Annotated in this window: 45 protein-coding genes and 1 pseudogene (1 of these 46 running past the window's edge); 28 read left to right on the forward strand and 18 right to left on the reverse strand. The window is 47.6% G+C overall.

Annotated features, from left to right (window positions below; all coding sequences use genetic code 11):
• Window positions 1-57: 57 nt before the first annotated feature.
• Together fabA and EA58_RS09935 are read right to left on the reverse strand one after the other, a co-directional pair.
• The gene (gene fabA / locus EA58_RS09930) at window positions 58-573 is read right to left on the reverse strand and encodes a bifunctional 3-hydroxydecanoyl-ACP dehydratase/trans-2-decenoyl-ACP isomerase (protein ID WP_036751972.1); all 516 of its coding nucleotides are present in this window, start codon (window positions 571-573) and stop codon (window positions 58-60) included.
• 69 nt (window positions 574-642) lie between these two features.
• Entirely contained in the window at window positions 643-2,352 is a 1,710-nt protein-coding gene (locus EA58_RS09935; protein ID WP_036751975.1) for an AAA family ATPase, read from the reverse strand.
• A 238-nt stretch (window positions 2,353-2,590) separates the two neighbouring features.
• Here EA58_RS09935 and matP point away from each other — a divergent pair, with 238 nt between their 5' ends.
• Window positions 2,591-3,043: a macrodomain Ter protein MatP gene (matP, locus tag EA58_RS09940; RefSeq protein ID WP_036751978.1), complete on the forward strand. Its 453-nt coding sequence runs from the start codon at window positions 2,591-2,593 to the stop codon at window positions 3,041-3,043.
• A 44-nt stretch (window positions 3,044-3,087) separates the two neighbouring features.
• The gene (locus tag EA58_RS09945; RefSeq protein ID WP_036751980.1) at window positions 3,088-3,396 is read left to right on the forward strand and encodes a DUF3634 family protein; all 309 of its coding nucleotides are present in this window, start codon (window positions 3,088-3,090) and stop codon (window positions 3,394-3,396) included.
• 117 nt (window positions 3,397-3,513) lie between these two features.
• Here the strand turns inward: EA58_RS09945 and EA58_RS09950 are convergent, their stop codons facing one another.
• Window positions 3,514-3,918, reverse strand: coding sequence for a response regulator (locus EA58_RS09950; RefSeq protein WP_036751983.1), 405 nt, complete (start codon window positions 3,916-3,918; stop codon window positions 3,514-3,516).
• A gap of 346 nt (window positions 3,919-4,264) precedes the next feature.
• Here EA58_RS09950 and EA58_RS09955 point away from each other — a divergent pair, with 346 nt between their 5' ends.
• Both EA58_RS09955 and EA58_RS09960 read left to right on the forward strand, forming a co-directional pair.
• Window positions 4,265-6,994, forward strand: coding sequence for a DEAD/DEAH box helicase (locus EA58_RS09955; protein ID WP_036751986.1), 2,730 nt, complete (start codon window positions 4,265-4,267; stop codon window positions 6,992-6,994).
• Window positions 6,995-7,089: 95 nt separating this feature from the next.
• Window positions 7,090-7,338, forward strand: a complete 249-nt coding sequence (locus EA58_RS09960) for a hypothetical protein (RefSeq protein ID WP_036751989.1) — start codon at window positions 7,090-7,092, stop codon at window positions 7,336-7,338.
• A 22-nt stretch (window positions 7,339-7,360) separates the two neighbouring features.
• Here the strand turns inward: EA58_RS09960 and EA58_RS21340 are convergent.
• From EA58_RS21340 to EA58_RS09970, 3 genes and pseudogenes are all read right to left on the reverse strand, one after another.
• Window positions 7,361-7,619: pseudogene (locus EA58_RS21340) on the reverse strand (helix-turn-helix domain-containing protein); the annotation flags it as partial.
• A 378-nt stretch (window positions 7,620-7,997) separates the two neighbouring features.
• Window positions 7,998-10,085, reverse strand: coding sequence for an ATP-binding protein (locus tag EA58_RS09965; RefSeq protein ID WP_036752449.1), 2,088 nt, complete (start codon window positions 10,083-10,085; stop codon window positions 7,998-8,000).
• A 5-nt stretch (window positions 10,086-10,090) separates the two neighbouring features.
• Window positions 10,091-11,260 carry an FIST signal transduction protein gene (locus tag EA58_RS09970; RefSeq protein WP_036751994.1) on the reverse strand — a complete coding sequence of 390 codons (1,170 nt, stop codon included), beginning with the start codon at window positions 11,258-11,260 and terminating at the stop codon, window positions 10,091-10,093.
• A gap of 153 nt (window positions 11,261-11,413) precedes the next feature.
• On the opposite strand from EA58_RS09970, the gene EA58_RS20885 reads away from it, so the two are divergent.
• Window positions 11,414-12,103, forward strand: coding sequence for an SDR family oxidoreductase (locus EA58_RS20885; RefSeq protein WP_051642004.1), 690 nt, complete (start codon window positions 11,414-11,416; stop codon window positions 12,101-12,103).
• A 77-nt stretch (window positions 12,104-12,180) separates the two neighbouring features.
• On the opposite strand, the gene EA58_RS21820 is transcribed toward EA58_RS20885, so the two are convergent.
• Window positions 12,181-12,612, reverse strand: a complete 432-nt coding sequence (locus EA58_RS21820) for a hypothetical protein (RefSeq protein ID WP_152547982.1) — start codon at window positions 12,610-12,612, stop codon at window positions 12,181-12,183.
• Window positions 12,613-12,885: 273 nt separating this feature from the next.
• Here EA58_RS21820 and ccoN point away from each other — a divergent pair, with 273 nt between their 5' ends.
• The 12 genes from ccoN to EA58_RS10040 all read left to right on the forward strand — a co-directional run bounded on the left by ccoN (window position 12,886) and on the right by EA58_RS10040 (window position 25,068).
• Entirely contained in the window at window positions 12,886-14,313 is a 1,428-nt protein-coding gene (ccoN, locus tag EA58_RS09985; RefSeq protein WP_036751996.1) for a cytochrome-c oxidase, cbb3-type subunit I, read from the forward strand.
• Window positions 14,314-14,325: 12 nt separating this feature from the next.
• A complete protein-coding gene (gene ccoO, locus EA58_RS09990; protein ID WP_036751999.1) occupies window positions 14,326-14,934 on the forward strand; it encodes a cytochrome-c oxidase, cbb3-type subunit II in 609 nt (202 codons plus the stop codon).
• Window positions 14,935-14,943: 9 nt separating this feature from the next.
• The gene (locus EA58_RS09995) at window positions 14,944-15,120 is read left to right on the forward strand and encodes a CcoQ/FixQ family Cbb3-type cytochrome c oxidase assembly chaperone (RefSeq protein ID WP_036752003.1); all 177 of its coding nucleotides are present in this window, start codon (window positions 14,944-14,946) and stop codon (window positions 15,118-15,120) included.
• A gap of 2 nt (window positions 15,121-15,122) precedes the next feature.
• Window positions 15,123-16,100, forward strand: a complete 978-nt coding sequence (ccoP, locus tag EA58_RS10000; RefSeq protein WP_036752005.1) for a cytochrome-c oxidase, cbb3-type subunit III — start codon at window positions 15,123-15,125, stop codon at window positions 16,098-16,100.
• Window positions 16,101-16,221: 121 nt separating this feature from the next.
• A complete protein-coding gene (locus tag EA58_RS10005; protein WP_036752008.1) occupies window positions 16,222-16,713 on the forward strand; it encodes a FixH family protein in 492 nt (163 codons plus the stop codon).
• Complete coding sequence (locus EA58_RS10010; RefSeq protein WP_036752011.1) at window positions 16,710-19,088, forward strand: heavy metal translocating P-type ATPase; 2,379 nt, start codon at window positions 16,710-16,712, stop codon at window positions 19,086-19,088. The genes EA58_RS10005 and EA58_RS10010 overlap by 4 nt, the downstream gene beginning before the upstream one ends.
• A complete protein-coding gene (gene ccoS / locus EA58_RS10015) occupies window positions 19,081-19,278 on the forward strand; it encodes a cbb3-type cytochrome oxidase assembly protein CcoS (protein ID WP_036752015.1) in 198 nt (65 codons plus the stop codon). The genes EA58_RS10010 and ccoS overlap by 8 nt, the downstream gene beginning before the upstream one ends.
• On the forward strand, window positions 19,275-19,952 hold the full coding sequence (locus EA58_RS10020; RefSeq protein WP_152547983.1) for a sulfite exporter TauE/SafE family protein: 678 nt from the start codon (window positions 19,275-19,277) through the stop codon (window positions 19,950-19,952). Before ccoS ends, EA58_RS10020 begins: the two co-directional genes overlap by 4 nt.
• Window positions 19,953-20,027: 75 nt before the next feature.
• Window positions 20,028-20,777, forward strand: a complete 750-nt coding sequence (locus EA58_RS10025; protein WP_036752021.1) for an FNR family transcription factor — start codon at window positions 20,028-20,030, stop codon at window positions 20,775-20,777.
• A 165-nt stretch (window positions 20,778-20,942) separates the two neighbouring features.
• Window positions 20,943-21,881: a universal stress protein UspE gene (uspE, locus tag EA58_RS10030; protein ID WP_036752024.1), complete on the forward strand. Its 939-nt coding sequence runs from the start codon at window positions 20,943-20,945 to the stop codon at window positions 21,879-21,881.
• A 290-nt stretch (window positions 21,882-22,171) separates the two neighbouring features.
• Window positions 22,172-23,101, forward strand: coding sequence for a tRNA 2-thiocytidine(32) synthetase TtcA (gene ttcA / locus EA58_RS10035; protein WP_036752027.1), 930 nt, complete (start codon window positions 22,172-22,174; stop codon window positions 23,099-23,101).
• Window positions 23,102-23,580: 479 nt separating this feature from the next.
• A complete protein-coding gene (locus tag EA58_RS10040) occupies window positions 23,581-25,068 on the forward strand; it encodes a carboxypeptidase M32 (protein WP_036752030.1) in 1,488 nt (495 codons plus the stop codon).
• Between the two features lie 171 nt (window positions 25,069-25,239).
• Here EA58_RS10040 and EA58_RS10045 read toward each other — a convergent pair whose 3' ends face one another.
• The 3 genes from EA58_RS10045 to EA58_RS10055 are packed head-to-tail and all read right to left on the reverse strand — an operon-like array spanning window position 25,240 to window position 27,479.
• Window positions 25,240-25,908: a DUF2987 domain-containing protein gene (locus EA58_RS10045; protein WP_036752033.1), complete on the reverse strand. Its 669-nt coding sequence runs from the start codon at window positions 25,906-25,908 to the stop codon at window positions 25,240-25,242.
• Between the two features lie 3 nt (window positions 25,909-25,911).
• Complete coding sequence (locus tag EA58_RS10050) at window positions 25,912-26,676, reverse strand: glucosaminidase domain-containing protein (protein ID WP_036752036.1); 765 nt, start codon at window positions 26,674-26,676, stop codon at window positions 25,912-25,914.
• On the reverse strand, window positions 26,673-27,479 hold the full coding sequence (locus tag EA58_RS10055) for a DUF2189 domain-containing protein (RefSeq protein ID WP_036752039.1): 807 nt from the start codon (window positions 27,477-27,479) through the stop codon (window positions 26,673-26,675). The genes EA58_RS10050 and EA58_RS10055 overlap by 4 nt, the downstream gene beginning before the upstream one ends.
• A gap of 388 nt (window positions 27,480-27,867) precedes the next feature.
• Between EA58_RS10055 and potA the strand changes: the two genes are divergently transcribed.
• From potA to EA58_RS10080, 5 genes are all read left to right on the forward strand, one after another.
• Entirely contained in the window at window positions 27,868-28,986 is a 1,119-nt protein-coding gene (potA, locus tag EA58_RS10060) for a spermidine/putrescine ABC transporter ATP-binding protein PotA (protein WP_036752455.1), read from the forward strand.
• Window positions 28,970-29,827: a spermidine/putrescine ABC transporter permease PotB gene (potB, locus tag EA58_RS10065; protein ID WP_036752042.1), complete on the forward strand. Its 858-nt coding sequence runs from the start codon at window positions 28,970-28,972 to the stop codon at window positions 29,825-29,827. Before potA ends, potB begins: the two co-directional genes overlap by 17 nt.
• Window positions 29,828-29,829: 2 nt before the next feature.
• Entirely contained in the window at window positions 29,830-30,600 is a 771-nt protein-coding gene (gene potC, locus EA58_RS10070; protein ID WP_036752045.1) for a spermidine/putrescine ABC transporter permease PotC, read from the forward strand.
• 143 nt (window positions 30,601-30,743) lie between these two features.
• Window positions 30,744-31,775 (forward strand): extracellular solute-binding protein, encoded by a 1,032-nt coding sequence (locus tag EA58_RS10075; RefSeq protein ID WP_036752457.1) that lies wholly within the window; start codon window positions 30,744-30,746, stop codon window positions 31,773-31,775.
• 225 nt (window positions 31,776-32,000) lie between these two features.
• Complete coding sequence (locus EA58_RS10080) at window positions 32,001-33,044, forward strand: extracellular solute-binding protein (RefSeq protein WP_036752049.1); 1,044 nt, start codon at window positions 32,001-32,003, stop codon at window positions 33,042-33,044.
• Window positions 33,045-33,126: 82 nt separating this feature from the next.
• On the opposite strand, the gene cobB is transcribed toward EA58_RS10080, so the two are convergent.
• Window positions 33,127-33,849, reverse strand: a complete 723-nt coding sequence (cobB, locus tag EA58_RS10085) for a Sir2 family NAD+-dependent deacetylase (RefSeq protein ID WP_036752052.1) — start codon at window positions 33,847-33,849, stop codon at window positions 33,127-33,129.
• A gap of 386 nt (window positions 33,850-34,235) precedes the next feature.
• On the opposite strand from cobB, the gene EA58_RS10090 reads away from it, so the two are divergent.
• Window positions 34,236-34,772 (forward strand): outer membrane beta-barrel protein, encoded by a 537-nt coding sequence (locus tag EA58_RS10090; protein WP_036752055.1) that lies wholly within the window; start codon window positions 34,236-34,238, stop codon window positions 34,770-34,772.
• Window positions 34,773-34,831: 59 nt separating this feature from the next.
• Here EA58_RS10090 and EA58_RS10095 read toward each other — a convergent pair whose 3' ends face one another.
• The gene (locus EA58_RS10095) at window positions 34,832-35,197 is read right to left on the reverse strand and encodes an MmcQ/YjbR family DNA-binding protein (RefSeq protein ID WP_036752058.1); all 366 of its coding nucleotides are present in this window, start codon (window positions 35,195-35,197) and stop codon (window positions 34,832-34,834) included.
• Window positions 35,198-35,328: 131 nt separating this feature from the next.
• On the opposite strand from EA58_RS10095, the gene EA58_RS10100 reads away from it, so the two are divergent.
• Window positions 35,329-36,540 carry a transglycosylase SLT domain-containing protein gene (locus EA58_RS10100; RefSeq protein ID WP_051642006.1) on the forward strand — a complete coding sequence of 404 codons (1,212 nt, stop codon included), beginning with the start codon at window positions 35,329-35,331 and terminating at the stop codon, window positions 36,538-36,540.
• A 21-nt stretch (window positions 36,541-36,561) separates the two neighbouring features.
• Here the strand turns inward: EA58_RS10100 and EA58_RS10105 are convergent, their stop codons facing one another.
• Window positions 36,562-36,879: a hypothetical protein gene (locus tag EA58_RS10105; RefSeq protein WP_051642007.1), complete on the reverse strand. Its 318-nt coding sequence runs from the start codon at window positions 36,877-36,879 to the stop codon at window positions 36,562-36,564.
• Between the two features lie 664 nt (window positions 36,880-37,543).
• Between EA58_RS10105 and EA58_RS10110 the strand changes: the two genes are divergently transcribed.
• The gene (locus tag EA58_RS10110; protein ID WP_036752061.1) at window positions 37,544-38,254 is read left to right on the forward strand and encodes a DUF3581 domain-containing protein; all 711 of its coding nucleotides are present in this window, start codon (window positions 37,544-37,546) and stop codon (window positions 38,252-38,254) included.
• A gap of 346 nt (window positions 38,255-38,600) precedes the next feature.
• Window positions 38,601-39,659 carry a ribosome small subunit-dependent GTPase A gene (rsgA, locus tag EA58_RS10115; protein ID WP_036752063.1) on the forward strand — a complete coding sequence of 353 codons (1,059 nt, stop codon included), beginning with the start codon at window positions 38,601-38,603 and terminating at the stop codon, window positions 39,657-39,659.
• A 104-nt stretch (window positions 39,660-39,763) separates the two neighbouring features.
• Here the strand turns inward: rsgA and EA58_RS10120 are convergent, their stop codons facing one another.
• From EA58_RS10120 to EA58_RS10130, 3 genes are all read right to left on the reverse strand, one after another.
• Window positions 39,764-41,317 (reverse strand): BCCT family transporter, encoded by a 1,554-nt coding sequence (locus EA58_RS10120; protein ID WP_051642008.1) that lies wholly within the window; start codon window positions 41,315-41,317, stop codon window positions 39,764-39,766.
• 239 nt (window positions 41,318-41,556) lie between these two features.
• Window positions 41,557-42,468, reverse strand: coding sequence for a Gfo/Idh/MocA family protein (locus EA58_RS10125; RefSeq protein WP_036752066.1), 912 nt, complete (start codon window positions 42,466-42,468; stop codon window positions 41,557-41,559).
• Between the two features lie 87 nt (window positions 42,469-42,555).
• Window positions 42,556-42,912: a helix-turn-helix domain-containing protein gene (locus tag EA58_RS10130; RefSeq protein WP_036752068.1), complete on the reverse strand. Its 357-nt coding sequence runs from the start codon at window positions 42,910-42,912 to the stop codon at window positions 42,556-42,558.
• A 786-nt stretch (window positions 42,913-43,698) separates the two neighbouring features.
• Here EA58_RS10130 and EA58_RS10135 point away from each other — a divergent pair.
• Complete coding sequence (locus tag EA58_RS10135; protein ID WP_036752071.1) at window positions 43,699-44,160, forward strand: DUF411 domain-containing protein; 462 nt, start codon at window positions 43,699-43,701, stop codon at window positions 44,158-44,160.
• A 72-nt stretch (window positions 44,161-44,232) separates the two neighbouring features.
• Here the strand turns inward: EA58_RS10135 and EA58_RS10140 are convergent, their stop codons facing one another.
• Complete coding sequence (locus tag EA58_RS10140) at window positions 44,233-45,210, reverse strand: hypothetical protein (RefSeq protein ID WP_036752073.1); 978 nt, start codon at window positions 45,208-45,210, stop codon at window positions 44,233-44,235.
• A 175-nt stretch (window positions 45,211-45,385) separates the two neighbouring features.
• Between EA58_RS10140 and EA58_RS10145 the strand changes: the two genes are divergently transcribed.
• Complete coding sequence (locus tag EA58_RS10145) at window positions 45,386-46,081, forward strand: DUF2786 domain-containing protein (protein WP_036752074.1); 696 nt, start codon at window positions 45,386-45,388, stop codon at window positions 46,079-46,081.
• A 142-nt stretch (window positions 46,082-46,223) separates the two neighbouring features.
• Here EA58_RS10145 and EA58_RS10150 read toward each other — a convergent pair whose 3' ends face one another.
• On the reverse strand, window positions 46,224-57,671 hold the 3' portion of the coding sequence (locus tag EA58_RS10150) for a non-ribosomal peptide synthase/polyketide synthase (RefSeq protein WP_051642009.1). It continues 9,699 nt past the right edge of the window; only the last 11,448 of its 21,147 coding nucleotides appear in the window; its start codon lies beyond the right edge, outside the window; its stop codon occupies window positions 46,224-46,226.

The raw sequence follows: 57,671 nt of genomic DNA on the forward strand, positions 1-57,671 counted from the left end.
ACTATTGGGGGTCAGTTCAAAAAGCGGCTTTTGAAAGATGGAATGCTTGAGTCTAACTCAGAAGTTAGAAGTGTCTTGGAACAGGCCAACTTTCAGATCTTTAGCGACATAAATTTCTTTACCGTCAACCAAAACACGACCATCAGCGACGCCCATGATCAACTTACGGTTGATAACACGCTTCATCTGAATTTCATAGGTGACTTTCTTTGCAGTCGGCAGGATTTGTCCTGTGAATTTGACTTCACCAACACCCAGCGCACGGCCTTTACCTTCGCCGCCAATCCAGCCTAGGAAGAAACCAACCAGTTGCCACATTGCGTCTAAGCCCAGGCAACCTGGCATCACAGGATCGCCAGGGAAGTGGCAGTCAAAAAACCATAGATCCGGATTGATATCCAGCTCTGCAGTAATCAGGCCTTTACCAAACTCACCACCTTGGTCAGTAATTTCGGTAATGCGATCCATCATCAGCATGTTTGGTGCTGGTAATTGAGGACGGCCAGGGCCAAAAAGTTTACCCTGGCTAGATTCGAGGAGATCGTCACGGTTGTAAGAATTGCATTTCTTCATTGGATGCTTATTTCTCTTTGAAATTATTGAGGCAATTTAGCTTACACCTGTACGCTATAACAACTCGGATCAGTGGTGGCCCAACCAGTTCCTAAACATTGAGAGCCACCCACGGTCATCACTATGTCCGCCATGCACCTGTTCAATGCGCTCAGCAATGACATCTAATAAAGTGTCTGCCTGACTGTCTTCTTTGTTTGTATCGCGACGGAAAGCTTTACCCGTGAGTAGAGGCAAGGCGTCGTCAACACTCTCGACAGCCCAAATATGAAATCGACCTTGTTGAATTGATTCCAGTACCTCATCGGAAAGACACAGATTACTGAGGTTTGTTTTCGGTAATATGACACCTTGTTGACCTGTTAGCCCTCGGTATGCACAAACCTTGTAAAAGCCTTCGATCTTTTCATTAATGCCTCCCACAGCCTGGACTCGCCCAAATTGGTCAACTGCACCAGTGACAGCGATTTGCTGATTGATCGGGTGTTGAGACAAGGCTGAAACTAACGAGCAAAGCTCTGCCAGAGAAGCGCTATCGCCATCAACCTCACTGTATGATTGCTCAAAAACTATCGAGGCAGCATAGGGCAGTGGTTGATCCAAGTTCAAGGCTGCACTCAAAAACGCCTGCATGATCATCATGCCTTTAGCATGGATATTACCGGCGAGTTCTGCTTTACGTTCAACATCTGAAATATCGCCATCACCAAAATGCACGACACAGGAGATACGAGCCGGTTCACCGTAAGCTGTGGGATGGCCTGGCATCTCAACAACGGTTAAGCCGTTCACCTGGCCGACCTCTTGACCTTGGCAGTCAATGATCACCTGACCATGATGTATATCTTCAATGGCTCGCTCTGGCAAATAGGCGCTTCTGTACTCTTTGGCTTTCAGTGAGCGCTTGATGTGCTCAGCATGAATTGGCTGCCCCTCAGATTCAATAGCCGCTTCACAAAGTAGGCTCAGATACCAGATAGGGCAAAGCGGAAGGCGGTTCTGGTCTTCTTCATGGCGTGCGCCTGTTCTCATCAACAGCTTTAACGCTTCAGTGTCGGCGACATCGGGCAAGGATGCTTTTTGAATCATCGACTTCAGATAAGCCAGATAATGAGGCAGGCTATCTTGAGTCAGGCGCATGTCCTGTTCAAATTCCCCGTACATACTGAATCCGGAAGCAATATCGGGCTCAGCATTTTCCAGTTCAGCCATCAGGTATCTATCACCAATCAGCACCAGCTTCACATTCAGTGTTTCGGGTGGGGGTAATGGATACAGCTTTTTTTGAGTCATCGGTTGCCACTCAAGCTGACCATTCATCAGTACAGATTTTAATCTCGGCCACAGGCTTGGGTTTGCCAGAATACTCGCAACGGAGAGAACCAGATAACCGTTGTTGGCTTGATGAAGTAACCCGTGTTTAACCTGAGGTTTCGTCAGTTTCCCATCCTCAAGCGGCGGATAAACAGCCCCAAACAAATTAACTTCAGTGACGTTGTCACCAGCAATGATTACTGAAGATTCTTCAGTAGATTCTTGAGGTAAAGTGTGAAAGTGATGGATTAAATCAATGATATAATCACGATAAATTTTGTTATCCGGTGCAGTAACCCGCAGAACTCTGGGTTGAATGTTGACTGCTGTGAATCGGCGTACAGCATCGCACAAGCGATCTTGTAAAATGCCTGTCGGTGCAGGGGAAAGTTGTGCATATTGCGCCAGAACTGATTCATATTGCGAATAGTCTGGAAGCATGGTACGCCAGGATTCTTCTTGCATAACTTGGTGTAAATTCCGTTACTGTGAGAAAGACAGCAGTATAAAGGAATCGCTGTCCGCATAATAGAAGACGTTTTGTTTTTGCTGGTCAGCTGGGATCAACCCATGAGACTTTGTGTTCACCGAACCTAAAAAACAAATGGTTACTGACTGTATCATTGTGCTTCATAGGGAACTTGGTTACACTGTCACTCTATACTTATTGTAGTCTTTCACAAACGCAGATAAGCAGCAGATTATGAAATATCAGCAATTGGAAAACCTGGAAGCTGGCTGGAAGTGGGGTTATCTCGCAAAGAAGTACAAGGAAGGAGAAGCCATCACCCGTTACATTGATACCAGTGAAGCAGACGCAGCAGTGCAGTCTTTCCTGGCGCTTGAGCACGAGCCAACCAAAGTACCGGAGTGGATTGAAAAGCACATGTCGCTCTCATTGGACAACAAAATGAAGCAGGCCATTCGTGCAAAACGTAAACGCCACTTCAATGCTGAACAGGTCCACACTCGGAAGAAATCGATCGATTTGGATTATCGGGTTTGGGAGAAACTGTCGGATAAATCCAGAGAGCTAGACTGTACGCTATCTGACACGATCGAGTATCTGTTGAGTGAAAGTAGCAAATCGCTGGAAGCGAATAAGAAAGTACAAGATATCAAACAAGACTTGAGTAAATTGCTTCAGTTAGATTGATTCGCTAACCTAATAGAAGCGCTGTTTGTCAGAGGATAAAAACAATGGAATATGTTTTTTTACTTGCAATTGCCGTACTTATCTTGGTTTTTAAAGATCGTCCAGTGATGGTGCTCATATTCGAGGATGGTAAGTTGATTAAAACGAAAGGCCATATCCCAGCAGGTTTCTTAAATAGTTGCAAAGACATTGCCCACAGAGCGCCTTTCAATGGACAAATCAAGGTGTATAAAAACCGGTTTACAACGAAACTGATTTTTTCAAAAGATGTTCCGGTAAACGTAAAACAGAAAATACGGAATGTGTTTCCGTTCGCATCTGCTAGTAAAAAGGCAGGGCACAAACGCGCGTGATGTTGTTCATCAATGTTCACTGGGCCTGAAAAACAGGCCTTCTAACTATCGCCTTAGCACTTAGCGCACTATAACTTTATATGATTGGTAAAATTTAAACCTTTCATTGTTGAACGGTTAATTTTCTGCATTCAACTGGCGACTTTGATGCACTTTTTCTAAACATTGATTCAGCTTCTTCATCGAAAGAGGCTTAACAATATAACCATCTGGCTTGTGAGAAATTACTTTTTTTACGGTTTCCATTTCATTTTCAGCAGTGACGATGATCACCGGTAAATCCGGAAAATCCTGTTTAATCTGAGTCAGCAGGGGGAGACCATCAAGAGGCACGTTGAGATTCAGGTCTAAAAAAACACAGTCGAGCGAATAGCCAACTAATTTTGATTTTGCAAAGATAGCTTCAGCTTGATTGGTCGACCCAGCATAAAGTAATGTTTGGGGTTGGACGCTGTTTCTCAGAAGTTGTGCTAAAATCTGCGCCATCATTTTGTTATCTTCAATAATCAGCACATTCTTCATTCACCGTCATCCTATTTTTTTATGTGTTTTTATTTACTTAGATACTAGAAAAGTTTTTACCGACATTCTAGGGATTTTAGTCATAACCAAACCACTCTAATGCACTATAACTAATTTTTATGCTAAAAATGTTAATATAGTCACAGTGATAACGATACAAACAACCTTCATCAACAAAAAAGCTATCAAGGCCTCTATAAAATACTCAGACCCAAGAAAGTTTTGATATTCCTCACGTTATCTACTCAAAATCAAACGGCAACCACCTCGTCAAATGATATGTTTGTCATACAGAGATTCTACAACGTCACAAGCGTGGCTGATTCACTAGGTGTCCATCGTGTCAATGCCGTCTGCTTCAACCTCTTATTTGAAATATTATCAACGCTGCTATCGTGAAGACAGTCATGACCTGTCTCTGTCGAACATCATGCGAATACGGCAAAACAGAAGATTATGGATAACGGAAGAAGAAGTCCTATTATCCGACAAATTACCCAGACTGCCTGTCATAGATTCAATTGCAGACGAGATGGCAAAACAGGCAGATCTATACCGCCGTGAAAAGCGTCTGATCTATGGCTGCCTGATGATTAAAGGGCAGGTCAGTGTTACAAGTGGTTTTACAAATCAACGTCAGTTGTTTTCGCCATTGCTATATATGCCTGCTGACTTGACCCAAGATGACGCAGGGCATCGTTGTATTCAGATTGATAATACTGATATTCGCATAAACAACTCGCTCCTGAGACAAATCCTTAAACCTGAATTTGAACCACATGTGACTGATACCTTTCCAGTACCTGTGTTTCCGCTGACCGATGTTTATATTGCCCAAATTGGGCACTGGCTCGCTTCATATTGCCAAATTCAGCATCTTGAAAATTTAGCCCAATGGCCATTATTAGATTGCGCTTCAAACGCCGTAAATATGCCAGAGAGGAACGAAGTTGCACTGGTATGTAGCAGTGTACTATTTCTGGCCGACAGAAGCCGGGGGAGTCGCGGCGTATTACATGAGCTGAACCAGATGGCTTTACGCCCGACGCTCTCTCTGCCACTGTTACAATTATTCCGGAGCAGTGAAGAGACAAAATCTCAACCGAAGAAACGCAATCAACGGCAGACACTTCACGCATGTCATTTGCCATACCAACTGAGTTTGCCACAGCAACAGGCCTTAAAAAATGCAGCAAACCTGCCATTGAGTATTCTTTCAGGGCCACCTGGTACAGGAAAAAGCTTTACGATTGCGGCAATGGCAATTGACCGAATGATGCATGGTGAGTCTGTGCTGATTGTAGCGAAAACAGAGCAGGCCATCGATGTAATTGCAGAGAAGCTCAGAAATAGCTTTGGCCTTGAAAGTGGCTTTGTGCATACGAATAGCGCATCTTTCAATAAAACGATGCGTCAGTATCTGGAGACAATTTTACTGTCCGGACAAAAAGCGACAACGTCACAAAGTCAGTCTTCCGCAGTACAGTTGGCAAAGTCCAGCACACAATTATCGAAAGCAGAAAGCGCATTTTCACGAGCTTTATGGATTGCTCGTTACGCCAGTGGTTATAGTTCAGGTTCGTGGTTTCAAAAACTCAAAGCAAACCTTCTGAAGATCGTCACACCAGATGACAGCTTGTGGCACACACAGGAAACACTTCACCAAATGACTCAAGTTTACAATGCACTGGCTATGTCTGAGATGAACCGGATCAGAGGTGAACAGCTGGCTGATGTACTCGAAAGCCGGCGTGTCGTCCTACATCAGTTTTGGGATGCATTAAAAGCAAGGCACTCGAAGACTCAGGAAGAGCGTTTTCAGAATACAGATTTTGAGACAATCACGTCAGCATTACCGATATGGCTGGTTACAGTGGATGAACTCAGCCAATCTTTACCGCTGTTTGAGTCATTATTCGATGTCGTTATTTTTGATGAAGCGACCCAGTGTGATATTGCGAGCGCGCTACCGGCGCTTTATCGAGCAAAACGAGCTGTTGTTGCAGGGGATGTAAAACAACTTCGACACGTATCTTTTCTTTCACGCTCCCAACAAACCACATTCTGGCAAGAAGAGGGCTTACCTGAACATCTATTAGAAAACTTTGCTTATCGCGATCAATCACTACTGGATTGGGTGTCTTGCGGATTATCAAGTCAAAACGCGGTTACTTTTTTAGATGAACATTACCGGAGTCAGGCTGATCTGATTCATTTCAGCAATCAGCATTTCTATGATAATCGATTAAAGATCATGCAGGCCCGTCCAGGAAGTGCACATCAGCCCGCCTTAGAGTTTATCTACTTAGCAGAAGGAAAACGGACAAAAGCTGGGCGAAATTCAAAAGAAAAAGAGACGGTGATTGCTCTGATTGAATCTTATATCGATTCATATAAAGATGCTGTATACCCGCCAACCATCGGCGTTATTTCTCCATACAGAGAACAAGCGACTTACATTGAGAAAGCGGTCGAAAAGCACTTTTCATATAACGTGATTCAACGACATAATATCCGAGTATCCACACCTTACGGTTTTCAGGGTGAAGAACGGGATATCATGATTTTATCGATGGCGGTTGATGAAAACAGTTCCCGTGCTGCCGGTTATTTAAATCGGGAAGACATGTTTAATGTCATGGTGACGCGGGCAAGAAAGTCGCAAATTGTTTTACATTCTCTGTTACCAGAGACCTTGAGCCATCAAAATTTACTCCGTCGTTATCTCAGCGACACTCACAATGGTCACATGGCCGCAGATCAGCGATCCGCAAAATCAATCATTTGTGATTTCACTAGCCAGATCAAACAAGCATTGGAACGGGCAGGGATCCAACATTGGATCGGTGCATTTGTCGCGGGTGAAAATATTGATGTTGTTTGTCAGCATGGCGAAATAACACTCGGTCTGGATTTGATCGGTTACAACGGTGAGTTTGAAGCGTACTTTGATATCAATTCACATCGAACATTCCAAAGAGCAGGACTTGCAGTTCTTCCTGTACCATTTCGGTTATGGCAATCTGAGCCAGAGCGAATTCTTCAAGAAATCAAAAGCCGTTTGAAGATAAACTAGATCAAGTAACACTGTCACATATTGTAAGAAATATAATCTAATGCTCGGAAACTTAGGCCACTGTGCTGTGCGGTGAACATCTAAAGAAGTAGGTTATGGGAAAAGTGATTATTTTAATTACGACATTTATTGCATGTGTCTGTCTTACCTATGTGGCCTTAATGGCAGATTTTGGCGATTACTGCTTGCATTTAGTTGATGTATACAGTTGCAAGAAATGGAATGTCACAAAGCTTATGATGTTAATTTTCATTGGACTGTTTTATGGATTCGTTTCAGGTTTTATTGTAAAAAAAATTATCATTAAGATAGCAAGTGCATTTAAGTCCAGCAGTTCTAATTAACATATAAGGAGACATCATTTGTTTCAAACCAATCATGATGCGAGCCGTCAATTTGAACCAATTCACCCAGGCAATCACGACGATGACGAGGCTGGTAGACGCGTGGCTTGCGTTTGGCATGGGGAACCCAAAGACCATCCGCGATCATCCATGAAGCGTTTGACCAAACGATAAACTTGGCGCGGACTCAGTTTAAGTAAGCGGGCAGCCTCAACACCGGTGAGCCGTTTGTCACAGATGTTTTGGATAAGCTTGATTCTCAGTAATTCACTATCAGTCATGGTTAATAGCATCCACGGGCTCCAAACTCGGTAAAGAAAGCATGTTTTGAAGCTAGAACAACATGACATTTCAATCTGGCTCAAACCTGACACTTCTAACTAGATCTTACAAGCTCAGTACGCATAACATAGATTATGTTAAATAATGGGTTTAATAATGATGATCTTTCCTTTATTACCTGACTACACCTACTCTCCAACGGCCTTGTTTCAACGATTCTGAACAGCAATTTAACCATAATCAGGATTTACCATAAAATAGGTAATTTACACTTAGATTTAAGTTCTGCTGCAAATGTCAGTTTGCCTGGTACTTCAATCTAACGTGGAATTACCTATCAGACAAACGCCTGGCGTTTGTCTGATACAAGATGGCAATTATTCTGTTACCGAGATAAGTTCAGCATACTCACTTAACATTTTGTCGAGTTCCTGAACACGTATTGGCTTTGCTAGAAAGCCATCCATTCCAGCGGCTCGATATTCAACTTGATCGGAATGCATTGCGTTCGCTGTCAATGCGATAATCGGAAGCTCACAGTGTTTCTCTCTAAGCTTTCGCGTGGCTTCCATACCATCCATAACTGGCATAGAAATATCCATCAGAATCAAATCAAATTGAGTTGGTGCGGCCATAACCATATCCAAAGCCATCTGGCCATGATCGGCAACCAGAACATGGTGTCCTCGCTTTTCTAACATCAGTTTCGCAACCATCTGATTTGTTTTACTGTCTTCCGCTAATAAAATAGAAAGCGATCGATTTGGCGTCGTTTTAGGCTTCTGAGTCAGTTCTTCTTTTTGTATTTCCACGACAGTGATCGGCAAATAAACGGTAAAGCAACTTCCTTCTCCAAGCTGACTTTGAAGTGCAATCCTTCCTTGCATTTTCTCGATTAAATGACGGCTAATCGCCAAACCCAGACCTGTCCCGCCATAACGACGTGTAATGCTGCCATCTGCCTGAACAAAAGGATTGAACAAATTTTTCTGTGCTTCAGCAGAAATCCCGATGCCAGTATCAATCACTTTCACCGTCACTTCGTTGTTTTCTGTAGCAACGACGACTTTGACAGATCCTGTATCGGTGAATTTAATCGCGTTCCCAATCAAATTAAACATGACCTGGGTAACACGGTTTTTATCTCCAAGCATTCTTGCTGGAACAGATGCATCGACACGAACCCCCAGAGAGATATCTTTTTTCATGGCCTGATCTTCAAGCTGCTCAACCACAAGATTGACGCAATCAGCAACAGACATTGGCTCCAGATATAAATCGAACTTACCCGATTCAATACGCGATAAATCAAGTATGTCATTAATAATCGTCAGAAGAAGCTGAGCGGATTGATCCATCTGATTAATCCATTTCAGTTGGTTTGCATCCAGCCCCGAATCTGCCAATGTGTCCATCAAACCAAGTACAGCATTCAGCGGTGTGCGAATTTCGTGACTCATCATTGCCAAAAACTGTGATTTGGCAGCATTCGCAGATTCTGCTTGTTGTCGAGCCTGTTGCAGTTCAACCAGACGTTGCTTCTTGCTGGTAATGTCTTTTGCTGTACCTCGATAACCTCTCAGTTCACCATGCTTATTGAAATATGGGCTGGCACTAAAACTAATCCATGCCCCACCCTCATTGCCGGGGAGCTGCCATTCAAGATCCTCAAAATCTTCATTCTTAAGCAGCTTGTGTCGCAACTTCGTTTGAAAACCTTTGTCATCATCAAATAGATCCAACAGGCTTTTTTTATCAATCACATGGTTAGATAGATCTGGTGCCGAAATATAGGTGAAGCGAAACTCTGTATCGATCTCCCAAAACCAGTCACCAACTGTATTTGCAAAGTCTTTGAATCGTTGCTGACTGTGTAATAGCTCTTGCGTTCTGACAGTGACCAGCGTTTGTAACCTTTCTCGGTAATCGATATCAATAATGGCGCGCTCAAGTAAGGGCCTGAAACGCGCTAGCACTCGTTTGCAAGATGAACCAAACTGACCCGGTTCTGAATGAATAAACAGAAGTAATGCGTCGCCTGAACTGACTTTGACTCCTGTCATTAAAACAGAGCGGCATAAATCAAGTTTATCCTGGGGTAACTTTCTGAATTCAGCAACCTGTGCAGGGTCAAACAGTGCGATACTTTCGCCGTTAATGGCCCGTATAAAGGTTTGGTTCACTTCCCAGTTGCAACTTTCGAAATGAACACAAGTCGTCACGAGCTCTTCAAGTTGTGAAGATTCATCTTCTCGAGTCAATACCAGAGCATGCTCAAAGCCGATGTACTTACGTAAAACCGCCAACAGGCTGTTAAACACCTGACGCTTATTATTTGCGCCAGCCATCGCAGACATACCCGCCAGAATTGCCGAGTACTCATCTCTGAGCTGTTTTTCCCGTTCCTGGCTTCTCAGCAATGCAAGCAGGGTTTCCTGTAAAGTCTCTGTTTCTTTCCCTGTCATGCCTTTCATTCCCGGTAAAATAAAACTTTAGATATCATCAAATTGCCGTGTTCGTTTTCACCACCGACGAACTGCCCCTGTTCACCGAACGTAAAAGGACAAATGTATGGTGCATCACACATCGCCTGTCGCATTTTGTCTGCCACCTGCGCCATTCTTGATTTCACCTGAAGCATGCAACCAGCACAATAAATACTGATACCGCCAATTGCTTCAATTTGGTGATGACTTTCAACAAATCCACCGACATCACGGCCGGCACGGTTCACCAAATTATCTTCTGTGCCCGACATCAGATAAAAGCGCTCTCCTTCCTTTATAGAAGCAAATAACGTAATTCCGCCACGTTCAGTGACCGAATTGGGATGAGCAAGTTTAAAATATGGCAAATCGTGCAAGATTCCGGCAACACGCCCCAATGGGTACAACGCTGACAGAGACATAATAGATTCGTTATAGTTTAAAGGGTGTTCTATCCACTCTTCATAAACTTCTTTAGCGGGACGGTGATCAAGCTCAATCAGCTCTCTGCCATCAACCTTAGTCGCAACGGCCGAAAGTTCCGTTTTTGCATACCCAGAATGGAATGAAAAACTGACTTCGCAAGTTGGGTAGAAGACACTGACCGCCACACCTTCTGACGACGTATGATCCTGTGTAAAAAGCTGCCATTTTCCGGCAACATTGGCATCGGCAGCACTTCCGCCAATAATAGGAACAGGGGTTCCAAACTCTTGTGATATTGCCTCAATAGCCTCTTCTTCGGCCCCCGGACTGGCGTGCAATAAGATCATGGAAGGCAATTCACCTAAACGGCCCGTGTTCTGAATCGCCTTCAATACGGCTTGCCTGGCCATTTGCCCTGGCCTCTGGTGTGTAGAAACCAACGCAGAGCCATAAGCACCGTTAAAATCGAAAACGGCCCAAAGCCCAATCACCGTATCAGGAAAATAACCTAATTCTGTCAGAATTCCCTGACAGGATGAGCACCCCAAAATCTGAGTATCAGGGAAATCAGCAACAAGTCGTTGTCTGATGAGGTTCGCATCTTCATGTCCGGAAAAGTAAACCAGCAGAAGGCTGGGACGGACCAACCTGGCTTTGAGTTTTTCAACGGCTTCGCCAATTGCTGACTCTGTAGCATCCAAGGTGGAGTAACTGGTAAGGATTTCCATGCTTCATTCGCGGCTGTTAGTGTATCTTCCCCATAATAGACAGTTTCAAATTGCGGATCAGCAGACGATTGAATTTTTATTAAAAAATCTCTTAAGTCTGCGGACAAGCTACCGTTATTACTAGGTAGAATTCTTCACAGAGCAGATACGGACATGACAAAGCAACCAGTAATCATCGTAACAGAGGGAACAACAGCGTTAGGCAAACGTATCTGTAAAGAGATCGCTGCGACGCAGTCGATTGTCATCGCACTGAGTAATGATGAAAATGCGGGTTATGATCTCGTCGCAGAAGACCCGAGGGTCAGGTTTCGAAGAGCTGATTGCTACAAAGAGGCTGACATTCATGCTGTCGTTCAGGAGGTTCAGTCCCAGTTTGGTCGATTAGATGCATTGGTCAACAACCCTCCGTTCACCCCACCCGGCCATGACACCTCGTTTACAGAGCTAGATCTATTCGACTGGAATCAAGCCCTGCACCAACAGATCACTGCGCCACTTTTTACGGCCAGATTATGTTTTCCTTTACTGAAAACGACCCAAGGTGTGATTGTCCACGTCATTCCCACGCCGCATGATACAGCAGTCAATAATGAAGTCCTCTCTGTATGTAGCCATGGGTTGATTGGTCTGACTGAATCTATGGCGAACAGTTTATCACCTGATGTACGGGTCCATGCGGCATGTTACTCTTTGCACAATAAAAATGACGACAAAACTGATACAAATCAATTTCGTGATGTTGCCGCCATGGTACGCTTCTTGGTTAGCAATGAGACCGCACAAATGAACGGTCAAGTGTTTAAAGTATCGAACCGGGTTTATGATAGAAATACCATTTAAAAGCCACCACCTGATTGAGTGCTGACTTTTTGGGTTTTTTCATCTCTATTTCATTGTTTATAAAAATATTTTTTATCTTAAAATTTCAAAATATAAACCGTATCATTTGATTCAATTCTTACGCGCCACCCGTCGCTCGTTGACGAGTCTTCAGGCAGAAAAAAATCACCTGTTTTGAAATGCTTAGTAACAAATAAGGTAATAAGAGTTTTTTGTCTGCTCTCAGCGGGTGATAAGAGCGTCACCTGAGATACATCAAAGTTCAGAGGCACCTGCAATTGGTACTGATTTCCACCTTTATCATCATGCTGAATTAAACGAATTTCTATCTTCCTTTTTGAAGCATCCTCAAAACATTCCCCTGATTCTTTCTGACATACAACAGAGACTTCCCCTACAGGACTCGCCTCTTTATATGTAATTGTTCTCCATACAAATGCTGTGATCAGCACTGCAAGTAAGACCAAAATTTGAATCAACCGCGCCTTTGTCAATTTTTGAGCTGCCATGATTGTATACATATCCCATGTTACAGAGTTCAAACTTTTTACATAAAAGTAGCGAGCTTCAACAAGTGCGATAGCATCGCACTGTCATTCATTTCTCATCTCAAGTATTATGCGTGCTGAAAATGCCACTTTTACAACAAAATAGCAATTTCCGTGTCGAATTGGTTATAAAAACAACACTGGATATAGCTAAGCTTTGGGTGGCATTGCGAAATGAAGTTGTTCGCAAAGAAACAAGAGTGTAGTTGAAAATTTTTAGTGGAAGCATGCAACATGAGCCAAGAAAAGCAGCTTGATCAAAACTACAACTATACGGTCGTTCGTCAATTCACTTTAGCCACCATACTATGGGGAATTGTAGGAATGAGCGTTGGTGTATTCATTGCCGCTCAGTTGGTATGGCCGGCACTTAACTTTGACACCCCTTGGTTGACATACAGCCGTCTGCGTCCGCTGCATACTAATGCAGTGATTTTCGCATTCGGTACCAGTGCGCTGTTCGCGACATCCTACTATGTCGTTCAACGTACATGTCAAACCACGCTGTTTGGTGGCAAGTTAGCGTCGTTTACCTTCTGGGGCTGGCAAGCCGTCATCCTATCAGCAGCGATTTCGCTGCCAATGGGACTCACAACCAGTAAAGAATATGCTGAGCTGGAGTGGCCAATCGATGTGCTCATCGCTATCGTATGGGTTGCTTACGCTGTCGTGTTCTTCGGGACCATGATTAAACGGAAAACCTCCCACATTTATGTGGCGAACTGGTTCTTCGGTGCCTTCATTCTGACAGTGGCAGTGCTGCACATTGTAAACAGTATGGCGATTCCAGTCTCTATGACGAAGTCCTATTCTGTTTATTCCGGTGCAGTCGATGCCATGGTTCAATGGTGGTACGGTCATAACGCCGTAGGTTTCCTCCTTACTGCTGGTTTCTTGGGTATGATGTATTACTTCGTTCCCAAGCAAGCTGGTCGTCCTGTTTATTCCTACCGTTTGTCAATCGTACACTTCTGGGCATTGATTTCTCTGTATATCTGGGCTGGCCCTCACCACCTGCACTACACCGCTCTGCCAGACTGGACACAGTCTCTAGGGATGGTGATGTCTTTGGTTCTGTTTGCACCATCCTGGGGCGGCATGATCAACGGCATCATGACACTGTCAGGTGCATGGCATAAACTGCGTTATGACCCAATCCTGCGCTTCCTGGTTGTTTCTCTGTCGTTCTACGGCATGTCAACCTTCGAAGGCCCGATGATGGCAATTAAGACAGTAAACGCCCTATCTCACTATACAGACTGGACAATCGGCCACGTACACTCCGGTGCATTAGGCTGGGTTGCGATGGTTTCAATTGGTTCAATCTACCACTTGGTACCTAAACTTTTCGGTCAAGAACGCATGTACTCCATCAAACTGGTGAACGTACATTTCTGGCTGGCAACCATTGGTACAGTACTGTACATCGTTGCAATGTGGATTTCTGGTGTCATGCAAGGTCTGATGTGGCGTGCGGTCAATACCGACGGTACGTTGACTTACAGCTTTGTTGAAGCACTGCAAGCGTCTTATCCGTTCTACTTCGTTCGTTTCTGCGGTGGTTTGATCTTTGTCACCGGCATGCTCTTAATGGCTTACAACGCCTATAAGACGATTGTCGCACCAAAAGACAGCCTGAAAGCCGTAGAGCAACCAGCTTAAGGAGTACAACAGATGAGCTTTCGTCACGAACTTGTAGAAAAAAATGCTGGTTTGCTGGCCATTCTGATCGTTATCGCGATCAGCTTTGGTGCCCTGGTTGAAATCACCCCACTGATTTACCAAGAGCAAACCACAGAACCTGTTGAAAACCTGCGTCCATATACCGCTCTGGAAATGGAAGGCCGTGATATATACATCCGTGAGGGTTGTACTGTGTGTCACAGCCAGATGGTTCGTCCGTTCCGTTCAGAAACAGAACGTTATGGCCATTACTCCGTTGCCGGTGAAAGTGTTTGGGAGCACCCATTCCTGTGGGGTTCAAAACGTACAGGTCCTGACCTGGCACGTGTTGGTGGCCGCTATTCAGATGAATGGCATCGTGTCCACCTTCGTAACCCACGTGATGTTGTTCCAGAATCCAACATGCCAGGTTTCCCATGGCTGGAAACGAACACGCTGGATGGAAAGATCACTTCCAAGAAGCTGGCTCTATTCCGTGATAAGTTCGGTGTCCCATACACCGACGAGCAAATCGCAAAAGCTGGTGATGATGTGAAAGGCAAGACTGAAATGGACGCACTTATTGCTTACCTTCAGTCGTTAGGTCACGCGATGAAATAAGGAGGCACCATGGATATTGGAACCATTCATAGCATTTGGACAGTCATCCTGTTCGCTAGCTTTATTGGTATTGTCCTTTGGGCCTACAGTAAACGCCGTAAATCCCAATTCGACGAAGCTGCAAACCTCGTGTTTGCAGACGAAGAAATGGATATGGCCACGCGTGAAAAAGACAGGAGCAAATAAGAATGTCTACGTTTTGGAGTATATGGGTCTCAGTCATCACGCTTGGCACCTTAGCCGCGATGGCAGGTCTTCTGATCTGGTGTAGTCGCGACAAAATGGGTGTAGAAGAAGGTGAAGACATGGGACACGAATACGACGGTATTCGTGAAATTAACAACCCACTGCCGAAATGGTGGTCCTACATGTTTTGGGGAACCATCATCTTCTCACTGGTTTATCTGGCACTTTATCCAGGTTTAGGGAACTTCAAAGGCTTCTTTGGCTGGCAAAGTTCAGATCAAACGGTTCGTACCGTCGCTGAGTTAGAAGCTTCTATTGAAAATGCTCAGCAGAGCCAAAAACTGGATCAGTACGCCAAAGAACTGGGTGATGCAGAAAAAGCCTATGGTGAACTGTTTAAGACACTGGCTTATGATGAGTCGGGCAATCATCTTCGTCCTATCGAAGCAATTGCTGCTGATCAAGAAGCCCGTCGTGTCGGCCAGCGTCTGTTTCTGCAGAACTGTGCTCAGTGCCATGGCTCTGATGCTCGAGGTCAACAAGGTTTCCCTAACCTAACTGACAACGACTGGCTGTATGGTGGCGAGCCTGAGACAATCAAAACAACCATCATGCATGGTCGTCAGGGTGCGATGCCTGCGTGGATTGACACCTTAGGCGCCGACGGTGTACAAGAAGTAACCAGCTACGTGCTGAGCCTGTCTGGCCGTAAGGTGAATGCGAAAGAAGCAAATGCAGGTAAACAGCGCTTTGTTGTGTGTGCGGCTTGTCATGGTACAGATGGTAAAGGTAACCCAGCCTTTGGTGCACCTGACCTGACGGATAACACCTGGTTATTTGGTGGTTCACGTCGCGCGGTTGTTGAAACAATCACGCACGGTCGTCAAGGCGTTATGCCAGCGTGGGAGCATATTCTGGGTGAAGAAAAAATCCAGCTTATCTCTGCTTATGTCTGGGGTCTGAGCAACGGCGAACAGTAATTCATATTTCTGTTACGAATCAGTTGATTGTTGACGTTTGCTGACAATTTCACTGAAGATATGCCACTGAGCCCCTGTTAAAATCAGGGGCTCTTTTTATTGATTTGAAAAAGGATTCACAATGCAAAAACCATGGTATAAGCAGTTTTGGCCTTGGTTCATAATTGCGATCCCAACCATCTCTGTCGTTTACAGTATGACGGCACTGTATGTCTTCTCGCAGAACAAGGTCGATTTGGTTGCTGAGGATTATTACAAGAAAGGAAAAGGCATTAATCAGGACTTTTCCCGACTCCGTGTTGCTGATGCCCTTCAAATTCACGGGGACATCAGTGTACAAGATACCAATATCGTACTCCGCCTGAACAAAGGTGAATTGAAGTCTTACCCGACACTGCGCGTGATGTTTACACACCGAACGCTGGCCGAGAAAGATTTCACGCAAATGATCAGCCCGGATATGCAAGGCAACTATCGTTTTTCTGCCCCAGAGCCGATTGATGGCCCTTGGTTTGTTGAAGTTGAGCCTTTTAAAGGCGACTGGATGCTGAATAGTCGTTTAAACCTCCCCTCATCTGATCCCATTCAACTTTATGGGCAGAAGCAGAGATGAGTGAATCTTGCTACCACTGTGGTGATCCGGTTCCACAAGAGACCCATCTAACCGTTGAAATTCTGGGTAAAGCACGCAGTATGTGCTGCCCGGGATGTGAGGCTGTTGCACATACAATCGTCGAGAGCGGTCTCACATCGTATTACGAATATCGTACTGTCACAGCGGATAAGGCCGACTTAGTCCCTCAACAACTTCAGTCGCTGTCTCTCTACGATCATGAAGATATTCAGCAAGAGTTCGTCCGAGCCAGTGAGAACGCGAATGAAGTGACATTGTCACTTGAAGGTGTTTCTTGTGCTGCCTGCGCTTGGTTGATTGAAAAACAGCTCAAACGTGAACAAGGTGTGCTGAATATTCGGGTGAATACAACAACCCATCGCGCATTGCTCAGCTGGGATCCCGCAAAAGTAAAACTAAGCCAGCTTTTATCCAGCATTCATCGTCTTGGATACAAAGCGGCTCCTTTTGAGGCGGATAATCAAGAGCAGCATTATCATCAGACCATGAAGAACTACCTTTACCGACTCGGGATCGCTGGTCTGGCGACAATGCAAGTTATGATGCTGGCGGTAGCGCTTTACTTTGAAGTCTTTGGCGATCTTGATGAATCCTTCAGAAATTATTTCCGCTGGGTGAGCCTTTTATTTGCAACCCCTGTCCTGCTCTACTCCGCATTACCGTTTTATCTGAATGCCTGGCGAAACCTGAGAGCCCGCTCGCTGGGTATGGACGTTCCTGTATCAATTGCTCTGATTTTTGCTTACGTGGCAAGCTTTTATGCAACCGTCACTGAGAAAGGTGAAGTATTCTTTGAATCCATTTCTATGTTCACCTTCTTCTTATTGATTGGCCGCTATCTAGAAATGCGTGCAAGACGTAAAGCTGCCGCTGCCAGTGCGAATTTGCTCAAACTGATTCCGGCTATGGCGAACCTTGCTGATGGCAGCCAGATTGCAGCAAAGAGTCTGAAAGTTGGTGACGTTGTCACCGTGTTACCCGGAGAAAGCTTACCTGCAGACGGGGTGATAGTTTCAGGCAGTAGTGTCATTGATGAATCCATGCTGACAGGAGAACCGATACCGGTTCGTCGCGCCAGTGGTGATGATGTTTATGCCGGCACAATCAATGGTGACGGTAACGTGAATGTCAAAGTCACTCAAGATCGCCAGCATTCGCTGATCTCAAACATTATTCGACTTCAGGATGAAGCGCAGGCATCTAAGCCCAAAATTGCTGAATTAGCCGATGTTGTCGCCCGCTATTTTGTCGCAACCATTTTGATCATTGCAGCTGGCACCTGGTTGTACTGGCATCAGACCAGACCTGATGATGCACTTTGGATCACACTGGCTGTTTTGGTGGCCACCTGCCCTTGTGCTTTATCCCTGGCGACACCGACAGCCCTGACTTGTGCAACGTCTCGTCTTGGACGACTTGGTATCTTACTGAGACGTGGTCACGTTCTGGAAACTTTATGTAACGTCAATCAGCTCGTGATCGATAAAACAGGGACTCTGACTGAAGGGAATGTACGAATTGTAACAACCACATGTTTCTCTCACCAAAGTGAATCGGAAGTCCTGTCGATCTCAGCAGAGCTTGAACGATTTGCGAATCATCCAATTGCCAGAGCATTTTCATCCCACCGCAATCCAGAATATTCATTTGATGAAGTCATCAATGAAGTTGGTTTTGGCTTAAAAGGATACCGTAATGGTCAAGAATGGCGAATTGGTAAAGCATCATTTGCGCTGCATACACAAGATCAATTGCCAACAGAAGAAGATTTCCAAGTTTGGCTGAGTTGTGATGGCCAAGCAGTTGCTGCGTTCCAGCTCGATGACCCGATTCGTCCGGATAGCAAGGCATTGATCAGCGCCTTCCAATCAGAAGGAATTCAGGTCACGATGCTTACCGGAGATAACTCCGACAATGCCACACGTGTCGCAGAACAACTTGCTGTCGATCAACTGGTCAGTGGTGCAACACCGCAAGGGAAGCTGAATTACTTACAGAAGCTCGATAAGCATCACATTACCCTGATGATTGGTGACGGTGTGAATGATGCCCCTGTATTGGCTGGAGCGCATTTGTCACTGGCAATGGGAAGCGGGACTGACATTGCGAAATCCTCGGCAGATATGGTGCTACTCGGAGATCACCTCAACCGGATTCTGGAAGCTCGAAAACTTGCCATGAAAACTCGCAAGATCATCCGCGAGAATCTGTCATGGGCATTAGGCTACAACCTTGTTATTCTTCCCTTGGCTGTTGCGGGTCTGGTTGCGCCTTACATCGCAGTTTTAGGTATGTCAGCCAGCTCCATCATTGTGGTCTCCAATTCATTGAGGTTATTGAAAGAAGATGGCTAGCCTTTATCTGTTGATTCCAATTGCAATCATTTTCGTTTGTATCGCTGTTGCAGTCTTTATCTGGGCTGTGAAATCAGAACAATTCGAAGACCTCGAAAGACAGGGCTATGACATCCTGTTTGATGAAAATGATGACAGTACAAAATCTGAACCGCCCTCCAAAGCGTCTAAAGTAGAGAAGAAATCGTGACGAGTGATTTCTTTGCTGCTTTTGCAATTGGCCTGTTGGGTGCAGGCCATTGTCTTGGCATGTGTGGCGGCATTGCCGCGGCAATCACGATGGGTATGCCTGGGCAGCGACAAGGCCAGCGTTTCTCTTTTCTCATCTTGTATAACGCTGGCCGTTTAGCTTCTTATGCAATAGCAGGTGCACTCATTGGCGGTGCCGTTGCCGGGATGGCATCACTCAGTGGCATCAGCTCTGCCCTGCTCTATCTGCGTCTCGGTGCTGCGTTGATGATGATTCTATTGGCGCTCTACATTGGCCAATGGTGGCAAGGCGTCACAAAAATCGAAATTTTAGGCCAGTCACTCTGGCGTCACATATCGCCGTTCGCGAAGTCATTGTTACCGCTGAAATCACCATTTGCAGCGTTTCCGTTTGGCGTAATTTGGGGATGGCTTCCCTGCGGTTTAGTCTATTCAACGCTGAGTTGGGCAGCCGTTGCCGGAAATGCTGCCTCAGGCGCCATGGTCATGCTCGCTTTCGGACTGGGAACATTGCCCGCCATGTTGCTGGTTGGTGTCATGGCTGAACGACTCAAGCATTGGTTGTCGAATCAACTATTTAAGAAAACAAGTGCATTGATGTTATTGAGCTATGGACTTCACACAGGATATGTAGCAATCGCACAATTTTCGTGATGTTTTATACTCGTCATCCTGAATAAGAGTGTGTTAAAGTGGGCCCAGTATCCGAACTTGGTTAGGCCACAGTTTATGAATTCAGATAAAATCCCTACAAAACGTGTTCAATCTGGTGGATGTGCAATCCATTGTCAGGATTGTAGTATCAGCCAATTGTGCATTCCCTTCACGCTCAATGATTCAGAGCTTGATCAGCTTGATAGCATTATTGAACGTAAAAAACCGATTCAGAAGGGACAGGAGCTGTTCAAGGCCGGGGATGAACTCAAATCGCTCTACGCGATTCGCTCAGGCACTATCAAAACTTACACGATCACCGAGCAAGGCGATGAACAGATCACCGCTTTCCATCTTGCTGGTGATTTGGTGGGTTTTGATGCAATCAACAACAATACACACCAGAGTTTTGCTCAGTCGCTTGAAACATCCATGGTCTGTGAAATTCCGTTTGAGATTCTGGATGATCTCGCGGGTCAGATGCCTAAGCTCAGACAACAGATTATGCGTTTAATGAGCAATGAGATTAAAAGCGATCAGAACATGATCCTTCTTCTTTCCAAGAAAAATGCTGAAGAGCGCCTGGCTGCATTTCTCTACGATCTCTCTTGCCGCTTCTCTGAGCGAGGTTTCTCTGCCCGTGAATTCCGTTTAACAATGACACGGGGTGATATTGGTAACTATCTGGGCCTCACGGTCGAAACAATCAGTCGTCTGCTGGGACGCTTCCAGAAAGCCGATATTATTGGTGTGAAAGGTAAGTACATCACAATACTCGATCGGGAGCAGCTGGCCGAACTGGCCGGTGCCAACATGTGTAAGTAATTTTTCAATCAATTGATGGGCTTGATGCCCATCAATTTTTTCTTCATTTCCCCATCAAAGCTCTCCACGAATTCGCAGCAATCCATTACAGTGAATATACTAATCTGAATACAAACAGTTTTTCAGATCAGGCCGATTGCTATTCAGTTGAATGAGGGGGCAGTTATGAACGCATATAAGAATATCTTGGTGGTGGCTGATCCGCTTCAAGATCATCAACCCGCTTTATCTCGCGCTGTACATCTTGCCGAGAAATCTGACAACGTCCGCATCACTGTTTTTCTCGCTATCTACGATTTTTCTTATGAAATGACTTCTATGCTCTCTTCAGAAGAGCGACAGGCAATGCGTCGCGGCGTGATTCAGCAAAGAGAAGAATGGTTAAAAGATATTGTTCGCCCTCATACCAGCGCTGGTTTAGACATCGAAATTATTGTTGTCTGGCACAACAGGCCGTATGAAGCAATCATTGCTGAAGTCTACAGCCAACATCATGATTTGCTGATTAAAGCAACGCATCAGCACGATAAAATTGGTTCTGTGATTTTTACACCAACTGACTGGCACTTATTACGCAAGTGCCCCTGCCCGGTATTACTGGTGAAAGAGCATAGCTGGCCTGAGAATGGAAAGATTCTAGCCTGTGTCAATCTCGCAGCAGAAAACGACACACATGATGCGCTAAACGATAAGATCATCCATGAGGCTAAATCTGTGGCTGAATTGCTCTGTGCGGAAGTCAACCTGGTGAATGCTTTCCCGGCCACCCCCGTAAACATTACCATTGAACTCCCGGAGTTTGATCCAGCAACTTATACCGATGCAGTGCGAGGCCATCACCTGACAACAATGAAAGCACTCAGACAACAACATGGGATTGATGAGGATAAAACCCATGTCATCGAAGGCTTACCTGAAGATGTCATTCCAAAGGTTGCAGAAGAGTTAGACGCCGAACTTGTGATTTTAGGAACAACAGGCCGTACCGGGTTATCAGCTGTATTCATTGGTAATACGGCTGAACATACGATTGACAGCCTCAACTGCGATTTACTTGCACTCAAACCGGATGGCTATATCAGTCCGTTAGACCCGAATCAGTAGTCTCACCTGCCTGAATATGATGAAACGCCTCAAAAGATGAGGCGTTTTACCGAACACTGATCCATTCCAGATGAATCGAAGCCGTGACGACAGCACAAAACATGCTGGAATCTGTCGTAAGAATCCGTATCATACCGCCATTAATTTGCTGAAGACGAGCAAGTCACTCTTGCGACTTCACAACTTACTTTCCTACGATGACAGGCTGAGATTCTAGCCTTTTCATCACGCTCAGTGAAATAACCGCCAACGGGTTGAGTACAATACCATTGGTGTGAAAGAGAGATACAATGACTCAAGATCAAGAGCTTACAAAATCACAGAAATATGGTTTTGACAAATTAGCCAAGAAACTGCGCCGCAATACCGGACAAGCCATTGCCGATTTCAATATGATCGAAGATGGCGATCGTATTATGGTTTGCCTGTCTGGCGGTAAAGACAGCTACACCATGCTGGAGATGTTGAGCAGCCTGCAACGCAGCGCCCCTGTCAACTTTGAGCTGATTGCAGTCAACCTTGATCAAAAACAACCGGGTTTCCCTGAGCATATTCTGCCTGAATATCTTGAGTCCATCGGCGTTCAATACAAGATTGTAAACGAAGACACCTACTCCATTGTGAAAGAAAAGGTGCCGGAAGGAAAAACAACCTGCTCCCTGTGTTCACGTCTTCGCCGAGGTATCTTGTACCGCACAGCGAAAGAGCTGGGTGCAACCAAAATTGCGCTTGGACACCATCGCGACGACATGCTGGAGACTTTATTCTTGAATATGTTCTACGGCGGTAAGGTGAAAGGTATGCCACCAAAGCTGGTATCGGATAACGGTGAACACGTTGTGATCCGCCCATTGGCGTATTGTCGTGAAAAAGACATCGAACGCTACTCCGAAATGAAGGCTTTTCCAATCATTCCATGTAATCTGTGTGGTTCACAGCCAAACCTGCAGCGTCAAGTCATTAAAGAGATGTTGCGTGACTGGGATAAGCGGTACCCTGGCCGTATCGAAACCATGTTTACTGCCATGCAGAATGTGGTGCCATCGCACCTTGCAGACTTCAATCTCTTTGATTTCAAGTCAATTGATAAAGACTCTGGCGCAATCAACGGTGGCGATATCGCATTTGATCGAGAAGAGATGCCAGCATCACCAGTGGCCACAGACGATGTCAGTGAATTTGACCCGGGTGAAAAACTCAATATTCTCCAGGTGAGCTAATCACCATCACATGCTAAGCCGCAGAAACTGCGGCTTTTTCATGGTTATCAATCCCACGCTTCAGCGGCCCACAACGTCCCCCATGAACCTGGTAACTGACACACTTTCAGAAAAAGAAGATAGCTATCGGTTCTATTTTTATAGTCAGACACGCTGCATTTTGTAGTAAACCTTTAACAAAGTACTAAAATTTTTGTTAAAAACAGACTGGTATATGGTTGTATTATCCGTATCATAAGAAGGTACGCTAGATACTTGTCATATCATATGAAGCCGTCTGTTCTCCCGCGACGTAGAATCGTAAGAACCACTTCGAGACGCAGGGATAAATTTTTCATGCTTCATCATTTCATCGATTGAATGATATGCCCTATCGCCGGTTCTTCTTCGCATGACACGTTTCTGACAAGTAAAATTCAAGCATGGTTCAAGTCTGCAGTAGTCCTGCACGCTGCCAAAGTCACTATAAAGGATTAAAAATGACTTATTACCAAAAACTGGAGCAACACACCAAGAAGCTCTCAAGAATTCATCATTTATCCGCGATCTGCAGTTGGGATCAAGCTGCAAAGATGCCAGAAGGTGGCAATACTGCACGCTCAGAAGCTATGGCTGAGTTGGCTTTAATACATCATGAGCTTTCTACAGCCGCCCATTTGGCGGAATGGTTCGAAAAAGCTGAAGCTGAATCCCTGTCTGCGGAACAAAAAATTAGCCTGAAAGAAATGAAACGTCAGTGGAAAAAAGACAATGTCCTTCCCGCTGAATTGGTCGAACAAAAGTCTCTGACCGGCTCAAAATGTGAGCATGCATGGCGCTCTCAACGTAAAGAAAACAACTGGCATGAATTCAGCCAAAACCTTGAAAAGGTGGTTCAACTTGCCCGCGAAGAAGCACAGATCCGAGCAGATGCGACAGGTTTGAGCCGTTATAACGCGATGCTGGATTTGTACGAACCCGGAATGACCTGCGAAAAAATTGATGAGATTTTTGGTCAGGTCAAAACCTGGTTACCGTCCCTGATTCAGGAAGTCCAGGCACAGCAAAGCCATGACGAAGTGTTGACGCCGAAAGGCCCGTTCCCTGCTGAGCAACAAAAGACGCTCAGTTTGGATATCATGAGCAAACTCGGTTTTGATTTCAGCCATGGCCGTCTTGATGTCAGTACCCATCCATTTTGTGGCGGTGTACCCACAGATGTTCGCATTACGACGCGTTATGACGAAGACGATTTCACCAGTGCGTTAATGGGTGTTATTCACGAAACCGGACATGCGCGCTATGAGCAGGGTTTACCTGAACAATGGCTGGATTTTCCTGTCGGTCAAGCTCGTTCCATGGGCATTCACGAATCTCAGAGCCTGTTCTTTGAAATGCAGCTTTCGCGCAGCAAACCATTCATCGAAATTCTTGCACCTCTTGCACGTGAAGTGTTCAGCCGCAATAACGATAAGTCTCTCAGTACAGAAAACATGGTGCTATTTAGTACGCGTGTTAAACCGGGTTACATCCGTGTCGATGCGGATGAAGTAACCTATCCTGCCCATATTATTCTCCGTTATGAAATTGAGCGGGATCTGATTGAGGGCAAGATTGAAGTGGCTGATATTCCAGAGCTATGGGATAAGAAAATGACGGAATATCTCGGCCTCTCCACAAAAGGAAACTTCACCGACGGCTGCATGCAGGATATTCACTGGACAGATGGTAGTTTTGGCTACTTCCCTTCCTATACACTTGGTGCTATGTACGCAGCACAATTTATGGCTGCAATGCGTCGCGAGATGAATGTTGATAACCTGATCCGCGAACGGAACCTGCAACCTATTTTCAATTGGCTGGACCGACACATTTGGAAAAAAGCCAGCTTCCTCTCCACCGAGGATATTTTGAGAGAAGCGACAGGTGAAACATTGAATCCGGATTACTTCAAAGAACATTTGGTTAACCGCTACCTTGAGAGTTAACCACTTCAGACGGTAATTTAGAGTTACAAGAAAGGGCCGTTTCGGCCCTTTCTCTGTCTAAAATCTCGTCACCATACTCATCTCAATCACAGTGTTAGTCGCTGCCCCATTCCATTGATGTATAACGTGTACAGATTGGCAGACTTTATACGCTTCCCGGAACGGGAGTGATCACGAGGAAGAAGAACTCGCCAACCAAGGCGTCACCTTCTCTGCTGGGTAAGGTAAACGCAACACCGCATTTTCAGGCAATTCTTTTACATTAACAATCGCTTTGCCATCTTGAATCGCAATCGTGCTATTGTCAGAAACCTCAATCACACCGGATCGGCCCTGATTAAAATGCAAAACAACTCCAGTCACTTCAGGCATAAACCAAGATGAGAACATTCCACCCAGGTCACTTAGCAATGTGTCCATTTGTGGCAGAAGTGCAACCAGCTCGGCTTTTGTCACTGACGTCCCGAACGGCTTGGCAGCGATGACCTGCATCGACAGATCGCATACGATGCCATCGTTAATCACAAAAGTTACATCTGGGTTTGCTTGACGGAGGTTATTATCCAGCGGTACAACTAAAGCATTATCCGCAGGAATCACCAGCGCTTCGTAATGCTCTTCCTTCTGCATCCAGCCTTTATGGACAACGCAGGTTTGACCGGTTTGTTGATCAATCAAATAAAGCGCGATCTGTACATCCGGATGGGACGATTCAACATTATGCTTCAATTTACTGAAAAGGTTGCTGTAGCGCATCTCAATATTCTGCGCCCAAGATTGTGTAGAAGCACCGAGTAATGCAGCAGCACACGCTGCTAATAGAAAAGAGTTTTTAGCCATTTGTCAGCCCTGTTGCCAATACTGTCTGTTATGTCGAATCATACCTTGTATTTCATCAACATACGCATCGCCACGCTCAGAATATCGATGTAAACCTTCAGCAAGCTTCAACCCTGTAACCTGATGGCCAGAAGCTCTTTCCTGAGCCCGGATTTCCCGTAATTCAGCATAAGCTCGATTGCGGTTCACATTCATGAAGTAAGCGTGAACCGATTGCTGAGCATCAGAAAACACCGCAACTTCATGGCTGGCACCTTCATTTCTGGCGCTGGGAACTAAGCCACAACCCGGTGTATAACACCATTGTCCAAAGTAATTGTGGCCTTCTCTGGCAAAACGGGATGTTCCCCAACCAGATTCATTCGCAGCCTGACTCAATACAAGCGCTTCAGGGATTTCATCTACGCGAATCAGCATCTCGTCCAGCCACTGTTCGGTAATCGTGTTATCGTTGAGATCAACCTTATATGCATCCCCAAGCTGACGGGCTTCATTCAAGTCGCTTTCTTGAATCACCTGCCCCACTTTGAGCTGAGTCTGAATTGCCAATAAGAAAGAGCGTTCCTGACTCACTCTGGCATTTTCCTGCGCGACGGCAGGACGGAGAAAGTTGAAAAAAGCTTGTTTCTTCTGGCTGATATCTTCCATGACATTAAAGTCCGGTCGGGTCGCCTGTTTTGGCTCTTCAGCTGGTTTTTCAGGTTCGGCACAGCCAAAGATCACCAACGTCCCCCCCGCTACGGCAATCTTTTTTAAATTTTTTATCACGCGTCAAATACCTTTGTCTCTTCTTCTTTTCCTTGGCTGTTATTACTACCATCGTCTCCTTTACGCACCGTGGTCACCTGAAGTGTGATACCAAACAGATTTCGGTACACAATCGCTTTCACATTAAAGAAAAATGGAATTGTCCAGATCAGACCAATACCCGCAGTGGCGAAAGAGATAAAAAACAGAATCAGTACGACCAGGAAAATTGCACTCATTGGCAGAATCTTACGAAATGTTGCCACGACCGAATATTGAATAGCCTTGATTGGTGTCACACGCTTTTCACAAACCAGTGTGATCGTCATGCTAAAGGCCATGGTCAGAAACAAACCGAGAATTGGGAACAAAGCATTACCGATTCCCTGTAATGAAGAAGTCAGCAACATCGTCACAACAGAGACTACGGCAAAAGGAAATCCTTTCACCAGATAACGCGGTTTTGTCGGTAAACCCACTGCATGATTCAATGCCATCAGGCTTATACCGGCATACAGAGGGGCGCTGAGGACATCCGACCAAAAATTCGCCATAAATCCAGCTTCGACAATTTCTGGTGTCAGGCCTTCACCGGTGATAAAAGCATCAAAAAATAAACCTGGGTTGCCCAGTTGGACTTTCAGCGCAAGTAACAACAACGCCAGCTGTGCCAAAAACAGGCCGGCAATGGCCGGAAAGAATGTCAGAAAGTGCTTTGCAGTCACTTTCCAGGCTTCCTGAAGAACAGCGATAGCCTGCAAGTCTGCTTTACCAGACGTCGCTTTTTCGATTGAGCCGCCAACCTGAAGACTTTTGTTATTCATGCAGATAAATGATTCACAGTAAATTCAAAACAGTGGTCCCGATTGTACGCTACCCCTTCCCGTAAACAAATCTTGCGATGGTTAAAAAATGCTTCAATACCTCAAAATCAACGCAAAGATATCGGATTCATTCGGATTACATTCAGATTATCGCTGGTGGCTGTCGTCTGTTTGCAATCTTAAACCTGCATGATTCATGCAGTAAAACCCGCAGAAATTGTTAAGAAATCATCAACAACCATCCACAAAGTCAACAAGCAAAAAAGTCATGAGAATGACTCAAAAAAAACTTTGAATTCAACCGGTGGAAGTCTATTATCCGCCTCCTGAAATAGACCTTATTTGTGCAGCAATACGTTGCATGAAACGATGTGGAGACAAGGTAGAGTTGAACACAAACATCACATCCAAAGAATCGGTTATTCAACTGACAGGGCTCAGCAAAAGCTTTGACGGTAAACAGATTATCACCGGGTTAAACCTCAACGTAAACGACGGTGAGTTTTTAACCATTCTTGGTCCCTCTGGCTGTGGGAAAACCACCGTTCTGCGTCTGATTGCTGGCTTTGAAGATGCTGATCAAGGCCAGATCGTGATTGCCGGACAAGATGTAACACATGTTCAAGCCGAACAGCGTCATGTCAACACAGTCTTCCAGAGTTATGCTCTGTTTCCACATATGACTGTATTTGACAACGTTGCATTTGGCCTGCGGATGCAAAAAGTGCCTGAAAAAGACATCAAGCCGCGCGTCATGGAAGCACTGCAAATGGTTCAGCTTGATCAATTTGCACCGCGTAAGCCGCATCAATTATCTGGTGGCCAGCAACAAAGGGTTGCCATCGCCCGTGCTGTGGTCAATAAGCCGAAAGTTCTGCTGCTGGATGAATCTCTTTCCGCACTGGATTACAAACTTCGGAAACAGATGCAACTGGAGCTGAAACAACTTCAGCGTCGTTTGGGCATCACCTTCATTTTCGTGACCCATGATCAGGAAGAAGCCCTGTCGATGTCAGACCGCATTATCGTGATGCGTGACGGGAAGATCGAACAAGACGGCACCCCTCGTGAAATCTACGAAGAACCGAGCAACCTGTTTGTTGCCCGCTTCATTGGTGAAATCAACGTCTTCGATGCAACGGTGATTGAGCGCATTGATGAAAAACGCATCAAAGCGACCGTCGAAGGCCGGGAAGCCGTCATTCACTGTGACTTAAGCGTGAATCAAAATGACGCGCTGAAAGTTTTACTTCGTCCGGAAGATATTCGTCTGGAAGAGATCAACGAAAACGAAGAATCCTGGGGCCTGATGGGTCACGTTCGTGAACGGACCTATAAAGGGATGACTCTGGATTCTGTCGTTGAGATCGAAACCGGCAAATCGGTCATGGTCAGTGAATTCTTTAACGAAGATGATCCGGATGTAGACCACTCCTTGGATCAGAAAGTCGCGATCACCTGGGTTGAAAGTTGGGAAGTGGTACTGGCTGATGACGAAAAAGCTTAATCTGCAAAACATCATCATCTCGGTGATTGTCGGATGGCTGCTGCTGTTCGTATTCATTCCGAACCTGATGATTATCGGCACCAGTTTTTTGACGCGTGACGACGCAAATCTGATTGATCTGACTTTCACGCTGGAAAACTACGTCCGTTTGTTTGATCCCCTGTATGCGCAGGTGATGCTGCATTCGTTCTACATGGCCGGCATGGCAACGATTCTCTGCCTGCTGGTGGGTTATCCGTTTGCATACAGTATTGCAAAAATGCCGCAGAAATGGCGTCCAGTGATGCTGTTTCTGGTCATTGTACCCTTTTGGACGAATTCACTGATTCGAACATACGGCCTGAAACTCATGCTGGGGACGCAGGGTGTATTCAACAGCAGCCTGATGGCGATAGGGATTATTGATAAACCACTCCGCATTATGTACACAGAATACGCCGTCATGGTTGGTTTGGTATATATCCTGTTACCTTTCATGGTGTTACCTCTATATTCAGCAATCGAAAAGCTGGATCACACTTATATTGAAGCTGCGCGTGATCTGGGCGCGAATAAAGTGCAAACCTTTATCAAAGTTATTGCACCTTTGACCATGCCAGGCGTGATTGCGGGCTGTCTGCTGGTCTTCCTGCCAGCAATGGGAATGTTCTATATTTCAGACCTCTTAGGGGGTGCGAAAAACCTGTTGATTGGTAACGTGATTAAGAGTCAGGTACTCAACGCCCGTGACTGGCCATTTGGTGCAGCAACAAGCATTGCCCTCACCTTGTCTATGGCCATCTTGCTGTATGCCTACTACCGTGCTGGCAAGCTACTCAACCGTAAAGTGGAGCTGGAATAATCGTGGGACGTATTTTTAAATTCAGCTTGATGTCTGTGGTATACGCCTTTTTGTATATCCCGATCATTATTCTGATCGTCAACTCCTTCAATGCCAGTAAATTTGGGATGAAATGGGGCGGCTTTACAACGAAATGGTATGAGCAGCTGGTCAACAACGACAGTCTGATGCAAGCAGCTTGGCACTCATTGAACATTGCAGTGTTTTCAGCCACAGCTGCAGCCATCATTGGCAGTTTGACCGCAGTGGCCCTGTTCCGCTACCGGTTCAAAGGCAAAAGTTTCGTGAATGGCATGCTCTTTGTGGTGATGATGTCTCCGGATATCGTGATGGCTATTTCCCTCTTGGCGCTCTTTATCCTGATGGGCGCAAAACTGGGTTTCCTCACATTGTTGCTCTCCCACATCACATTCTGTTTGCCGTTTGTCGTGGTAACTGTATACAGCCGCCTGAAAGGCTTTGACGTCAAAATGCTGGAAGCTGCACGTGATTTAGGTGCCAGTGAATGGGTCATTCTGAAGCAGATTATTTTGCCGTTAGCAAAACCGGCTGTTTTTGCCGGATGGCTGCTGAGTTTTACTCTGTCACTCGATGATGTGATTGTCAGTTCGTTTGTAACTGGCCCAACTTATGAAATTTTACCTTTGAAAATTTATTCAATGGTGAAGGTTGGAATTTCCCCTGAAGTCAATGCGTTAGCAACTGTCATGCTCATTATTTCTTTAAGTATGGTTATGCTTTCTCAGGTCATTTCGCGCGATAAATTAAAATAAATTGCGTTTCTTCTTTTCTGCCTGATAATCAGGCAAGAAACACGGCCAGGTCGTTTTCTGACTGGCCGTTTATGCAGGAAATCAACCCATTGATTCCCTGTTTTATTAACTATCCCATCAGGGATTTTGGAGTTATCACATCAATGAAGAAGTGGTCCGCGTTTCTGGCCAGTGCCGCATGTGCAGCTACTCTGGTATCCGGTAGTGTCAATGCAGCCAATAAAGAATTAGTGTTTATGAACTGGGGTCCGTATATCTCTACGGAATTACGCGAACAGTTCACGAAAGAAACGGGCATTAAAGTCATCTATTCGACTTATGAGTCGAACGAAACCATGTATGCCAAACTGAAAGCACACCCAGAAGGTTACGATCTGGTCGTGCCATCAACCTACTTCGTTGCCAAAATGCGCGATGAAGGCATGCTGCAGAAGATCGACAAATCGAAACTAGCGAACTTCAAAAACCTTGATAAGAATTATCTGAACAAGGCATTTGACCCAAGCAATGAATACTCTATTCCTCATGTTCTGGGTATTACTGGCCTTGCTGTGAACACAGAAATGTATAACCCTGCTGATTTTGACAGCTGGGAAGACCTGTGGGACCCGAAATACCGTGGTCAACTGATGCTGATGGATGATACCCGCGAAGTGCACCACATTGCATTAAAGATTCTTGGGTATTCTGGCAACACAACCGATCCAAAACAAATCAACGAAGCTTACGAAAAACTGAAAGAGCTGATGCCAAATGTGCTGGTGTTCAACTCTGACAACCCTGCTGCACCATACATGGCAGGTGAAGTTGGCTTAGGGATGCTGTGGAACGGTTCAGCCGCTGCGGCGCAGCGTGAAGGACTGCCTATTCAACTGGTATGGCCAAAAGAAGGCGGTATCTACTGGGTAGACAACCTATCGATTACCAGCAACGCGAAGAACGTGGATGCTGCGCACAAGATGATCGACTTTCTGTTGCGCCCGGATATCGCGGCAAAAATTTCAGAAGAAACCGGCTACCTGACGGGTGTTGAGGCTTCTAATGCGAAGTACAAAGACAACCCGACGTTATTCCCGCCGCAAGAAGAATTAGACCGCGGTGAATTCCAAAACGCAGTCGGCGATGCCAATATTCTGTACGAGGAAAACTTCCTGAAACTGAAAGCTGGCCAATAAGTACTTTCTTTAGGCAACCAAACCATTTTGGTTGCCTTTTTTCTTATCCCCTCTGCTATACTCTCCCACTGATTCTTGAGTGAATTCCATACGTTAGAAACGGCTCCAATCCCTTTCTGACATACATCTGTCAACGAATTTGACATCACTTGTCCGCAAGAGAGGTGGGCATTGCTATAGCGTCCGGATAGCCTCGTCATGGCTTCCGAAGTTAGGAGTAAAAAAATGAAAAAATGGTCTTCAATGATGACCGGCGGTGTGTTTGCCTTGTCACTTGTTTCCAATGTGGCTATGGCAGCAGACAATGAACTGTATTTCTATAATTGGTCTGAGTATATTCCAGCTGACGTGTTGGAAGACTTCACCAAAGAAACCGGTATCAAAGTGATTTACTCGACATATGAGTCGAATGAATCGATGTACGCAAAATTGAAGACCTATGGTACAGGCTATGATTTGGTTGTTCCTTCGACTTACTACGTCTCCAAGATGCGAGATGAAGGCATGCTACGTAAGATCGACAAGTCAAAACTGAGCCATTTTAAAGAGCTGGACCCTAACTTTCTGAATAAGCCCTTTGACCCAAGTAACGACTACTCGATCCCATACATTTGGGGAGCTACCGGCATCGGTGTGAACACCGATATGATTAACAAAGACGAGATCAAAGGCTGGAGCAATTTCTGGGACAGCAAATGGCAAGGCCAGTTAATGATGATGGACGATGCCCGAGAATTCTTCCATATCGCATTGCGCAAGCTGGGCTATTCAGCCAATACAAAGAACCCGGAAGAAATTAAAGCCGCTTATGAAGAGCTGAAAAAGCTGATGCCAAACATCTTGTTATTCAACTCAGATTTCCCTGCAAACCCATATATGGCTGGTGAAACCTCATTAGGCATGCTTTGGAATGGTTCCGCCTATATGGCTCGTCAGGAAGGCGCACCGATTGATATCGTGTGGCCAAAAGAAGGCGCAATTTTCTGGATGGATAGCTTAGCCATTCCAGCCGGTGCAAAGAATATTGATGCAGCCCACAAAATGATCGACTTCCTGCTCAAGCCTGAAAATGCAGCAAAAATTGCTTTAGAAATTGGTTATCCAACCCCAGTTGCGACAGCAAAAGACAATCTGCCAAAATCTTTTGTTGATAACCCAAGCATTTACCCGCCTCAGGAAGTGCTGGATGCTGGTGAATGGCAAGATAGTGTTGGCGATGCTGTCGCACTTTATGAGGAATACTTCCAAAAGCTGAAGGCCGGACAATAACGACCGAATGATGGAAAGGCGCCTGGTATGGCGCCTTTTTCATCTGGTTACCTTCTTTAATAAAGCTTCCTTTTGCATTCAGCTACGAAGCGTCTGCTGTCAGCAATTCTTCAACAATCTGAGGCACAATTTGTGAGGCGGGACCGTAACGCTTCTCCTCAAATTCACTTTCGATAATGCTGGGTTCCAGATTGAGCTCAATGGTATGTGCGCCCTGCATCGCAGCTTCATGAACAAACCCCGCAGCTGGATATACAGAGCCTGATGTTCCAATCGCAATAAAGAGATCCGCCTCTGTCAACGCGGCATAAATCTTATCCATACCCTGTGGCATTTCTCCAAACCAGACGACATTCGGACGTAAAGGTGCGGGAATCTGGCAGCAGTGACAGCAATCATCCAGAGAAATATCTCCACTCCAGTCAATTGTCTGCCCGCTCTGACTGCATTGTGCTTTCAGTAATTCGCCGTGCATGTGAATAACATGCTGACTGCCGGCTAATTCATGAAGGTTATCAATATTCTGCGTCACGATGGTGACATTGCCATCAAGCGCCTGCTCTAAACGTGCAAGCGCGTAATGCGCCGCGTTTGGCTTCACCGTTCCGCTTTCTAACTGTTTGCGGCGTTGGTTGTAAAATGACTGCACTAAATTCGGGTCTTTCTGATAGCCTTCAGGGGTCGCAACATCTTCTATACGGTGGTTTTCCCAAAGCCCATCCTGATCCCGAAAAGTTTTGATACCAGACTCAGCAGAGATCCCTGCCCCAGTGAGAATGACAATATTTCGATAGGGAAAATGCATCTTTCCTTGCCTTTGTTCATTTTTCTTTCAGTTATACCACTGACTGATGGCGAATATAACTCCTTCGTTATCAGACTATGGTCTTATGATATGTTTGTCGTTTGGGGTGAGAGCCTTTTAGTTTATTGAATTTTAATACGATTAAATAAGTTATAGTGCATTAGATACAGATCAAAGTTCTTACATTTTAGACTGCGCTATTTTCCTCAACATGAGTTAAAAAGTTCACACCAAAGAAAGTAACATACTGAATATATTTGTGAAATTACGTAATTTCCGCCCTAACCTACCTTTGAGGAACAATAAGAAAAGTTTCCACAACTTGAGCAAGAATTTAAGGTCTCGTCTATGCTTCTGAGGTATCACAAAACAATGGAGTGATAAAAATGAAGCAAAAAGCATTGGCAATATTAGTGTCTACGATGTTAGCTAGCCCAGCTGCACTTGCTGTAACTCTGGAAGAAGGTACGCAAGAGTTTGGTTTACAAGGTAGTTTGGATCTTGATTACATTGACGATTACCTGTTCATTTTAAATACCTCTTATGGATACTTCCTGACTGACGACTGGGAGCTCGGTGGTGTACTCGATGTCAATATGAGCGACAGCACAAAAACATTCCAAATTGGTATGTTTACAGAGTACAACTTTACCAATGACACCGATTGGGTACCCTACTTAGGTGCAGCGGCTCAGCTTGCTAACCTGTCCGCAAATGATAATGAAGATGTCGACTTTGATATCGAAGATGTCACCGCCTTAAATATCAAACTCGCTGCAGGTCTGAAATATTTCATCAACCAACACGTTGCGCTCAGTGCTGAAGTGAACTACAACATCGCCACAGATGATATTAACGTCACCAAAGACGGTGTGGAAGACAGCTTCACCCGATTTATCTTCGGTACGCGATTCTATTTCTGATCATTCCCCGATGTTCCCCCTCAGATCAACGCCACTTCGTGTGGCGTTGATTCTTGCTTTCATTTCAAAGCACTCTGCTGAGCTTTACTCAACCCGCTGACAACCAAATGATATGATGCTGAAGCCAACTGCTCTAACATGCCTCTCTGTAACTGACCATCCATACGAATTGTAATCCAGTGACGTTTATTCATATGATATCCGGGTGTAATGGACGGGAATTCTCCCACCAAAAACTCCACATCAGCCGGAGCCGCTTTCACCGTCAGAACAGGCGTGTCCTCTCTCACAGCAATCCAGGCGAACATTTTTCCTGCCACTTTATAAACCGTTGGCTCTGGACCAAATGGATAGTCAATCACGGCACCTGATTGGCTCAAAAGGTGCTGATCAATCAACGCAACCAAATCACTTGTACTTTTCACCCCATATCCTCCGTAAACAAATATAACAACCGTATCAAAAATCAGACAGTTTGCATAAAACGGGCTTGCTATACCTGAAAAGTTCCACAAAAAAATACTGGCTCGATGTGAACTAGGTAAGCAGGTCTGTTATGAAATATGCTATGCCGTTGTTAGTGTTATCATTCCAGTTACTGACTGGTTGTGAAAGCTTGTCCCTTTCGCAGACAAAAACAGAACAAGTGAATGTGCAAGAACAAGCTTTACTGCACTTATCACTCAATCATGCGCGTTGTCAGATCGATCACAATGTTGTCGAAGGCCGGTATCTCGCAACGGGCTTACCTGCAGATTATACCCCGCCGACCTTACCCGAATTATCAATGATGAAAGAAACCAGTTTATGGGAAAGATTGGCACAAGAAAGCAGATTCAACATCCCCAATGATCGTCGCGTCAAATATTACCGGCAGTGGTATCTTCATCGGCCTTTGCATATCAAAACCGTTTCCAAACGGGCCAAGCCTTTTCTCTATTTTCTTTATGAGAATGTCAAGACACGACAGTTGCCGATCGAATTAGCATTGTTACCTTTTATTGAAAGCTCTTTTGATCCTGACGCATACTCTTCCCAGGGAGCGGCAGGGCTTTGGCAGATGACGAAACCAACCGGCAAATCTTTTGGCCTCCAAATCAATACTGAATATGACGGACGACTAGACATTGTTGCATCGACCAACGCCGCGCTGGATTTGCTTGAATACCTGCATCAGAAATTCAAAGGGAACTGGCTGCATGCAATTGCAGCTTATAACAGTGGTGAAAGCCGAGTCCGTAAGGCGATACGGCAAAACAAAAAGCAGGGAAAACCAACCGACTTCTGGTCTCTGGATCTCCCGAAAGAAACCGCACATTACGTTCCTAAGCTACTTGCCCTGAGTCAATTATTAAAAGAACAAAGTCAATTCAACATGCCACTTGCCTTTATTCCTCATCAACGAGTGATGGCAACAATTACAGTCACTCACCAAGTCCCATTGAAGCAGATTGCAAAGGATGCCGGTATTTCCGGAAAAACACTCAGTTTATTCAACCCCGCTTACACTGCGGGACTGACACGCCAGCGGGAAGAAAGCACGCTGCTGATCCCCCGTCAGCAACTGGAACACTTTTATCAGCAGTCAAACACTTTGCAATACATCAAGCAGAAGTACAGCATTCACCATATTGAGCCCGGTGACTCGCTGTATCAGCTAGCGACATTGAACAATACATCAATTGGTGCAATCAAAAAAATAAACCAACTGGCCAACAGTAAAATCCATGCCGGTCAGCGATTATTGATTCCAGTCCAATCATTCTGATAGTGAATCAATGTAAACAGCTTATTTGAGGGGTTCTTCACTCACAAGCGGACCACCCTGACTGGCATTCCAATCTGGCTGCGTGACAGAATTCAACACACTGCCCACAGCGTTCAGGAGGTTGATATTCGTTTGATGATGCGACAAAGCCAAACCGACAATCACGCCAGCCAGTAAACAGGCCGGTGCAATCAGGCTACGGATTGCCATCAAACTGCTCAGTGCGATAACCATGAGGATCGTTGCGACATACAAATGCCCTGAAAACTGAGTAAAAAAAGCGACATAGACAGCGGTGGCCTGAATCAAGCCACCCAGTACTAAAAAGGATATTGTCATTTTTTCACCACGAGTTGTACTTTTCTTGTGTTGTTTTTGTGAGTATAGACACAGGCGCGACAATTGTGGCGATCACTTGAGTATTTGAATTCACTGTTGCAAATTTGTTTTTCTCTTGTGATGAATATGTTCTTGTGTTCATGAACTATACTGAAAATAAAAGAAAAGCTGTGCTGCCCCGAGGGAAACCACCACAGGACAGAAAATAACAACGATAAAAATTCAGGAGGGTATGTCTATGAATCATCACGACGAAATGATCGTCCCCAGCACTGTCGGGTTAATCGGCAGAATAGAGATTGCAGCCGTCTGCATTTTGGCTGCTGGATTGTTTCTGATGCTTTTTTGAAACAGGAAAGGCTGACGATTCAGTACAAGAAGAATTATAGGGTGCTCAGCTTCAGATAAAGCTGAGCACCCTTTCGAATGCAGTTTCCCTACCGCTTATAGTCTCTGGCCTCTTCTACACGTCCAGATAAAGCATGGAGATCGCTCTCCAAATGGACGGGAATCATACATGAGTATGTCATCAGTTGCATCACTTTTGTGATAACTTCGGAAGCATGTCTTTATTCTGACGCATTCCCCATCTGGCTAGACCATTTGCTCTGAATTTTTCGGTTAAACTACCCGGATTACGATGATCTAAGGTAGTTCCAACTCAATGTTTCTAAATTCTTACTTCGCTGAACAAAACGGTCGTTATTCTTTTTCTCGTGAACAGGCCAGCCACTTTGCCAAGAAAGTTGCCGGTGACTTTAACCCAATCCACGATGCAGACAACAAGCGATTCTGTGTCCCGGGCGACCTGCTCTTTTCTGTGATGCTGGCCAAAACTGGTTTAAGCCAGAAAATGCGAGTGGAATTTGCCGGTATGATCTCCGATGGTATTCCATTAACCATTCATACCAAATCGGCAACCGATTTATCGCTGGTCGATGAGAAAGGAAAAGAGTATTTGCATGTGATCCGTGATGGCGAGATTACCCACAATACAAACCTGATTGAAACCGTCACCAAAAACTATGTGCAATTCTCTGGTATGAACTTTCCGCATATCATGGTGCCACTCATGGAATCAGAACAGGTCATGATCAATCCTGCCCGTCCATTGGTGATCTACGAAAGCATGGAATTAGAATTTTCCCGCCTGGATCTCGATGTACCTCAAGTAGAGCTGACCGATTCCATCATTGAAACCGACGGCAAACGTGGCAGTGTCACACTCGCTTTCAGCTTCAAAGAACATGGCGAAGTCGTTGGCGAAGGCAGAAAGAAAATGCTGATGAGCGGCTTGAAACCCTATTCACAGGAAGACATTAACGACCTGGTTGATCGGTTTAATGCACGTAAAGCAGCATACTTAGCTTCATAGTTTTAGTTGCATAATTTTTGCTGAATAGCCTTCCTAGCGACATCGTTCTTTTCAGCAGACACGGGTGTCCAGATTATCTTTTTCATCTCTGGACACCTTTATCTTTACCTGCTACATTCCAAACACTTAATGCAACAACTTTGGAGGATACAAGATGATTGTAATGACAACCCACCGGGCACAGAACATGGTAATGAGTCAGTAAGCGATAGAGTCAACTCTAACCCTCTCCGCTTCTACCCTTCCCGCTTGTCTTGCCCGGTTCATTCTGACCGGGGCCGTATTGCCCCTGAATATTTAATTTTCAGATCATGACGCTCTATTTTGCGTCAGGGGTAAACACATCATGACAAAAATTATTTCTCAACCAACTTACGCTTTACAGGAACTTGGTTGGAAACCCTTCTTTCAACAACAACTTTCCCTGCAAGAATGGGAAGTCAATCAACCTGCACGTGTTAGTGCGGTCCACAAAAGCCGTATCGAAGTTCTGACTGAGCATGGCCAGCTCTCCATTGCAACCTTGCCTGCAATGCCGACTTTGGCCGTGGGTGACTGGATATTAGTCTCAGAAAACAATCACTTTACTCGTTTGCTTGAACGTTTTTCAAACTTCCAGAGAAAAGCCGCGGGCAGTAAAGTTGCTGAACAGCTGATCGCCAGCAATATCGATACCGTATTTATTGTTTGCTCTCTCAATCAAGACTTTAACCTGAGCCGAATCGAACGGTATCTTGCTTTAGCGAATCAATCAGGTGTTGAACCCGTGATTGTTCTGTCGAAAGCCGACTGTATCGACGATCCATTGCCTTTCATCGAGCAGGTTCGTCAGATCGATAACATGCTCATGGTCGAGGCAGTCAATGGACTCGACCCAAACAGCGTTGGCACACTGTCTGCCTGGTGTGGCAAAGGTAAAACGGTCGCTTTTCTCGGTTCTTCCGGTGCTGGTAAGTCAACCTTGGTCAATACGCTACTGTCTGCCAATGCCCAGTTGACAGGCGGTATTCGTGAAGACGACAGCAAGGGACGTCATACCACGACATCTCGTTCAATGCATCTTATGCCAGAAGGCGCTCTGTTGCTTGATACACCGGGAATGCGTGAACTGCAACTTGCTGATTGCAGCGAAGGGCTTGCCGTAACATTCGCAGATATTGAAACCTTGGCAGACCAGTGCCGTTTCGGGGATTGTTCACATCAGCAAGAACCCGGATGCGCGGTACTGGAAGCGATTGAATCTGGAGAACTGGACGAACGCCGTTTGCGAAATTACCACAAGCTAAACCGGGAAATCGCATTCAATACAGCAACCATTGCTGAAAAACGAGCGCAATCGAAACAGCTCGGCCGTTACTACCACGCAATACAAAAAAGCAATCGAAAACATAAAAATCGAGAGTAAAACAACCTCCCCCCCCCCTTCGGCGGTGGTTTCGAGATGACAACACAAAGCCCTCCATCTTTGGAGGGCTCATTCGAGTTGTCATAGAGATGATCAGTCTGAAATTATTGAGCAACTGACGTCTGCGCGTCCGCGTTTCCTGCTAGACCTTTATCACGATAAAGTCGCATGGCAGCCTGTGGACCCGTTAACAGTGTCAGAAGCATCAGGAAAGAAACTGGCACCGCGGTAATCACTATGAACGACTGCAGTGCGTTTAATCCGCCATCGCCTGCCATCAGTAAAACTGCGGCAACACACCCCATTGCAATCGCCCAGAACAAACGATGGCTGGCCGCAGGTTCATTCTTCCCAGAGGTCACCATCGCGATCGCATAAGCCATTGAATCTCCGGTTGTCACGACAAAGGTGGTCGTCAACACCAGAAAAGCCGGGATCAGCCACTCACTGAAAGGCAATTGCGCCAGTGTTGCTAACAGCACTGCAGGCAAACCACCATCACTTAACGGTCCTGAAATTGTACCCGGTTGTGTCAACTCAAAATAAATACCGGAACCACCCAAAACAGAAAACCAGAAATGCGTCACCAAGGGCGCACCGATCGCCACAGTCATCACGAGTTCACGAATACTGCGACCCACAGAAATACGAGCGATAAAAATCGCCATCATCGGTGCAAATCCAATAAACCATCCCCAGAAAAACCAGGTCCACCATGCATTCCAGTCTGGCGATGACTGAGTCAGACTCATTTCAGGCAAATGCTGAATATAAACCGACATTGCCTGCGCAAACTGCTCAACAATAAATCCGGTTGGGCCAACCACCAGCATGATGATCAGCAGGAAAACGGCGACGATGACGTTAAAGCGACTCAGCCATTGCAACCCTTTGTCCATGCCCGTAGCAGCTGATAGTGAATAGATCGTAACAACCACAGCCAGTAAACCAACTTGCGTCAGCACAGAATTATCAAAGCCGGCCACCACGTGCAAACTATAACCCAATTGAGAAGCCAGAAAACCAATCGGACCGATTGTTCCTGCTGCGACAGCGATAATTGAACAGGCATCAATCACTGAGCCTACCCAGTGGTTCTCCAGCCTGTCCCCCAGCAATGGGTAAAGCAACGCTCTTGGACGCAGTTTGACACCTTTCTGATGATGCGCATACATCAGCACAATGGTCGCCAGCGTGCCCAATACAGCCCAGGCCAGAAATCCCCAATGCAGAAAGCTTTGACTCAGCGCCGGGGCAACTGCTTCTGTCTGTCCAGCCTGAATGTCATCAAAAGCTGGTGGTGTCGTCACAAAGTGATAAATCGGCTCAGCTGCTGACCAGAAAACCCCGCCACCAGCCAGCAGTGTACACATAATCATCGCCGTCCACCGGAACTGGCCGATCTCTGGCTTTTGAAGATTTCCGAGTTTCACCCGACCCATCGGCAACAAAGCCAGCACCACGGCAAGGATAAAATTCAGCAGCATAAACCATTGCCAGAAAGACCCAAATGCAGTCGTCGCTTGGCTAAAGAGTGTTTGAATGGTAGATGATACCCAAGACAGATCTGCGATTGCCGCGATCAAGAACAGGCTCAGAAATCCAATCGTTAGAGCTGAAACGAATTTATCAGCACCTGGTTGTTTGGTGGTATACATAAATTACTCACTAGTTGTGTGAGGGGACGCACACTAACAGCTTCAATTCTGTAAATCCAACAAATTTGCGTGATTTTTAGCCAGAGATGATTCGAAATGACACAGGCGAGCAGAAACCAACCGGTTGATTTCCAATTCATGGGCATTGCTTGCATTTCGCTTATAGATTTGAGTTCAAAATAAATGGGCTGATATTCGGCCTCGTCAGCCCAGAGGAAATTGATTAAAAATCAGTGGAATTACTGTTCCAGCTTCTGACAAACCACTTCAGCAAGATAATGAGAATTCAGGTTTCGCTGCACCAACGCATGCTCCATGCGTCCAAGAGCAACAACATCCAGCCAATGTGCAATCATCGCGGTAAATCCTTTACTCTCGAGCATTGGCGTCCAGTCCGGCAAAGTCAGCTTGCTTTCTGCGCCATCTATCCAGCTTGTCCCGGTTGCCAGTGAATCAAAATGAACCGTGCGATTTTCGAAATTCAGTGTCACCTGCTCTGCAGTTACGCCATTGAGCCGGTTCATCGACGCTTGGTAGATGGTTTGATCGACTTGCCATTCAACATCCAGTCTGGCCAGTTTGCCCTGATGATATTGCGTGATTACATGCAGATCTTCTGAACGGACACTTCCCGACAGGTTCACACTATCGAGTGGGTGAATGAAATCATCAAACACAAAGGTTCGGACATCTCCGGGTTGATTCAACCGGTGTTTCTGCCAGCGTATCCCCATCAACTGACCTTTCTGCGGCGTTTTCAGATGAGGCTGGATTAATGGCAAATAGCGTCGGTTGAACCCCATAAACAAAGGGAGTTGCTTCGCTTCCGCCAGATTATGCAAAGATTCACATGCCGCGTAAGTATCGCTCAGTGGCTTATCAACAAAGACCGCAATGCCATGATTCAGGAAAAACTGTGCAATTTCGAAATGAGAAGACGTTGCGCTATGAATCATCACACCATCAACGCCAAGTCCCGCCAATTCCCGGTAGTCTGTCACCGCGTCTGGAATACGATGTGTCTGAGCAAGCTGCTTCAATACGGCTGGGTTTCGGGTACAAAAGGCCAGTTCAATGCCCGGCCATTGTGTGATCACAGGCAAATAAGCTTTCTGAGCAATATCACCCAACCCAATGATGCCAATTTTCATGCTGACTCCTTCGACTTCAGATAGAAAAAGCCCCTGTCTGTGACAAGGGCTGATACGTTCCCGAACATGACAGTCTGTCTGATCGAATCAGTGCGTTGTCACATTGTGTTCATATTCAACAACGATTTGATTACCACTATAACGCACATTTTTAATATTACCATCAACAATATAGGTATTCGTCAGCGTGACCGTGTTCGGTAAAGTTCCGCCAATTTGTTCCCGTAAAGATGGAATCGTCAGAACCGGATCGACGCCCATATACTGACAAAACTGACTGACAAACCGATGCTCCAGCGGCAAACTCCCCCGCAGAATGTCAGAGAAAAACAGCTGACTGACGCCCAGCTTTTTTGCCATTTCAATTTGTGTCACCCGCATCTTCGCCTTGTAACTCATCCATGTTTCATACAGGACTTTTCTGTCTTCTTCTGTGTATTGCATACCTGTTCCTAGCGCAAAAAAATGTCAATTCATCGCAATTAAAGCCTAAAGCATCCGGGAAAATGTCAGAAAAACGTTAGGCTTGTTCCAAATGAGAACCCCGCAAAGCCGCATGAAATCTGGGTTTCGCTCATATCACACAATTTCAGCAAGTTAGAAAACTCACCCTGTCTTGATTTTGATTATGAAAGCCTTTTGCGATCCGGTTATACTGCATGTGTTCATATTTCGTCATGGATTGCACAAAAATACGATGCTCCCAAAGATGCGCATACAACAAAACTCAAGCTTAAAAAGGATCATCATTGTTATCCTTTGCCTGTTGTTGTTGCCTTGGAGCAGCCTGAGTGTCGCCCTGACAACCGCCGGTATCGATCCGTTCGATGACTGCATGAATCCCGTTATCCAGGTCGTACAATCAGATTGTTGTGATGGCATGGCAGATCAGATGTCAAAAGATAAAGAGCACACCTGCCATGAAAGTCTCCAGATAGTGAATTGCGAGGCAATGAGTTGCGAGCAACATTGCCAATTTTCATGTCACACGCCACTTTTTATGCCAGCATCCCCTTTGTTTCCCTTGATGCTGACATCTGCTATTTCGTTTCATCCCTATTTATCCGGAGACTGGAACGAACCTGTCTCTGTACGATTCAGACCCCCGATTGACTTCTGAACAAAATCGAACGATTCCTTGCCTGGAATCTGTATCAGTCAGGCAACCATACATATCGATTTCGCCAGCTAAATCATGCTGTGCGCCAGAAGTCATTAGAGGTAATGAACATGAAAAAAACACACCAGCTTTTATCTGCCGCTCTGATGTTGATGAGTGTATCGTCAATTGCCAAACAGGCCATTGAGGGAACCAACTACCAATCCCCGTCCTGTGGATGTTGCAAGGGCTGGGTCAAACACATGAATGACAATGGGTTTGATATCAACATGACCTTTGAAAATAATCTGCATCCAATAAAACAGGCCAACGGCATTCGCCCTCAGTACGCATCCTGCCATACCGCAAAAATTCAGGGATATGTCTTTGAAGGCCATGTACCCGCACAGGATGTCAAAAAATTCCTTGCTGAAAAACCAGCCAATCTGAAAGGCTTAGCCGTTGCAGGTATGCCGATGGGTTCACCGGGTATGGAGTACAACAATCAGACCATGCCATACGATGTGGTCGCATTTGATCAGCATGGAAATACCGTGATCTGGGCAAGCTATCATCAGCCACAGACTCCGTAAACAACGACATAAACAACAACGTAAACAAGAAAAGGCCGGGAATACCGGCCTTTTCTGTTCAGATCTGATTAATCATTTTAATTGCTGATTCAGCTTGTGAAACCACTGCCGATTCGGATCCTGTTTGTCTGCCCATTGCGGATCCAGTGCTCGCTTTTCCAGATAAACCTGAAGTCCGGTAAAATACAAAACCGCCGTCAACTCAGAGTCCTGACTGAAATAAGCCAGAAAGTTATCTTCCTGTTCAGCCAGTTGCGCCAGTGTCGTCACCCCATGCCGAAGTGCCCATTGTACGGCATAGGGCGAAACTTCAGTGCGATGCAGAATCTGAAGTTCAATCAACTTCAGAGGTACTTCAATCCCCTGTTGAGTATTCCCCGATGGTGTTGTCGGTTTCGCATCTTGTGCCTCTTCCGCCAGCCTTTCCCGCAAACTGGCCAGACTCGCCGCCTGTTGCGCTTCTGAATACCCATGCGTCGTCTTACAGAAACGAATGGCAAACCCAAGCTGCTGCCGGCCAACGAGTTCAACAACTTGTTCCAGATAGTCCTCTGGTATCGCATAAGTTTTCGCAAGCTGTTCCACAGCCTGAGCCAGATTCGGATACACAATACCGTGATATTCAACTTGAAAAGCTTGACTGATCTGTCCCACAGGCTGCCCATCAATGGCCAACGGCCAACCCGTATAGTTCACACGATCTCGGGCAATCTCGAACATCTTCCAGGCACTTTCTTTGAAGCCTTCAAAAGCTTTCCCTTCCATTTCCGAGTCTTCCAGCTCTTCTCTTGTCCAATGCGCGCCGATTTGCAAATGTTTCTGGTACTTACGGTGGAGTCTGGCTTTCACCCGATCACGTAATACATCCAGTCCGCTCGCTTTGGTTCTTGTACACAGGCCATAACATTCTTCGCAACAAGGAACTTTGACCGGCAGATCACCTGCATAGTCCGGCTCAGGCCTGAAAATAAAACTTTCATAGTAAGGTTCACCACAAAACCAGCAGGTATGGCGATACTCAAAAGGGACATCAATCGACTGGATAGTCATGATTCAGCGAACTCTCATTGCATCAGGTCTGTTTCATTATGCGATTCATCGGTTACGGGTACAAGGTAAGTCATTCATTTGCCTGAAGCGCAAATAATTCACAACGCTGTTTTTTGCCAAGCCCGTATGGAACACGCTAATATACGTGACCGTTTTTTGAATGTGAGTGGTATGGATGTCTGAACAGAAGCGAAAGGCGCTGAAAAAAATCGCCAAATGCCTCGAATTAGGTAACTCAGCCAATGTTAATGAAGCAGCACAGGCCATCAAGATGGCACATCGCCTGATGCTGAAATATGGCTTGGAAAAAGATGACATTGAATTTATCCAGATGGGTAAAACCAAATCAGCGACGCTGTTACCGACAGACATCAGCCAGCAGATCCTGAAAATCATTCGTGGCATCAACCGACGTTTTGGTGTCGAGTGCGTCCTCACCAATTACAAAGGACTGAAGCAGGCCGAATTTATCGGCGTCGCTGAACGTGCGATTTTTGCCGCCTTTGCCTTTGATGTGGTCTACCGGGAAATGAACCAGCAAACCGGCCAGTTCCGTAACAGTTTTGCCGGGACTGGTGCCAGTCAAACGGAAGTCACCCGCCGGGTGTCCTCTTTTCTGGCCGGTTGGATTGAGGGAGCTTTAGAAAAATTACCCGAGCTGAATACCGATGATGATCATGACAATCGCATGACGAATTACATCGATCGTGAATTTGAAAATCTGGATCGTGAGACTTTCAAACAGCAGCTTCAGGAAGCCATGAAAGGGATTACAGATGATTACGAGAAAGGCATGAAGAAAGGCCGCTCAATCTCTGTGAACCGCCCTGTCGGCGGCGCACGTCAGGAAGCGACAAAACTGTTGAGTTAACGACAAAGGCGGTGAAGGTTCTCGAGTGTGATTAAACCGTTCCGTTTTAAAGATTACATTTAAACTCATTCAATTAAAAAATCCGATGTCTATTCAGGCACCGGATTTTTCCATATTATCTCAATCCTTGATAAAGATTCCGTTAGCGCACGCTGTCATCCTCGGCTGAAATCTCCTGCAATAGAACATTCAGATGCTCACCCAACTGGCGGCGGTTCCCGGCATCAGACATCATGCTGGCATGATCGCCGTCCACCAGCGTGACCGTCAGGGATTCAACCGGCAGATACTGCTCCCAGCCCAAAGCTGAATCATCCTCCCGGCTATAACCTGTCGGCTGAATCCGCGTCCAATATTCTGCCAGTTCCTGACTACGAATCGGCGGCATCTCTTCCTTCGCTTTCAGCAAATGCAACTGAAGGTCAGATGGCCTAATGGTTGTCTCTTCCACCAGCTTCGCAAAGTGTTGCCGACGCTCCCACAGCGACAGTTCCTGCTGCGGATCTTCGAGTAAGGTACGAATCCTCATCTCATGTAACGTCTTCAGCACTTCCTCCAGCGGCATGGCTCGCAGCCGATCCATCAAGACCATGTCGAGTTCAGGATATTCCCCTTCCAGCCAGCTCATAAACAGGTGCGTCATACTTGCCATCGCCTGCTGTGGCCGCATGGTATCAAGCAGACCCAGGAACGCCACTTCCTCGCCCTCGCTTTGCAGCAAGTCTGCAATTTGATACGCAAGCACACCACCAGAAGAGTAACCAAACAAATGATACGGCCCACTGGGCTGAACCTGACGAATCATCTCGATACAGGATTTCGCCATCATCGTCATGGTTTCCGGCCGCTGTTCTGACATATCCGGCCAAGGCACAGCATAAACCGGGTAATCTGCATCCAGCGACTTCGCGAATTCATACACATAGGAATGATCCCCGAAGCCTGTTGGCATAAAGAACAACGGCAGGCGGCTTCCGCCCCGACGTGCCGGCAGTGCGGTTTGCACAACATTCGCTCCCGGATGCTGATCAAGATGCTCAGCCAGATCAGCAAGCACCGGATAATCAAAGACAGCCTGCACCGGAATATCCAGCCCATGTTGCTTCGCCATACTGACCTGACGCACCACCAGCAATGAATGCCCGCCCAGTTCAAAGAAATGATCATGGCGTCCAATCTGCTCTATCCCCAGCAACTCGCCCCACATATGAGCCAGCATCACTTCGGTATCGCTTCGTGGCGCCACATAATCATCACTGACCCCGATCAGTCCTTCAGGTTTGGGCAGTGCACGACGATCCACTTTACCATTGGGTGTTAATGGCAACTTGTCCAGCCCGACATAAGCCGATGGCAACATGTAAGACGGCAAGCGATCTGCCAGATACTTTCTCAGTTCAGAGGATTCCGGCAAAGCCATCCCATCGCTTGGTGTCAGCCAGGCCACCAGACGCTGATCGGCACCCAGCGTCCGTAAATCTACCAGTGCATCACGAATGGCAGGATGCGAATGCAATTGCGCTTCAATTTCGCCCATTTCAATCCGGAAGCCCCGGATCTTCACCTGCCCATCATTCCGTCCCTGATATTCCAGGTTGCCATCTGGCAGGTAACGCACCAGATCGCCGGTCCGGTACATCATGCCACCTCTGTGGAAAGGATCCGGCAGGAATCGTTCTGCTGTGAGTTCCGGACGATTCAGATAGCCAAGAGCCACACCGACACCACCGACATAAAGCTCACCAATTGCTCCCCGGGGAACAACCTCTCCCCGCGGGTTCAGGACATAAGCCCGGGTATTCCCAATCGGCTTCCCAATTGGCAGACGTTCACGACCATCAACCCGCTCAATCTGCGCCGTCGTCGCATACGCACTGGCTTCGGTCGGGCCATAGGCATGAATCGCTTTCACCGGTCCCTGATATTTCAGCAGGCAGTCGTAAGCGGAAGGTTCTTCTTTTTCCCCACCGGAAATCAGATGCCGGAGCTGTGACAAGCTCTCGCCAATCAGGTGAACATACTGGTTAAACAATGCCGTCGTCAGGAACAACGTCGTGATTTCATGTTCTTTCAGCGACTGAGCAAGCAACTTCGCATCCATGATAACGTCCTGCGGAATCACCACCATCTGACCGCCATTCAGCAATGGTGCCCAGACTTCCATGGTCGAGGCATCAAATGCCGGATTCGATGAGAAGGCGATTCGTTCCGATGCATCAAACTCTGCATAGCCGTTGCGAATAACCAGGCGGGTGATGCCCTGATGCGGCACCATCACCCCTTTCGGCTGACCGGTTGAGCCTGAGGTATACATCAGATAGGCCGCAATCGTGCTTTCTAACATCAAATCAGGATTATCGCACCGCTGGCTGCGATCTTCAGGCAACACATACGGCAATGCATCATTCCCCGGCTTGTCAGCAATGATAAGACGAGCACCACTGTCACTGAGAATCCAGGCCTGACGTGTTTCAGGCAGTTTTGAATCCACCGGCACAAACATCGCGCCTGTTTTCAGGATTGCTATCTGCGCAATTACCAGTGACAGACTGCGGCCCAGTTTGAGCGCCACGCGATCGCCGGGCTGAACACCCCGTTCAATCAGCGTATGCGCCAATTGGTTCGCCATTGTATTCAATTCGGCATAGCTGACCTTTTGCTTGCCCTCAATCACGGCGATGGCATCCGGCCGTCTCCGAACCTGCTGTTCAAACACGGTATGCACACAGTCCTCAGCCGGATAATCCGTCACCGTCTGATTCCAGATATCCAGTTGCAGGCGATACTCAGCCTCCGGCAGAATCTCCAGTGCATTCACGGGCACAGCCGGGGTGTCAGCGAGAGCATGAGACAGTGACGTCAGCGCCTGAATCATATAACCGCAGATTCTTTCCGCTTCAATCGGCTGGCTGATCTGGGCTGTCAGCCCCAGCGTGTCACCCCCATCTTCAACAGACATCACAAACGGATAGTTGGTCCGTTCCTCAGCACTCAAGAGGGAAACACCTTCAGGCAGCACCAGTTCCCCTTCCATGTTATGGCGATAATTCAGTAAGGCACTGAACAATGGTGCCCCTGCAGCCATACCACTGCAACGCTGAGCCAGCGCCAGGGGTGCATGCTCATGTAACAGCAGACCACTTAAACGCTGATGCGCCTGACGAACCGCAGTGACCACATTCTGATCCTTGATATCCAGTCGCAATGGCAGCGTATTGATAAAGAGACCCATTGCCTGCTCAGCCCCTTCACCAGCCTGCATCCGGCCCAGTAAGACCGTGCCAAACACCACCGCCTCTTTGTCAGTCACCCGGGACAGCACCTGCGCCCAGGCCAGATGGCACAAACTCGCCAGACTCACACCGAGGTGACGGGCCTGCTCACGCAGTGACGCGTTGAGTTCAGCCGGTACAGCACAGTGTGCGGTCGTCACGGCTTTGCCGTCACCCCGGACATTACTCAGTTCAAACGGCAGCACAGGCTCTTCAATATCCGCCAGCATGTCCCGGAAAAACGCTTCATGGGCTTCCTGGCTCATACCCAGACGGGTCTGAGCAATCACATTCCGGTACGGTGGTGCAATGGCAAGCGTCTCTGCTTTTCCGGCCAGAATCGCCGCCACTTCACTTTCAATCAGCGCTGAGGTGGAATGGTCCCCGATCATATGATGCCATTGTTGCAGCATCAGCCACTGTCCCTGTTCATCTTGGGCAATCACCAGATTCAGGAGCGGTGCCTGCGTCAGATCCAGACGTGAATGACGCGGATCAAACCGAGCGAACAATTGATCCGCCACCGGCCCTTCCGCCGGATTCAGTTCAAGTTCACGAACCGGCAAACTTGCCTTACGCCAGACGACCTGCACCGGCTCAGACAATCCCTGACTGAGAAAGGCTGAACGCAGGATATCGTGACGATCAACGACCCGTTGCATCGCTGACAGCCAGGCATCCAGACGCGCACGGCTGTCGAATTGCAACATCGCCGACAGCAGATACGTATCGCCTTGCTCGCTGAGCAGATGATGGAAGAGGATCCCTTCCTGCAACGGCGACAGTCCATAGATATCCTGAACATTGCCGACTCCGCCCGGAACCGTGCTGATCACCTGATCAATTTCCTGCTGATTCAAATTCGTCAGTGGTAGTAACGCCGGGGTAATCTGCGTCGTTTCAGCCGTGATCAGATTCTCCGGCACCTGAATCTCATGCTGAGTTCCCAACGCCGATGCCAGCGCCGCCAGCGTCGGTGAAGAGAACAAGGTGTTCACACCGGCGGAAAGACCATGCCGGCGCAGTGCCGCCATCAGTTTCACCACAAGCAGTGAATGGCCACCCAGTTCGAAGAAATTGTCGTGACGACCAATGCCTTCCACACCGAGCACTTCAGACCAGAGTTCAGCCAGCAGATGTTCCGTCTCTCCCTGCGGCGCTTCATACACCCGGCCAGCGTCAGCATCTGGTACAGGCAGCGCACGACGATCCAGCTTCCCGTTCGGAGAAATCGGCAATGCCTGCATACACACAAAGGCAGCTGGAATCATATAGTCAGGCAAGCGTGCCGAGAGGAACTGACGAACGTCTGCTGTCAGTTGTTCCTGATCGCTTGTTGTCTTGCCTTCTTTGTGTTCCCCGTCTTCTTGCAATGTCTTGGGAACAATCCAGGCAATCAGACGTTTTTCGCCATGGCTTCCGGGCAACGCATCCACAGCGACATCACGCAATGCCGGATGCGCCCCAAGCTGAGTTTCAATTTCACCCAGCTCAATCCGGAACCCGCGGATTTTCACCTGCTGGTCGTTTCGGCCCAGATACTCCAGACTGCCATCGGCCAGATACCGCACCAAATCACCGGAACGGTACATACGTCCCCCCGGATAGAAAGGATCTGCCAGGAAGCGTTCAGCCGTCAGTTCAGGCTGATTCAGGTAGCCTCGCGCCACCTGAACACCACCAATATACAGCTCGCCTACCGCCCCGCGAGGCACAGGCAGACCGGCTTCATCCAGCAGATAAATCCGGGTGTTACTGATAGGCCGGCCAATGGAAGGAACCGCAGCGTCCAGTGCTAACGGTGCCGACGTGGCAACCACGGTGGTTTCGGTCGGCCCGTAGTTGTTCACCACAGTCAGCCCCTGAGGCACATCCAGCGGCCAGCGACGCAGGCTATCCCCCCCGATCAGCAGCTGACGCAGCGAAGCAGGGATTGTTCCATTGGCCAGCGCGACTTCTGCCAGCGGCGTCACCATAAAGGAAACCTGTGCGCCACTGTGTTGCCACCATTGCAGCAAGGCGTCACTGTCACCGGCAACCTGAGACGGCGGCAGTAGTAAAGACGCACCCAGCGACAAGGTCGGCCAGATCTCCCAGACACAGGCATCAAAGCCAATACCCGCCATACAGGTCGTTTTCTCCCTCGCCTGCAACCCGGTTGCTTCTTCATGCCACTGAATCAGATTCAGTAACTGACCGTGCTCAACCATCACCCCTTTGGGCTGACCGGTCGAACCAGAGGTATACACCACATAGGCCAGATGTTCGGAACGAACCTCGACGACAGGTGCACCGGCAGATTCAGGGGTCGACAAGGGTTTATCCAGTGCCAGAACAGGCACATCAATGTCACTCAGCGTCTTGGCACCGATGGCTTTGCAACCGACGGAATCAGCAAGCAGCAAGACCGGATCACAATCACTCAGAATATATCTCAACCGATCACCGGGATAAGCCGGATCCAGCGGCACATAGGCTCCCCCGGCTTTGAGCACCGCCAGCAAGGCCACAATCATATCCGGTTTCCGTGCGGCACAAACGGCGACCCGTGTTTCTGAACCGACACCGCGGGCAATCAGTGCATGGGCCAGTCGGTTCGCCCGGCTGTCGAGCTGACCGTAACTCAGGACTTCATCGCCGCACACCACTGCCAGCGACTGAGGTGAACGGCTCACCTGAGCTTCAAACAGATGGTGGACTGCATGATGCTTCGGATAAGCACGTCCGGTCTGGTTCATGTCATCAAGCAGTTGTGTACGCTCTGCTTCCGGCAACAGATCCACCCGGGAAACCGGGATGGTAATATCTGCCACCATCGTCTGAAGCACGGCTTGCAAATAAGCGCTGAAGCGGTTGGCCGTGCCGGCATCAAACAAAGCAGTCGCATAGTTCAGAACGCCTGTGATCTGATCGTCCGTTTCTCTCAGTTCCAGCGTCAGGTCAAACTTCGCGATATCGTAAGCCAGACCGGCATCGGCAACGGTCAGTCCCGGCAGGCTGATATCTCGCACCGAACCATCCTGCCAGGAGAGCATGACCTGGAATAACGGCGTTCTGTCGAGCTGACGCGGCGGGTTAATCACTTCAACTACTTGTTCAAACGGCAAGTCGCTGTGTTCACGGGCAGCAAGGACAGACTGCCGAACCCGGGACAACAATGTGCTCAATGCCGGATCGTCTCGCAGATCAAGATGCAGGGCCAGCGTACTGACAAAGAATCCCACCAGCGGTTCGATTTCAAGACGCCCACGATTCGCATCCGGCATCCCAATCACGACTTCCTGCTGACCGGCCAGACGCGACAGGACAATTCCCCAGGCAGAAAGCACGGTCATAAACAGAGACGTTCCCTGCTGCTGGCTCAACTGACGCAAAGACCGGGTCAGCGCAGCATCAATCACCACCAGCACTTCGGCACCGGCAAAAGACTGCACCGGCGGACGGGGTCTGTCGGTTGGCAGCGTCAGCTGTGCTGGCGCATCGCCCAAGGTATCCCGCCAGAAGCTGGCTTGCGCATCCAGCCGTTCCTGACTGAGATGTTCCCGTTGCCAGTGGGCATAGTCCGCATACTGCAAGGTCAGTGGTGGTAATGGATTGGTCTGATGCTGACGGAATGCACCATACAGCTCGCTCAGTTCCCGCAGAAGGATCTTCGAAGACCAGCCATCAGAAACAATATGATGACAAACCAGCAGGAACAGACATTCATGATCCGTCACCTGCCAGAGATGCGCATGAACCAGCGGGCCATTTTCCAGATCAAACGGCGCAGCCATCACCTGACGAATGTGCCTCAATGCCTGCTTACGACCACGCATTTCCGTACGCAGATCATGCCATGTGAAAGGCATTGGTTCAGACGGCAGAATACGAACCTGCGGCTGATCGTCCTGCGTCACAAACACACTGCGCAAACTTTCATGCCGGTCATAAAGTGCGTCCAGGCTTTGTCTGAATGCATCCAGATCCAGCTCGCCCGTCAGATCCAGCGCAAGCGGGATATGATAGGTTTCACTGTTACCTTCCATCTGACTCAGGAACCACAGCCGCTGCTGGGCAAACGACAATGGCAAAGCGCCCTCCCGGGAAACCGGCACAATCGGTAACTGATGGATGTCCTCCTCCCGGTGGAGCTGTTCGGCCAGTGCATGAAGTACCGGCGCCGCAAACAATGCGGCCAGCGAGAGTTTCCAGCCCGCCTGTTCCACCCGGTTAGCCAGTTGTACCGCCAGCAACGAATGCCCGCCCAGATCAAAAAAGTTATCCTGACGACCAACCCTTTCAATGCCCAGCAGAGATTCCCACAGGGTTGCCAGCAGGGTTTCCCGCTCCCCCTTGGGTGATTCATAAGCTTCCCGAATGCCCGCCGCACTTTCCGGCGCAGGCAAAGCACGTTTATCCAGTTTACCGTTGGTTGTCAGCGGCAGTGCCTCCAGCCAGAGATAAGCTGATGGCACCATATACTCCGGTAAACGATCGGCCAGAAACTGACGCAGTTGTCCCGCCAGTAGTTCCTGCTCTGCCTGAGGTCCGGGGACAATCCAGGCCACCAGTCGCTTGTCGCCATCACTCGCCTCCCAGGCATCGACCGTCACATTGGTGACCGCCTCATGGGCAAGAATGGCCGCTTCCACTTCCCCGCATTCAATTCGGAAACCACGAATTTTTACCTGATGGTCATTCCGACCCAGATAATCCAGCTCGCCGTTTGGCAAATAACGGGCTAAATCACCAGAGCGATACAAACGGCCACCCGGGTGGAACGGATCATCCAGGAAACGTTCGGCATTCAGTTCAGGCCGGTTCAGATAGCCCCGAGCGACCCCTTCCCCCCCAACATACAACTCTCCAACCGCCCCCTGTGGTACAGGCTGACCATGCGGATCAAGCAGATACAGGCGCAGATCGGAGATTCGACGACCAATCGGGCTGCCACTGGACTTCACATCAACCGGTGACATGGCTCTGTAAGTCACATGGACTGTGGTTTCAGTAATCCCGTACATGTTCACCAACTGAGTCCGTTCAGCCGGGTTACGGGCATACCAGGGCGCCAGATCAGCCGGATTCAGCATTTCCCCGCCGAAAACAATCGTTCTTAACTGGTGCGGTGTTTCATCCTGTGCCTGAATCAAGGCTTTAAAAGCACTCGGCGTCTGGTTCAGAACCGTCACGCCATTCCAGCAGATAAACTGATAGAAATCTCTGGCTGAACGGGCCGTCGCCTGAGGCACCACAACCAAGCGGCCACCGTGCCGCAAGGCACCCCAGATTTCCCACACGGAAAAGTCAAAGGCAAACGAGTGGAACAGACACCAGACGTCATCTGCATGAAAACCAAATTCAGCATCAGTCGCACTGAACAGGCGATCCACCTGACGGTGTTCAACCATGACGCCTTTGGGCTTACCTGTCGAACCCGAGGTGTAAATCACATAGGCCAGACTGGCGGGCGTCAAACCGGCCACCTGAGGATTTCGGTTGTCTCCTTCAAAGGCTTGTTCAAGTTCTTGATCAAGCGCCAATTGCGGCAGATCCACATCACCCAGCGCAGCACGACCTTTGTCGTCCGCCAGCAACAGGACCGGCGCCGCATCTTCAAGGATGTACTGCAAACGCTCGCCGGAATAAGCCGGATCTAACGGCACATAGGCCCCACCCGCTTTGAGGATGCCAAGCAAGCCAACAATCAGATCCAGACTTCGCTCCGCACACAGGGCAACCCGGCTTTCAGGCTGAACCCCATGTTCAATCAATACGTGCGCCAGCCGGTTTGCTTTGGCGTTCAATTGGGCATAAGTCAGACTTTGCTCACCACAGACCAGTGCAACCGCCTCGGGAGACTGAGCCACCTGATCTTCGAACCGTTGTGTCAGACAAGCCAGATCTGAGCCCGTTACAGGTGTCTGATTCAGCGTTTCCAGCAGCAAACGAAGCTCACTCGGTGGCATGACATCCAGTTGGCTGACGGGTAACTCCGGCGTCTGCGTTAAAGCATGCGCCAGAGAGGTCAGTGCCTGTATCATGTAGCCACATATCCGCTCAGCTTCAATCGGCTGGCTGATCTGCGCCGTCAGCCCCAGCGAGTCTCCCCCGTCTTCGACAGACATCACAAACGGATAATTCGTCCGATCATCCACATTCAGCAGCGTGACCCCTTCCGGCAGCGCCAAATCTTCGCCGTCATTGTGACGGTAGTTCAGTAAAGCACTGAACAACGGCATGCCCGGGATAATGCCACTGCAACGCTGAGCCTCAGCCAGCGACGCTTGTTCATGCTGCAACAATCCACTGAGCCGCTGATGCGCCTCAAGCACGGCCGTTTCGACGGCGGCCTGATTGATATCCAGACGCAACGGCAACGTATTAATGAACAGTCCCATGGCCTGCTCCGCACCTTCACCCGCCTGCATCCGACCCAGTAAGACTGTGCCAAACACCACCGCATCCTGTCCGGTAATCCGGGCCAGCACCTGCGCCCAGGCCAGATGACACAAGCTGGCCAGACTGACGCCCAGCCGTCGGGCTTGTTGACGTAAATTTTGGTTCAACTCGGTAGACAGTTTCAGACTGGCCTCATGAATTTGCCGTCCACCGCCCTGAACATCGCTCAGCCCGAAAGGTAATGTCGGTTCGTCAATATCCGAAAGCATTTCACGGAAAAACTCTGTATGGTCATTTTCACGAATGCCGAATCTGGCCTGTGCCACAGCATGACGGAAAGGCTGTGCCGGTGGCAGTGTGTCGACCCGGCCAGACAGAATCGCCTTCACTTCTTCCATCATGAATGCCAGCGTTGAATGATCCCCAATGAGATGATGCCACTGTTGTAGCAGACACCAGCTTCCGTCCACATCTTCTGCAACCGCAAACTGCATCAGCGGCGCTCGGGTCAGATCCATCCGGTTTTGGCTCGCATCAAAGCGATCTGCAAGCTGTGCGGCAATGGCTGACTGTTCTGAGCCGTGTTCTGAATCCGGATCTGCGTCCAGCTGAAGGAAATCAATATTGAGATTGGCTTTGCGCCAGACCACCTGAACCGACTCAGACAACCCGGTACTCAGGAAGGCCGTCCGCAGGATGTCATGACGATCGACCACCTGCTGCATCGCGTTTAACCAGGCATCAAGGGAATCACGGCGCTCAAAACGCAGCATCGCCGACAGCAGATAGGTATCACCGGTTTCATTCAGTCGGTGATGGAACAAAATCCCTGCCTGTAACGGTGAAAGGCCATAGATATCCTGAACATTGCTGACACCACCCGGTACCATCGCCACAACCTGCTCAATGTCCGGCTGGGTCAGGCTGACCAGTGGCAACAACGCCGGTGTGATCGCTGTGGTCTCCGGTGTAATGAGGTTATCCGGAACCTGAACATCATGCAGTGCTTCCAGTGCCGCTGCCTGTGATGCCAGCGTGGGTGCAGAAAACAAAGCTTTCATTTCCGCTACCAGTCCATGACGACGCAATGTCGCCAGTAACTTCACCACCAGCAGTGAATGGCCCCCCAGTTCAAAGAAATTATCCTGACGACCAATGCACTCAACGCCCAGAACATCCGCCCAGATGTCAGCCAGCAACATTTCCTGCTGACCCAGTGGTGCCTCATAGGCAGCACGCTCCTGAGGGGTTTCCTGCGGATCAGGTAATGCCCGGCGATCCAGTTTGCCGTTTGGCGACAAAGGCAACCGATTCACCGCCACCCAGGCCGTCGGGACCATGTAATCGGGTAAGCGTCCCGTCAGAAAATCCCGCAAGTCTGACGACACCAGTTCGCTGTTCGCTTCGCTGACAACCCAAGCGACCAGCTGTTTATCACCACGGCTGTCGGCCCGCGCGTCAACAACCACTTCGCGCACTGCCGGACAGACCGACAGGACCGCTTCAATTTCGCCGCACTCAATCCGGAAACCACGGATTTTTACCTGCTGGTCATTCCGGCCCAGATAGTCAATATTGCCATCCGGCAGATAACGCGCCAGATCCCCGGTACGATACATCCGCTCACCCGCATGGAAAGGATCAGCCAGGAAGCGCTCTGCGGTCAGTTCCGGGCGGTTCAGATAACCCCGAGCCACCTGAACCCCTGCGATGTACAGCTCACCGGCAGCCCCCTGTGGTACTGGTTGTCCGTGTTCATCCAGCAGGTAAATCCGCGTATTGGCGACCGGACGACCAATCGGAACCGTCACCAGCTCGGGTTCACGGGTACAGTGCCAGGCCGTGACATCGATGGCTGCTTCGGTTGGGCCATAAAGATTATGCAGCTCTGCATGCGGCATCTGACGATAGAATTCCGTCACCAGATGCGCCGG

The organism is Photobacterium galatheae, from assembly GCF_000695255.1.
GTDB lineage: Bacteria > Pseudomonadota > Gammaproteobacteria > Enterobacterales > Vibrionaceae > Photobacterium > Photobacterium galatheae.

Bases quoted from the DNA above. Each gene is read 5' to 3' on its own strand.
- fabA (WP_036751972.1), bottom strand. From the start codon at position 573: ATGAAGAAATGCAATTCTTACAACCGTGACGATCTCCTCGAATCTAGC.
- EA58_RS09935 (WP_036751975.1), bottom strand. From the start codon at position 2,352: ATGCAAGAAGAATCCTGGCGTACCATGCTTCCAGACTATTCGCAATAT.
- matP (WP_036751978.1), top strand. From the start codon at position 2,591: ATGAAATATCAGCAATTGGAAAACCTGGAAGCTGGCTGGAAGTGGGGT.
- EA58_RS09945 (WP_036751980.1), top strand. From the start codon at position 3,088: ATGGAATATGTTTTTTTACTTGCAATTGCCGTACTTATCTTGGTTTTT.
- EA58_RS09950 (WP_036751983.1), bottom strand. From the start codon at position 3,918: ATGAAGAATGTGCTGATTATTGAAGATAACAAAATGATGGCGCAGATT.
- EA58_RS09955 (WP_036751986.1), top strand. From the start codon at position 4,265: ATGCCGTCTGCTTCAACCTCTTATTTGAAATATTATCAACGCTGCTAT.
- EA58_RS09960 (WP_036751989.1), top strand. From the start codon at position 7,090: ATGGGAAAAGTGATTATTTTAATTACGACATTTATTGCATGTGTCTGT.
- EA58_RS09965 (WP_036752449.1), bottom strand. From the start codon at position 10,085: ATGACAGGGAAAGAAACAGAGACTTTACAGGAAACCCTGCTTGCATTG.
- EA58_RS09970 (WP_036751994.1), bottom strand. From the start codon at position 11,260: ATGGAAATCCTTACCAGTTACTCCACCTTGGATGCTACAGAGTCAGCA.
- EA58_RS20885 (WP_051642004.1), top strand. From the start codon at position 11,414: ATGACAAAGCAACCAGTAATCATCGTAACAGAGGGAACAACAGCGTTA.
- EA58_RS21820 (WP_152547982.1), bottom strand. From the start codon at position 12,612: ATGGCAGCTCAAAAATTGACAAAGGCGCGGTTGATTCAAATTTTGGTC.
- ccoN (WP_036751996.1), top strand. From the start codon at position 12,886: ATGAGCCAAGAAAAGCAGCTTGATCAAAACTACAACTATACGGTCGTT.
- ccoO (WP_036751999.1), top strand. From the start codon at position 14,326: ATGAGCTTTCGTCACGAACTTGTAGAAAAAAATGCTGGTTTGCTGGCC.
- EA58_RS09995 (WP_036752003.1), top strand. From the start codon at position 14,944: ATGGATATTGGAACCATTCATAGCATTTGGACAGTCATCCTGTTCGCT.
- ccoP (WP_036752005.1), top strand. From the start codon at position 15,123: ATGTCTACGTTTTGGAGTATATGGGTCTCAGTCATCACGCTTGGCACC.
- EA58_RS10005 (WP_036752008.1), top strand. From the start codon at position 16,222: ATGCAAAAACCATGGTATAAGCAGTTTTGGCCTTGGTTCATAATTGCG.
- EA58_RS10010 (WP_036752011.1), top strand. From the start codon at position 16,710: ATGAGTGAATCTTGCTACCACTGTGGTGATCCGGTTCCACAAGAGACC.
- ccoS (WP_036752015.1), top strand. From the start codon at position 19,081: ATGGCTAGCCTTTATCTGTTGATTCCAATTGCAATCATTTTCGTTTGT.
- EA58_RS10025 (WP_036752021.1), top strand. From the start codon at position 20,028: ATGAATTCAGATAAAATCCCTACAAAACGTGTTCAATCTGGTGGATGT.
- uspE (WP_036752024.1), top strand. From the start codon at position 20,943: ATGAACGCATATAAGAATATCTTGGTGGTGGCTGATCCGCTTCAAGAT.
- ttcA (WP_036752027.1), top strand. From the start codon at position 22,172: ATGACTCAAGATCAAGAGCTTACAAAATCACAGAAATATGGTTTTGAC.
- EA58_RS10040 (WP_036752030.1), top strand. From the start codon at position 23,581: ATGACTTATTACCAAAAACTGGAGCAACACACCAAGAAGCTCTCAAGA.
- EA58_RS10045 (WP_036752033.1), bottom strand. From the start codon at position 25,908: ATGGCTAAAAACTCTTTTCTATTAGCAGCGTGTGCTGCTGCATTACTC.
- EA58_RS10055 (WP_036752039.1), bottom strand. From the start codon at position 27,479: ATGAATAACAAAAGTCTTCAGGTTGGCGGCTCAATCGAAAAAGCGACG.
- potB (WP_036752042.1), top strand. From the start codon at position 28,970: ATGACGAAAAAGCTTAATCTGCAAAACATCATCATCTCGGTGATTGTC.
- EA58_RS10075 (WP_036752457.1), top strand. From the start codon at position 30,744: ATGAAGAAGTGGTCCGCGTTTCTGGCCAGTGCCGCATGTGCAGCTACT.
- EA58_RS10080 (WP_036752049.1), top strand. From the start codon at position 32,001: ATGAAAAAATGGTCTTCAATGATGACCGGCGGTGTGTTTGCCTTGTCA.
- cobB (WP_036752052.1), bottom strand. From the start codon at position 33,849: ATGCATTTTCCCTATCGAAATATTGTCATTCTCACTGGGGCAGGGATC.
- EA58_RS10090 (WP_036752055.1), top strand. From the start codon at position 34,236: ATGAAGCAAAAAGCATTGGCAATATTAGTGTCTACGATGTTAGCTAGC.
- EA58_RS10100 (WP_051642006.1), top strand. From the start codon at position 35,329: ATGAAATATGCTATGCCGTTGTTAGTGTTATCATTCCAGTTACTGACT.
- EA58_RS10105 (WP_051642007.1), bottom strand. From the start codon at position 36,879: ATGACAATATCCTTTTTAGTACTGGGTGGCTTGATTCAGGCCACCGCT.
- EA58_RS10110 (WP_036752061.1), top strand. From the start codon at position 37,544: ATGTTTCTAAATTCTTACTTCGCTGAACAAAACGGTCGTTATTCTTTT.
- rsgA (WP_036752063.1), top strand. From the start codon at position 38,601: ATGACAAAAATTATTTCTCAACCAACTTACGCTTTACAGGAACTTGGT.
- EA58_RS10120 (WP_051642008.1), bottom strand. From the start codon at position 41,317: ATGTATACCACCAAACAACCAGGTGCTGATAAATTCGTTTCAGCTCTA.
- EA58_RS10125 (WP_036752066.1), bottom strand. From the start codon at position 42,468: ATGAAAATTGGCATCATTGGGTTGGGTGATATTGCTCAGAAAGCTTAT.
- EA58_RS10130 (WP_036752068.1), bottom strand. From the start codon at position 42,912: ATGCAATACACAGAAGAAGACAGAAAAGTCCTGTATGAAACATGGATG.
- EA58_RS10135 (WP_036752071.1), top strand. From the start codon at position 43,699: ATGAAAAAAACACACCAGCTTTTATCTGCCGCTCTGATGTTGATGAGT.
- EA58_RS10140 (WP_036752073.1), bottom strand. From the start codon at position 45,210: ATGACTATCCAGTCGATTGATGTCCCTTTTGAGTATCGCCATACCTGC.
- EA58_RS10145 (WP_036752074.1), top strand. From the start codon at position 45,386: ATGTCTGAACAGAAGCGAAAGGCGCTGAAAAAAATCGCCAAATGCCTC.